Here is a 51,718-nt window from a genome sequence, read left to right as displayed (position 1 = left end):
CGCTTCGCCGGCGATGTCGGCCGGCGCGCGGCCCTGGGTCAGGTGCATGAGGTTCAGGCGCCAGCGCTCGGCCTGCGACGCGGTGTTGAGTTGCTGGGCGCGCGCGGCCTCCAGGCGCGACTGCGCCTGTGCCACGTCGGACTGGCTGGTGGCGCCCTTGGCCTGGCGCTCGCCCACGAGGCCCGCCAGCGACTGCACGCCCTTCACCTGGGCCTGCGCGATTTCGCCGAGCGCCTGCTGGCGATGCACTTCGATCCATGCCTGCGCGGTGTCGCGCACCACGTCGTCGACCGCCACGAGCAGCTTGGCGCGCGCGGCCGTGGCCGAGGCTTCGGCCTCGCTCACGGCACTCGACACCTTGCCGAAGTCGTACAGCAGCTGGGTCACCGACAGCGAGGCCTGGTGCACCTGGCGGCGACCGTCGGCTTGGAGCTGGCGGTTGCCCGTGCGCGCGCTGACACCGGCGCTGACCTGCGGGTAGTAGCCCGAGCGCGCGGCCGCAATGCCCTCGCCCGCCTGCAGTGCCTGGCCGACGGCGTTGCGCACGGTCGGGTGCGAGGTGGCGGCCAGGCGCACGGCCTCGGCCATGCCCAGCGGGGCGGCGGTGCTCGCTTGCGCAAGCGCCGCCGATCCGGCGAACAGGAAGAAAAGGCCCGCGACAGCAGACGAAAGATGACGGGAAGCAAGCATGCGTGAAGACGTGCAGACCACCAGGTGCCGACGCCGCAAGCGGCGCCGGCACACCGGTCGGTCAGTGGTGAAGCGCGAGGCCCATGTGAAGCTCGTCGTCGAGCGAAGGGGCCACGGGCGGTGCGTAGGCCGCGAGCGAATCGGCCGACGACGCCAGCGACAGCACCGTGGGAGACGCCTGCGCGCCCCCGAAGGCCGGCGGGAACGCCGCCTGCAGCAGTGCATGCAGCGACTCGGCAGCGCCGAAGCCCTGCAGCATGTCGGACAGCTGCAGCCCGCCCCATGCCGGACCGTCGCCGAAGGGGAAATGCGGCGCATCGTGCGGTTGCTGTTGCTGCTCGATCGACACCGTGACTTCGTCGACGCCGGCCAGGCCCAGCGAGTCGGCCGAGCTGAAGAGCGCTGCCGCCCCCGCTGCAGGCGTGTAGTTGACGTGCAGCGTCTGCGTGGCCACGTTGCTCGCATCGCCGTCGCGGTCGACCACCTGGTAGCTGAGCGTCTCGTCGTAGTTGTGCGAGGTGGTGGTGCGCGGTGCCACCTGGTAGCTGAACTCGCCCGTGTCGAAGTCCACCACCAGCTTGCCGCCCTTGTCGGTGGCAATGGTGACCTGGTGCGTCGCCTGGTTGTAGCTGTAGTCGCTGCTGGTGGCGGGGCCGGTCTTCGTCATCAGGCCCGTGCTGCTGTCGAAGGCGTAGATGGTGCCGTCGATGGTCAGCGTGGACACATGGCCGCCGTCGGCACCGAAGCCCGACGAACCGCCGAGGCCGCCGGTCAGCAGGTTGCTGACGGTGGGCGGCACGCTGATCGTGCCTTGCAGCATGTCGTTCAGCTGGCTCGTGTCGGTGACGATCTTGCCGTTGGTGTTCGTGCCGGTGTTGCCGTTGTAGGCGATGGGGTCGATGATGCCCTGCGCCGCGGGCAAGAGGTCGGACCCGAGACCCAGTGCGAACGAGTTGATCTTGTTGTTGGTGAGGAAGGTCTTCCAGATCGCTTCTTCCGCCGCCTGGATACCGTAGTCGGCCGAACCGCTGCTGCTGCTGTTCGACAACTGCCCTGTGTCGCCATCGCCCCGCGTCGGCTCGCCGTCCGTGAGGAAGTAAGACACGTTCTGGGCCCCCTGCAGCTTGCCTCCGGCCGAGAAACCGCTCATCGCCGTAGCCAGGGCCGCGTCGTAGTTGGTGCTGCCCCCGTGCAGCAGGGTCTGCACCAACGCCTTGGCCTCGGCCGCCGTCATCCAGGCCTGCTGCGCCTGCCCGGTCGTGCTGAAGGTGACAAGCTGCACCCGGACTTCGCCGTACAGGTCGTAGCCGTCGATCAGGTTCTGGACGGCCGCCTTCGCACGGGAGAGCCGCGTCGGCGTTTCCTCGTTCATGCTCCCGGAAAGGTCCAGGATCACCATCAGGTTCGTGTTGATCGGCGCCACGTCGACGGACTGCTCGCCGTTCACGAGCACCGGCGCATCGTCCTTGACGGGCACGTCGAAGCTCACCGGCGCAGCAGCGATCTGGCCGTCTGTCACATGCGCCTGGAATTGCAGGTTCGACACGCCCTCGCCGCTGCCCGCCGGGTGGTCGATCGGCGCCTTCAGCGTGACGGTGTAGCCCGCCTCGAACAGGCCCGCGCCCGCGGCGGTGACGTTGCCCACGGCCACGGTCATCACCTGGGTGGTGACGCCGTCGACGGTGACGCTGCCCGTGAGCGTGTGCGTGCCCGCGTCCCAGGTCCACGACACCGGCTGGCCGCCGGAGGTGACGCCGGTCGGGCCGCTGAGCGACACCGACAGGTCGCCCGCCAGGCTGTCGGGGTCCGCGATGGAGATCTTGCCGGTCGATTGCACCGACGGCTCGCCCACCGCAGCAATGCCGCCGGGCAGGCTGCCTTCGGAGACGATGCCGGCGTCGGTCGCCGTGGCCGTCGGCGGGTCGTTCACCGGGTTGACGGTCACGGTCACCGTGCTGGTGGTCGTGCCGCCGTGGCCGTCACTCACCGTGACGGTAAAGCTGTCGGTGCCGTTGAAGTTGGCATTGGGAACGTAGGTGTAGGTGCCGTTGGGGTTCACCGTCACCGTGCCGTTCGACGGGTTGCTGCCCTTCACGTAGGTGAGCGTGTCGCCGTCGACGTCGCTGCCGACGATCTGGCCGCTGACCGGCGTGTCTTCGTCCGTGGTCTTGGTGTCGTCGGGAGCCTCTGGCGCCTCGTTGACGTTCTGCTCGTTGAGCGTGACGGGGATGTTTGTCGTGACGGTGCCGTCGCTCGCACCGACCACCAGCGCGTGCGCGTTGGCGCCTGCTTCGTAGTCGTTGACGAAGGCCGCTGCGCCTGCCGCCGTGAGGCTGATCGCGCCGGTGGCCGGATCGATGGCGAAGTAGCCGTTGTCGTTGCCCGAGAGAATGCTGTAGGTGACGGTTGCGCTGTCGATGTCGGTGGCGCGGACCGTGCCGAGCACGGTGCCCGCAGTGCGGTTCTCGTCGTAGCCGAAGACGTAGCCGGTGGCGCTGTCCACCGGCGTGCCGCCGCCGTCGACGAACACCGGGGCGTCGTTGACGGGGTTGATGGTCACGGTGACGGTGCTGGTCGTCGTGCCGCCGTGGCCGTCGCTCACCGTGACGGTGAAGCTGTCGGTGCCGTTGAAGTCGGCGCTGGGCGTGTACGTGTAGGTGCCGTCGGCGTTGACGGTGACCGTGCCGTGCGATGGGTCGCTGCCCTTGGCGTACGTCAGCGTGTCGCCGTCGACGTCGCTGCCGACCACGCTGCCGCTGACGGGCGTGTCTTCGTCCGTGGTCTTGGCGTAGTCGGGCACCGTCGGTGCGTCGTTGATGTTCTGCTCGTTGAGCGTGACGGGAATGGTGGTCGTGGCCGTGCCATCGGTCGCACCGATCACCAGCGCGTGCGCGTTGGCGCCTGCTTCGTAGTCGTTGACGAAGGCTGCTGCGCCTGCCGGCGTGAGGCTGATCGCGCCCGTGACCGGGTCGATGGCGAAGTAGCCCTGGTCGTTGCCCGAGAGGATGCTGTAGGTGACATTCGCGCTGTCGATGTCGGTGGCGTGGACCGTGCCGAGCACGGTGCCTGCGGGGCGGTTCTCGTCGTAGCCGAAGACGTAGCCAGTGGCCGTGTCGACCGGCGTGCCGCCGCCGTCGACGAACACGGGGGCGTCGTTGACGGGGTCGATGGTCACGGTCACCGTGCTGGTGGTCGTGCCGCCGTGGCCGTCGCTCACGGTGACGGTGAAGCTGTCGGTGCCGTTGAAGTTGGGCTTCGGGGTGTAGGTGTAGGAGCCGTCCGCGTTGACCGTGACCGTGCCATGCGCCGGATCGCTGCCTTTGGTGTAGGTCAGCGTGTCGCCATCCACGTCACTGCCGACGACCTGGCCGTTGACGGGCGTGTCTTCGTTCGTGGTCTCGGTGTAGTTGGGCACCGTCGGTGCATCGTTGACCGGGTTGACGGTCACGTTCACCGTGCTGGTGGTCGTACCACCGTGGCCATCGCTCACCGTCACCGTGAAGCTGTCGGTGCCGTTGAAGTTCGCGCCGGGAACGTAGGTGTAGGTGCCATCCGCGTTGACCGTCACCGTGCCGTGCGCGGGATCACTGCCCTTCGTGTAGGTCAACGTATCGCCGTCGACGTCGCTGCCGACGACCTGACCGCTGACCGGCGTGTCTTCGTTCGTGGTCTCGGTGTAGTTGGGCACCGTGGGGGCGTCGTTCACCGGGTCGACGGTGACCGTGATGGTGCTGGTCGTCGTGCCGCCATGGCCGTCGCTCACGGTGACGGTGAACGTGTCGGTGCCGTTGAAGTTGGCGTCAGGGACGTAGGTGTACGTGCCGTCGGCATTGACCGTGACCGCGCCATGCGCCGGATCGCTGCCCTTGGTGTAGGTCAGCGTGTCGCCGTCGACGTCGCTGCCGACGACCTGGCCGTTGACGGGCGTGTCTTCGTTCGTGGTCTCGGTGTAGTTGGGGACTGTCGGTGCATCGTTGACCGGATCGATCGTGACCGTGATGGTGCTGGTCGTCGTGCCGCCATGGCCATCGCTCACCGTGACGGTGAACGTGTCGGTGCCGTTGAAGTTGGCATTCGGGGTGTAGGTATAGGTGCCGTCCGCGTTGACCGTCACCGTGCCGTTCGCGGGGTCGCTACCCTTCACGTACGTCAGTGCATCGCCGTCGACGTCGCTGCCGACGACCTGGCCGTTGACCGGCGTGTCTTCGTTCGTGGTCTTGTTGTAGTTGGGCGCCGTCGGTGCGTCGTTGACCGGATTGATGGTCACGTTCACCGTGCTGGTGGTGGTGCCGCCATGGCCGTCGCTCACCGTGACGGTGAAGCTGTCGGTGCCGTGGAAGTTGGCACCAGGGACGTAGGTGTACGTGCCATCGGCGTTGACCGTGACCGTGCCGTGCGCTGGATCGCTGCCCTTCACGTAGGTCAGCGTGTCGCCATCGACGTCGCTGCCAACGACCTGGCCGCTGACGGGTGTGTCTTCGGCCGTGGTCTGGTTGTAGTTGGGCGCCGTCGGAGCGTCGTTGACCGGGTTGATGGTCACGTTCACCGTGCTGGTGGTGGTGCCGCCGTGGCCGTCGTTGACGGTGACCGTGAAGCTGTCGGTGCCGTTGAAATTCGCGCCGGGGGTGTAGGTGTAGGTGCCATCGGCGTTGACCGTCACCGTGCCGTGCGATGGATCGCTGCCCTTCACGTAGGTCAGTGCATCGCCATCGACGTCGCTGCCGATCACCTTCCCGCTGACCGGCGTGTCTTCGCTCGTTGTCTCGGTGTAGTTCGGCGCCGTCGGCGCATCGTTCACCGCGGTGACAGTCACGTTCACAGTGCTGGTGGTCGTGCCGCCGTGGCCGTCGTCGACGATGACGGTGAAGCTGTCGGTGCCGTTGAAGTTGGTACTGGGGGTGTACGTGTATGTGCCGTCGGCATTGACCGTGACCGTGCCGTGCGCCGGATCGCTGCCCTTCGTGTACGTCAGCGCATCACCATCGATATCGCTGCCGATCACCTTCCCGCTGACCGGCGTGTCTTCGCTCGTTGTCTCGGTGTAGTTCGGCGCCGTCGGCGCATCGTTCACCGGATCGACCGTCACGGTCACCGTGCTCGTCGTCGTACCGCCGTGACCATCGCTCACCGTTACCGTGAAGCTGTCCGCCCCATGGAAGTCCGGGTTCGGCGTGTACGTGTACGTGCCATCCGGATTGACCGTGACAGAGCCGTTCGAAGGATTGCTGCCCTTGGTGTAGGTCAACGCGTCACCGTCGACGTCGCTGCCGATGACCTTGCCGTTGACAGGCGTGTCCTCGTTCGTGGTCTGGTTGTAGTTGGGCGCCGTGGGGGCGTCGTTGACCGGGTCGACGGTGACCGTGATGGTGCTGGTCGTCGTACCGCCATGGCCGTCACTGACCGTGACGGTGAACGTATCGGTGCCGTTGAAGTTCGGGTTCGGCGTGTACGTGTAGGTGCCGTCGGGGTTGACGACCACCGAGCCATTCGAGGGGTTGCTGCCCTTCGTGTAGGTCAGCGCATCGCCGTCCACGTCAGTGCCCGTCACCTTGCCGTTGACCGGTGTGTCTTCGTTCGTGGTCTGGGTGTAGTTGGGTGCCGTGGGGGCGTCGTTGACCGGGTCGATCGTCACGGTAACGGTGCTGGTCGTCGTGCCGCCGTGGCCGTCGCTGACCGTGACGGTGAAGCTGTCGGTGCCGTTGAAGTTGGCGTTCGGGGTGTAGGTATAGGTGCCGTCCGCGTTGACCGTGACCGTGCCGTTCGCGGGGTCGCTGCCCTTCACGTAGGTCAGCGTGTCGCCATCGACGTCGCTGCCAACCACTTGACCGCTGACGGGTGTGTCTTCGTCCGTGGTCTGAGCGTAGTTAGGCACCGTGGGGGCGTCGTTCACCGGGTCGACGGTGACCGTGATGGTGCTGGTCGTCGTGCCACCGTTGCCGTCGCTCACCGTCACCGTGAAGCTGTCGGTACCGTTGAAATTGGCTCCAGGGACGTAGGTGTAGGTGCCGTCGGGATTGACCGTGACGGTGCCGTGCGCTGGATCGCTGCCCTTGGTATAGGTCAGCGCGTCGCCATCGACGTCGCTGCCAACGACCTGGCCGCTGACCGGCGTGTCTTCGTTCGTGGTCTGGTTGTAGTTGGGCGCCGTCGGCGCGTCGTTGACCGGGTTGATGGTCACGTTCACCGTGCTGGTGGTCGTGCCGCCGTGGCCGTCGCTCACCGTCACGGTGAAGCTGTCCGTACCGTGGAAGTTGGCACCCGGGGTGTAGGTGTAGGTGCCGTCCGCGTTGACCGTGACGGTGCCATGTGCAGGGTCGCTGCCCTTCACGTACGTGAGCGTGTCGCCGTCCACGTCACTGCCAACCACCTTGCCGCTGACCGGCGTGTCTTCGTTCGTGGTCTCGGTGTAGTTGGGCGCCGTCGGCGCATCGTTCACCGGATCGACCGTCACCGTCACCGTGCTGGTCGTCGTACCGCCATGGCCATCGCTCACTGTGACAGTGAACGTATCGGTGCCGTTGAAGTTCGGGTTCGGCGTGTAGGTGTACGTGCCGTCCGGGTTGACCGTGACCGTGCCGTGCGCCGGGTCGCTGCCCTTCGTGTAGGTCAGCGTGTCGCCGCTGTCGATGTCGCTGCCGGTCACGCGGCCGCTCACGGGCGTGTCTTCGGTCGTGGTCTCGGTGTAGTCGGGCGCGGTGGGCGCGTCGTTCACGGGCGAGACGGTCACGGGCACCGTGACGGTGGTGGTGCCGCCCTTGCCGTCGCTGACGGTCACCTCGAAGCTGTCGGGCCCTTCATAGCCGGGCTTGGGCGTGTAGACGAACTGGCCCGTGGTCGGATCGACGGTGACGGTGCCGTGCTCGGGGCCCTTGGCGACGGTGTAAGTCAGCGTGTCACGGTCCGGGTCGGTCGCCTGCACTTGCCCGGTCACGGGCTTGTCCTGATCGGTGACGACAGGGTCGGCCTTGCCTTCGGGGCCGCGGTTCTGCGCGGGAAGCAACGGCGGGATGAAGGCCGGGCCACCGCCGCCGCCGCCACCACCGCTCGCGGCGGCACCGACGCCCAGCACGCCGAGCGCGCCCAGCAACCAGCCCGGCACGCCGTCGGACAGCAAGGCGCCGCCGGCGTCGTTCCATTCGATCTCGGTGAAGTGGAAGTCTTTCCAGGGCGCGGTGTACTGGCCCCACCACTGCACGCCGGCGCCGTCTTCGAGCACGAGGTCGTTGCGGCCGGCGTCGGGGTACTCGGCGAAGAAGCCGCGCACGGCGACTTCCTGGCCGTCGCGCAGCACGAGCACGAGGTCGTCGCCGCGGCGCTCGAACTTGAGCACGCTCTCGGGCGCGATCTTCAGCGTGACGATCGACGGGCGATCCAGAACCAGAGGGGCTTCCGCCGTCGCTTTGCGGGATGACGCGCCACCAGACTTGTAAACAGCTTCCATGATTGGTCTTTCTCCTTGACTCCGGACCTCGGGCGAGCCCTCGCTTTCAGCGAACAGCCCGGGTCGCACGTTGGGAAATCTCGAAGGCCGCGGGTGGCTCTCGAGGACTCGCCGGCGCGACCCGGTGTGCGGGTCACGCAGGCTTGCGCTTGCATGGGGCGGGATTCTTGGTTCGGGGGGGTGTCCGGGCTTTTGCCGGAGAGGCCGTGGCGTTTGCCGTGGCGTACAACTGTTCACAAACGTGTGTGAATGTCGAATACTTCACACGATTGGCGAAAGAAAATCAGCAATTCGCAAGCTGGGAAAGCGGGCGCTGGCGGTCTTTTGGCTTACAGGCTTTTGCCGGAGCGTCCAATTCTTTTGATGGACGGAATCGGCCCGGCTATTTCCTGCAATACCGAACGAGCCCTGTCCAGCACCCCGTTTTCCCTCTGACAGCCCCCCTCGCCGCGGCACCTTTTTTAAGGCCTCGAGCGGCAATGGCGGGCGGATCGATCAGGAATGAAGACCGGTCATTGGATGAATTTGCATTTCTTGTGACAATGATTACCAAATTAATTTCTTGGTTACATTGTTTCGGTCACAGGGCGTTCCAACGCAGTGCCGGCGCCCCCTCTTTCCATGTCCTATTGGTCACCTCCGGAGCCCCGGAGAGCTCATCTGCTGGTTGTCGACGACAACGTTGACGAACTCAAGCTCTTGCTGGAAACGCTGCGGGGCACCGGCTACCGCATCACGCTCGCCTTCGACGCGATGGAGGGCTACCGGCGCGCGACGACGCTGCAGATGGACCTGGTGCTGCTGGACGTGCGCCTGGGCGGCACCGACGGGTTTGCCGCCTGCCGCCTGCTGAAGGCCGACCCGGCCACGGCGGACATTCCGGTGATCTTCGTGACCTCGTCGGCCAGCCTGGAAGAGCGCCTGACGGGCCTGCGCGCCGGCGCGGTCGACTACATCGTGAAGCCCTTCGACCCGGCCGAGGTGATGGCCCGCGTCGAGATTCACCTGGCGCTGGCGGAATCCCGCAGGGCGCGCACCGCCCCTGCCCCGCAGTCGGCGCCCCCGCCCGACAGCCCCGCCGCAAACGACGGCGGCGCGCCGGGCTCGGGCATGGATCGCGCGCTCATGCAGGCAGCGGAGCGACTCATCCTGGCCGACCTGAGCCGCGTGCTGCCGCTGCGCGATCTGGCGGCGCGTGTGGGCACGCACGAAAAGCGCCTGTCGCGCGTGTTCAAGGAGCTGACGAATCGCACGGTGTTCGAGTTCGTGCGCGAAGCGCGGCTGCACGAGGCGCAGCGCCTGCTGCTCGAATCGGCCATGCGCATCGAAGAGATCGCCGCGGCGGTGGGGTTCTCGAGCGCCGCGAATTTCGCGACGGCGTTTCGCGAGTACTTCGACTGCACGCCCTCGGCCTGTCGCCAGGCCGGTGTCGAACGTTCCGGCACCTGACGCGCGATGCATCCGGTGCGCACACGCCCCTGGTGGGCAAGCGGCTTGCTGCTCGGCCTGGCCTTGTGGTTGTGGGGCGTCGCGGCCAGCGCGGCGGAGGCCGTCAGGTTCAGCACGCTGAACCGGGGCAATGTCTCCGTCGAACAGACCGTCGAGGTGCTGGAAGACCCCACGGCCCGCCTGTCGGCGCGCGAGGTGCTCGCCTTGCCCAGCGGCGGTGCGAACGGGTTCGTGCCCGCCACGCCCGACCAGCTGATGCGCGGGTTCTCGACCTCGGCGGTGTGGCTGCGCCTGTCGCTGGTCAACGATGCGCAGGAGGTGCGCACAGCGCGGTTCGGGCTCAATGTGACGTGGCTGCGGCATGTCGACTTTCATCTGCTGCGCACGCGCGACGGGCAGCCCGCATGGACGCACGCGCAGGTCGGCGTGTCCGACCCGATGGACGCCACGCATCGCTACGACCGCATTCCGCAGCTGCAGATCGACCTGCAGCCGGGCGAGTCGGTACAGGTGCTGGTGCGCGTCATGAGCACGGGCCAGATCAAGCTCGTGCTGGAGCTGCACACCGACGAGGCGTGGCATCACATCGAACGCAACCATGCGCTGCTCAGCGGCCTGCTGATCGGCGGGCTGCTGGCCTTCGCGGTGTATTCGGCGGCGCTGTGGTGGATTTCGCGCGCGCCGATGCTGGCCTTCCAGGCGGGGAGCTTTGCGCTGCTGGCGCTGTACGAGGCCACCTACCGGGGCTACGCGCGCATCGCGCTGTGGCCCGACAGCACCGTCTGGAGCTACCGCGGGCACAGCGTGATGGTGGCGGCCACGGCGCTGTGCCTGCTGCTGTACTTTCACGAGCGCGGCCGCCAGAGCCCGGTGCGCGTGCCCGGGCGCCCGCTGCTGTTCGCGCTGGCCGGCGTCGAAATCGTCGTGCTGCTGGGCACCCTGCTCGGCCCCTACGCGACCTTCGCCGCCATCGGCATCGTGAACGCGCCGCTGATCGTGCTCGCGCTGACGGTCTGCACCTTCATCTACCAGCGGCGCGCCGGGCCGGGTGGGCGGCTGTCGCTGCTGGTGATGCTCGTGATCTGCGTGGGCGCGCTGATGCGCATGTCGGCGCTGATGTTCGCGGAGCGCTCGATGTCCGACTTCGACCACTATGCGCTGGCCTTCCCGGGCATGCTGGTGGGCGCGTTCGCGATCACGGCGTGGTCGTTCCAGGAGACGCGCCAGCGCAACGCGGCGCAGCAGACGCTGCTGCAGTGGCAGGCCCAGGAACAGCAGCGGCTCGAAGAAGAAGTGGTGCGCAAGACACGCGCCCTGAGCGAGGCGCTGGGCCAGGCCGAGCAGCGCACGCGCGAACAGAAGGAACTGCTGGCCTACATCAGCCACGACCTGCGTGCGCCGGTGGCCACCATCCTGGGCAACCTGAAGCTGATGCAGGACGGCAGCGACACGCCCGCGCCCGCGCGGCTCGCCACCATCGAGCGCAGCGCGGCCTATCAGCTGGAGCTGATCGATGACCTGGTCGACTACGCCAAGGGCGAGCTGGCGCCGCTGGCCGTCGAGGCGCAGCCGGTGCAGCTGCGCACGCTGGTCGACAACGTCGCGCAGTACGCGCACGCGCTCGCGCAGCGCCAGCACAACAGCTTCGAACTCACGATCGACGGCGAGCTGCCGGCCCTGGTCCGCCTGGACGGCAAGCGGCTGCAGCAGGTGGTGCTGAACCTGCTGTCGAACGCGGCCAGGTTCACGCGCAACGGCACCATCGGACTGCGCTTGCAGGCGCAGCCGAGCGACGGCGCGTGGCAGCTGCACTTCGAGGTGACCGACAGCGGCACGGGCATCGACGCCGACACGCTCGAGCGCATGACGCGCCTGCTGGCCGACAACGCGCCCAGCATGGCGGGCGGCGGGCTCGGGCTGGTGATTGCGCAGCGCATCGTGCAGCGGATGGGCGGGCGGCTCGCCATTCACAGCGGCATGGGCGCGGGGACGCGGGTGGTGTTCTCGCTGTCGACCGAGCCGGCGCCTTCGTCGGATGCGCCTGCACCGCCGCCGTCGGAACCCATCGCCGCGCCCCTCCCGCGTGCCAGGCCCCGGGCGCGCGGCCGGCTGCTGCCGGTGCTGACGCCGCTGTCGCCGGCGCAGAAGGACGAGCTCGAAGTGCTCGCCCGCGACGGCCGCTGGAGCGACCTGCACGAGTGGGTGAACCGGCTGGCCACGGAGGCGCACAGCCAGCCGATGGTGCTGACGCTTCGCCAGGCGCTGGATCGGCTGGATTTCGAGCAGATCCGGTTGATTGCGCGCGCGGCGCCTTTGCGCCCGCTGTAGCCCACAGGGGCCCACAGCCAGAACCCATGCGACCGGCAGGGTCGCCCGATGGGTGGGCTTTCGCTTTCTATTTCGATATATCTAGAATAGTCTCGACCCACTCAAGAAAGCCATCCCCATGCGCCACCTTCACCACGCTCCGCACCACCATCACCACCGCCACGCCCCGCGCGGCGAGCACGAAGACGGCCTGGCCGGCGGTGGCCGCGGGATGCGCGGCGGACGCGGCGGCGGCGCGGGCCGGGTGTTCGGCCACGGCGGGCTGCGCTTCGTGCTGCTGCAGCTCATTGCCGACAAGCCTTCGCACGGCTACGAGCTCATCAAGGCCATCGAGGACCGCCTGGGCGGCACCTACGCGCCGAGCCCCGGCGTGGTCTACCCCACGCTCACGCTGCTGGAAGAGCTGGGTTACCTGAGCGTGGAAACCGCCGACGTCGGCGGTCGCAAGCGCTACAGCATCACGCCGAGCGGCCAGGAGTTCCTGGCCGCCAACCGCGAGACGGCCGACGCCATGATGGCCCGCATGGCGGGCGGCGTGGACGGCGCCGGCCCGCGCGCCGGACGGCCCCCGCAAGTCACCCGCGCCATCGAGAACCTCAAGCTCGCGATGCGCCTGCGCCTTGGCGGCGCCCCCCTCACCGAACAACAAGCCCACGAATTCGCCGCGGTGCTCGACAGCGCCGCACAACAGCTCGAACGCATCTGAACCAACCTGACATGACCGACTTCACAACCGCTACGCCCTCCTCCAACACGCCCGACCGCACGCCGCGCCGCGTGCGCCACGAACTGCGTTTTCGCCAACTCACGGTGAAGACCGTGCAGCGCGTGACGCCGCACCTGATCCGCATCACGCTGACCGGCGACGCGCTCGAAGGCTTCACCAGCCCCGGCTTCGACGACCACGCGAAGCTGTTCTTTCCCGATGTCGTCACCGGCCAGCTCACGCTGCCGACCGCCGGCCCCGACGGCCCCGCGTGGCCCGAGGGCGGACGCCCCGCCATGCGCGACTACACGCCGCGCCGCCACGATGCACAGGCCAACACGCTGGAGATCGACTTCGCGCTGCACGACGCCGGCCCCGCCACGCAGTGGGCCGAGCAGGCCAAACCCGGCGACATCGTCGGCGTGGGCGGCCCGCGCGGCTCGTTCATCGTGCCGACCGAATTCGACTGGCACCTGCTGATCGGCGACGACACCGCCCTGCCCGCCATCTCGCGCCGCCTGGCCGAACTGCCGGCCGGTGCGCGCGTGGTGGTGCTGGCGGAAGTCGACAGCAAGGCCGACGAGATTCCCTTCGAGACGCAGGCCGAGCTCACGCTGCGCTGGGTGCACCGCCAGGGCGCCGCGCCGGGACTGAGCCCTGTGCTGGTCGACACGCTGAAAGCGATGGCGCTGCCAGCCGGCGACTTCCACGCCTGGGTCGGTTGCGAATCGGCGATCGCGAAGGCGCTGCGCGCGCACCTCGTGGGCGAGCGCGGCGCGAACCCGAAGTGGGTTCGGGCGTCGGGTTACTGGCGTCGCGGTGCAGTGGCGACGCACGACACGCACGACGAGTAAGTGTTGGTATTGCGCCTTCCCCTCCCGGGGGAAGGCTGGGATGGGGGCAAGCGGCCTTCGTCAAGCCGCTGAGGGTTGAGAGGCCGCGAGCCCCCACCCCCACCCTCCCCCGAAGGGGAGGGAGAAAGTCATGTCAAAGCCAGCCGACACGCCTGAACCGGTAGTACAGGTACCCGCAGGTACTGACGATCAACCCCAGCGCCATCGCATAGCCATAGCGGAATTTCAGCTCGGGCATGTGCTCGAAGTTCATGCCCCAGATGCCCGCGAAGGCGGTGCACACCGCGAAGATGCTGGCCCAGGCGGCGAGCCGCTTGGTCACTTCGCTCTCCTCGATGGTGACCATCGAGAGGTTCACCTGCACCGCCGTGGCGATGGTGTCGCGCACCGCGTCGATCGAGCCGTTGATGCGCACCAGGTGGTCGCCCACGTCGCGAAAGTACTCCTGCGTGCCCACGCAGATCTGCGGCACGCGCCCGCCGTGCAGCTTGCCCGCCGCCTCCACCAGCGGCGCCACCGCGCGCTTGAGGATGAGGCTGCGGCGCTTCAGGTCGTACAGCTGCTTGATCTTGTCGCGCGCCGCCCCGCCCTGGGCAAAGATCTGCTGCTCGATGGATTCGAGTTCCACTTCGAGCGCGTCGATCACCGGAAAGTAGCGGTCGACCACCGCGTCCATCAACGCATAGAGCACGAAGCCCGCGCCATTGCGCAGCAGGTCGGGCTCGCGCTCGCAGCGCTCGCGCACGCCCAGAAAGCCCTGCTGGCTGCGGTTGCGCACCGACAGCACGTAGTTGCGGCCGACGAACACGTTGACCTCGCCCACGTTCACGCTGTGCTCGCCTTCGGCTTCGGCCGAAGGCTCGACCAGGTGCATCACGACGAACAGCGAGTCGCCGTACTCCTCCACCTTGGGGCGCTGGTGGCCGTGCTGGGCGTCTTCGACGGCCAGCGGGTGCAGGTCGAACTCGTCCTGCATCTGGGCCAGCTCTTCGGGCGTGGCGTCGCTCAGCGCCACCCAGACGAAACAGCCGGCGCGGGAGATGTAGTCGCTGATGTCCTCGACGGGAATGTCGGCGAGCTTGGCGCCGTTTTCATAAGCCACGCAGTTGATCAGCATCGGAGCACTTCCATCGTCGAACTTGAAGGGAGGTCAGGCCGCCGCATCGGTCGGTGCGGTCGCGGCCAGGCGGGCCGTGTCGGCCAGCGAGGCCTCGATGGCCTGCGTCTCGCGCGCGAGCAGGGCCAGCCCCTGGTCGGCGAACGCGCGGTGGCTGGCCACGTCGGCCCACAGGCTCGCGGCGGCTTCGGCACACGTCAGCGACGTGAAGCGGATGCGGCCCTTGGCCAGCGCGACGAAGCGCTGCTCGCGCAGCGGGTCGGCCCGGTCCCAGGCGCCACCGATGAGCACGCGCTTGCCGCGCTTGATGCGCGGTTCGCGCTCGGCGAAGAAAGGCAGCTTGGCGCCGAACCAGCCCGGCAGGCCGGTGTTCAGCGCGGTGTCGAAGGCCGAAGGCGCGGCGTTCGCCTTGGCAAACTCGCGCAGCGTGCCGAGCTGGTAGAGCGCCGGGTCCTTGGCGCCGCCCGTGCCTTCGACGGGCCGGATGACGGACGGGCCGCTGTTGCCCGTGCCCGGTCGCCCCTCGGGCCGTTTCGACTTGCGCAGGTCCGCGAGCTGGGCCGGCGACATGCACAGGTACAGCGCCGCGAGGTCAGCGGGCAGGGTGGCGGTGTCCGGGAGCGCGTCCGCTGCAGGGCCTTTGATTTCATCCGACGGGGCCATGGGCGCCTTTGTTCTTCACGCGGGGTTTGCGCCGAGGGATTTTAGGAGCGGCGGTGCAGGCCGCCCGGCCGCGTCAGTGCTCGGGGCCGCCCTGCCCGTGCGGCTCGGGCGCTGGGGCCGGCAGCCATTGCAGCTCGTCCGGCAGGTACGGCCGCGACCAGCGCATCCCGTCCAGCCGCACGCGCAGCGTGAGCCCCCGCACGGTGGTCACGGTGCCGGGCTGCCCGTGCACCAGCACCCTGGCGCCCTTGCGGGCAGGCACATGAAATCGTTTCCGGATGTCCTCGTAGCTCACTGGGGTCTCCATCGATGAAGGTCGCGTGCGCCCGCGTAGTCATGCGCATGCGCATGACTACGCGCGGGGGAGCTGTCTGGATTCAGGGGAATGCGGCCAAAGTGGACGCGGCAGGGGCGTCGGTGCGGGGAGGCCGGCGCGCACGCCGATGGCCGTCCCCGATAATGACCCGATCCCCGGGATGCGCAGCGCGCACCCTCATTTCTTCTCCACGGATTCAATGACCTTACCGGTGAAAAGCACCAAAGATCAAGCCCCCTCGGCTGGCGATTTCGCCGGGCACACGCCGATGATGGCGCAGTACTTAGGCCTCAAGGCCGACCATCCGGACACCCTGCTGTTCTACCGGATGGGCGATTTCTACGAACTGTTCTGGGCCGACGCCGAAAAGGCCTCGCGCCTGCTCGACATCACGCTCACCCAGCGCGGCCAGTCGGCCGGGCAGCCGGTGCTGATGTGCGGTGTGCCCTTCCACTCGGTCGACACCTACCTGGCGCGGCTCATCAAGCTGGGCGAATCGGTCGCCATCTGCGAGCAGGTGGGCGAGGTCGGTGCCAGCAAGGGGCCGGTCGAACGCAAGGTGGTGCGGGTGGTCACGCCCGGCACGCTGACCGACTCGGAACTGCTCAACGACAAGAGCGATTCGCTGCTGCTCGCCGTGCATGCGGGCACGCGCAATTTCTGCGGCCTGGCCTGGCTCAGCGTGACGGGCGCCGAGCTGCGGCTGGCCGAGTGCCCGGCCGATGCGCTCGAAGCCTGGATCGCGCGCATCGCGCCGAGCGAGCTGCTGTACAGCGCCGAGGTCACGCCCGCCTTCGAGCAGCGCCTGAAGGCCGCGCGCGCGGCCGTGCCGTTCACGCTGTCGCTGCGTCCGGCCTGGCAGTTCGATCCCGGCCTGGGCGAGCGCAAGCTCAGCGAGCAGATGGGCAGCCACAGCCTCGCGGCGTGGAACGCCGAATCGCTGGGCAACGCGCACGCCGCCGCCGCCGCGCTGCTGGGCTATGCCGAGCACACGCAGGGCCGCGCGCTGTCGCACGTCCAGCGCCTGTCGGTGGAACGCGACGGCGACCTGATCGAGCTGCCGCCCACCACACGCCGCAACCTGGAGCTGGTGCAGACGCTGCGCGGCGAAGACTCGCCCACGATGTTTTCGCTGCTCGACACCTGCATGACGGGCATGGGCAGTCGCCTGCTCAAGCGCTGGCTGCTCTCGCCGCGCCGCGACCGCAGCGAGGCCCAGGGCCGGCTCGACGCCATCGGTGCGCTGCAGTCCCCCGGGCCCGGCGCCACCGCCGCGCCCTGGCGCACGCTGCGCGAGCAACTGAAGAACACCAGCGACGTGGAACGCATCGCGGCGCGCATCGCGCTGCGCCAGGTGCGCCCGCGCGAACTCGTGGCGCTGCAGCTCGCGCTGGCGAAGGCCGAGCAGCTGGCGCCGCTGCTGCCGGGCGCCGCCGCGCTGCTGGCGCAGATCACCGAACGCCTGGCGCCGCCGCCGGGCTGCGCCGACCTGCTGGTGCGCGCGATCAAGCCCGACCCGTCGGCGCTGGTGCGCGACGGCGGCGTGATCGCCACCGGCCACGACGCCGAGCTCGACGAGCTGCGCGAGATCAGCGAGAACTGCGACGACTTCCTGCTCAAGCTCGAGATCAGCGAGCGCGAGCGCACGGGCATCAGCAACCTGCGCGTGCAGTTCAACCGCGTGCACGGCTTCTACATCGAGGTGACGCAAAGCGCGCTCTCGAAGGTGCCCGACAACTACCGCCGCCGCCAGACGCTGAAGAACGCCGAGCGCTTCATCACGCCCGAGCTGAAGGCCTTCGAAGACAAGGCACTGAGCGCGCAAGACCGCGCACTGGCGCGCGAGAAGTGGCTGTACGAGCAGCTGCTCGACGCGCTGCAGCCTTCGGTGCCCGCGCTCACGCAGCTGGCCGGCGGCATCGCTGCGCTCGACGCGCTGTGCGCGCTGGCCGAGCGCTCGCACACGCTGAACTGGCGCGCGCCGACCTTCGTGTCGCACCCGTGCATCGAGATCCAGCAGGGCCGCCACCCGGTGGTGGAGGCGCGGCTGGCCGAGAAGTCGTCGGGCGGCTTCATCGCCAACGACACGCAGATGGGGCCGCAGCAGCGCATGCAGATCATCACCGGCCCGAACATGGGCGGTAAGTCGACCTACATGCGGCAGGTGGCGATCGTGGTGCTGCTGGCGTCCATCGGCTCGCACGTGCCGGCCACGGCCTGCCGGCTCGGGCCGATCGACGCGATCCACACGCGCATCGGCGCGGCCGACGACCTGGCCAACGCGCAGTCGACCTTCATGCTCGAGATGACCGAGGCCGCGCAGATCCTGCACAGCGCCACGGCGCAGTCGCTGGTGCTGATGGACGAAATCGGCCGCGGCACCAGCACCTTCGACGGCCTGGCGCTGGCGGCCGGCATCGCGGCGCAGCTGCACGACCGCAGCAAGGCCTTCACGCTGTTCGCCACGCACTACTTCGAGCTCACCGAGTTCCCGGCCACGCACCACGGCGCCGTGAACATGCACGTGAGCGCGACCGAGTCGGGGCGCGACATCGTGTTCCTGCACGAGATGCAGCCAGGACCGGCCAGCAAGAGCTACGGCATCCAGGTGGCGCGCCTCGCGGGCATGCCCGCGGCGGTGGTCAACCACGCGCGGCAGGCGCTCGACGCGCTCGAATCGCAGCATGCGCAAACGCGTGCACAGGTCGACCTGTTTGCGCCGCCGCCGGCCACCGAAACCCCCATGGCCAGCGCCGTAGAATCCGCGCTGGCTGCCCTCGACCCGGACGCCATGAGCCCGCGCGAAGCCCTCGACGCGCTCTATGCCCTCCAGAAACTGAACGCACGTGAACGCAGTACCGCATGAGCGGGCCCAGTTCCTGCAAGGCGAACCCATGACTTATTGCGTAGGCATCAAACTCAACGCCGGCCTGGTGTTTCTTTCCGACTCGCGCACGAACGCGGGGGTGGACCACATCAGCACCTTCCGCAAGATGATCGTCTACGAGCAGCCGGGCGACCGCGTGATGGTGCTGCTGTCGTCGGGCAACCTGAGCATCTCGCAGTCGGTGCGCGAAATCCTGCAGATCGAAGAGCTGCGCGAAACGCGCGAAGACGGCACGCAGGGCGAACCCATCACCATCTGGAACGCCAAGAGCATGTTCGACGCCGCGCGCGTGCTGGGCTCGGCCGTGCGCCATGTGTACGACCGCGACGCCGAAGCGCTCAAGCATGCGGGCCTGGACTTCAACGTGTCGTTCATCTTCGGCGGGCAGGTCAAGGGCGAAGGCATGCGCCTGTTCCTGGTCTACGCCGCCGGCAACTTCATCGAAGCGACCACCGAGACGCCCTACTTCCAGGTGGGCGAATCGAAGTACGGCAAGCCCGTGCTCGATCGCGTGCTCACGCCCGAGACGCCGCTGGACGAAGCCGCCAAGTGCGCGCTGGTGTCGATGGACTCGACCATGAAGTCGAACCTGTCGGTCGGCCTGCCGCTGGACCTCGTGGTGTACGAGGCCAACAAGCTCGAGACCGACCGCGTGATCTGCATCGACGCCGACAACCCCTACTACCGCATGATGCACAACAGCTGGGGCCAGAAGCTGCGCGAGGTGTTCGACAGCATCGAAGACCCGGTGTGGGACGACAGCGCCACCGAACACCCGCTGCGGATGCCGGCCACGCGCCACAGCCCGCTGCGCAAGATCTCGACCCCCGACGAAAAGCTCATCTGAATCTGTCCGTGCCTCCTGTCATCTTTTCGCACGGCAACAGCTTTCCGGCGAGCACCTACCGCGTCGTTCTCGACAGCCTTCGCAACCGGGGCTTCGAGGTCGATGCCATCGAGAAATTCGGGCACGACCCGAAGTACCCCGTCACCGACAACTGGCCGCACCTGGTGCAGCAGTTGGCCGATTTCGCCAAGCTGCGCGCCGACCGCGCGGGCGGCCCGGTGTTCCTCATCGGCCATTCGCTGGGCGGCTTCCTGAGCCTGATGTGCGCGGCGCGCCACCCCGAGCTGGCGCGCGGCGTGCTGCTGATCGACTCGCCGATCCTCGGCGGCTGGCGCGCGAACACGCTCAACGTGGTCAAGCGCACGCCGCTCATGAAGAGCATTTCGCCCGGCGCCACCAGCCGCAAGCGCCGCAACAGCTGGGAGCACCGCGAGGCGGTGTTCGAGCACTTCCGCAGCAAGAAGGCGTTCGCGAAGTGGGACGAGCAGGTGCTGCACGACTACATCGACCACGGCACCTTCGACAGCGAAGACACGCGCGCCCTGAGCTTCGACCGCGACGTGGAAACCGCGATCTACAACACCCTGCCCCACACGCTGGGCGGGCTGCTGCGCCGCCACCCGATCAAGTGCAAGGTGGCCTTCATCGGCGGACGCCAGTCGGTCGAGATGAAGCAGGTGGGCATGGCGATGACCGAGCAGGTCACCAAGGGCCGCATCACGATGCTCGACGGCAGCCACCTGTTTCCGATGGAAAAGCCGCTGGCCACGGCGGCGGCCATCGAAGCCTCGCTGCGCAACCTGATGTAGGTGGTGTTCAGGCGATGCGGCAGACAACGGCGTCGCCGACGCGCAGCACACCGCCACGCAGCACCCGCGCCGTCACGCCGCCATGCCCGCGCATGGCGTTGTAGCCCCCGGGGCCGAGCAGCTCTTCCATGCGCGAACAGGGCTCGCAGGGCCCGGTGATCTCGAGCAGCACCTCGGGCCCGAGCGCCAGCACCAGCGGCTGGTCGCGAAACAGCGAGCGCGCCGCCAGCAGGTTGAGGCCCGACACGACGAGGTTGCGGCGCAGCAGGCCGGCGTCGACACCCGCCATACGCTGCGCGAGCACCGCGACAACCGGCAGGTGCTCCGCCTGGATCAGCGTGACTTGCCGCTTGCCACCGCCGCGCCCGGCACTGATGCGGTCGCCGGCCAGCCCCAGCCCTTCGATGGCCTGCACCTCCTGCACCGATTGAACTGGCGTGCGCCGCGCGGGGCGCAGCAGGATGGCATCGAGCCGGCCGGGGTGCGGAAACTGCCGGGTCAGGGCGTGGAGGTCGGACATGCGCCGCATTGTCCACGCGGACTTTTTTTGCGCGCCGCTGTCGGCCCGCCGCATACTGGCGCGTCCTTGGGGTTGAACCGACCTTCTTCGAAGCGACACGCACCGCGCCGACGATGACCACCACCGAGCTGAGCTGGATCGCCACCACGCTGACCGCCGCACGCCCGCGCGCGGTGGCCGCGTTGCTGCGCTACTTCCGCGACCTGGACACGGCCGAGGAAGGTTTTCAGGAAGCCAGCCTGCGCGCGCTGCGGCACTGGCCCGAGCACGGGCCGCCCGACGATCCGCTGGCATGGCTGATCCTCGTGGGGCGCAACGCGGCGCTCGACGAGCTGCGGCGGCGCGACCGGCACGATCCGCTGCCCGAGGAGGACGACGGCGACGCGGACATGGCCCTCGACCCCGACCTCGCCGAGCAGCTCGACCAGTCGCACTACCGCGACGACGTGCTGCGCCTGCTCTTCGTCTGCTGCCACCCCGCGCTGCCGCTCGCGCAGCAGATCGCGCTCGCGCTGCGCATCGTCTCGGGGCTGTCGGTGCCGGAGATCGCGCGCGCCTTCCTGGTCGGCGAGCGCGCCATGGAGCAGCGCATCACGCGTGCCAAGCAGCGCGTGGCCGCGGCCGGCCTGCCCTTCGATGCGCCCGGTGTGCGCGAACGCGGCGAGCGGCTGGCGGCCGTGGGCGCGGTGGTCTACCTGCTGTTCAACGAAGGCTACGCGGCCAGTGGCGGCACGGCCCATGTGCGCGTGGCGCTGTGCGAAGAGGCGATCCGGCTCGCGCGCCTGCTGTGCGAGCTGTTCCCCGACGAGCCCGAAACCGCCGGCCTGTGCGCCCTGCTGCTGTTGCAGCACGCGCGCGCCGATGCGCGGCTGGACGCGGCCGGCATGGTCGTGCTGCTCGAAGACCAGGACCGCACGCGCTGGCACCGCGCGGCAATCGACGAAGGCCTGGCCCTGCTCGACACCGCGCTGCGCCAGCGCCGCATCGGGCCGTACCAGCTGCAGGCGGCCATTGCGGCCACGCACGCACGGGCCGCATGCGCCGCCGACACCGACTGGGCCGAGATCGACCGGCTCTACGCCGGGCTCGAAAAGCTGCAGCCCTCGCCCGTGGTCACGCTCAACCGCGCGGTGGCCGTGGCCAAGGTGCGCGGGCCCGGGGTGGCGCTGGCGATGGTCGACGCGCTGGCGGCGCCGCTGTCGGCGTACTTCCACTTCCACGGCCTGCGCGGCGGGCTGCTGATGCAACTGGGCCGCGCCGACGAGGCGCGCCGTGCCTTCGCCGACGCGCTCGCACTGGCGCGCACCGCCGCCGAGGCCGCGCACATCCGCCTGCTGCTGGACCGTCTCGGCGCGGGCGCCTCTTCCGACTCCCTTCAAGCAAAGGACGCACGATGCTCTATTCCATCCTGATCTACGGTTCCGAAGCTGCGGCGGCCGGCTGGGCGCCCGAGGTCGAAGACGAGATGCTCGAGCGCCACACCGACCTGCGCGACGAGCTGCAGGCCGCCGGCCGCCTCGGCACCGTGCTGCGCCTGATGCCCGACACCGCCACCACCGTGCGGCACGCCGGCGCCGCGCATCCGCTGGTGACCGACGGGCCGTTCGCCGAGACGAAGGAGCAGCTGATGGGCATCTACATCGTCGAGTGCGAGTCGCTCGAAGAGGCGCGGCATGCGGCGCGGCGGCTGGACTTCGAGGGCGGCGTGTTCGAGATCCGCCCGGTGACCTGGTACGACCCGGGCGTGATTGCGCCGCGCATCCCGCAGGTCTGAAAAAAATCCCACTGCGCTGTCGGATCGGCTGGGCCTGCGCCGTCCTTGGAACGAGCGCCCGCATGTCGCGGGTCGCCATTCACGCCAAGGAGAAGCTCTCATGCCCTCGAATGTCCTGTCTTTGAAAGACCGCTGCGCCGTGATCCACGGAGGCAGCGGCGCCCTCGGCGGCGCCGTCGCCCGCGCCTTTGCTTGCGAAGGCGCCCGCGTGTTCATCACCGGCCGCAACCGCGACAAGCTCGACGCGGTCGTGCGAGACATCACCCAAGCCGGTGGCCATGCGCAGGCCGCGGTGGTCGACGCGCTGGACGAAGCCGCGATGCTGCGCCACGCGGCCGAGGTCGCCGAGCAGGCCGGCGGCATCGACCTCGCGTTCAACGCCGTCGGCGTTTTCCACGTGCAGGGCCGGCCGCTGGCCGAGCTGTCGCTGGAAGACTTCTTCCTCCCCATCCACGCCTACACGCGCAGCAACTTCCTCACCGCCAAGGCCGTGGCACCGCACATGGCGGCGCGCGGCGGTGGCGTGATCCTGTCGGTGTCGACGCCCGCCTCGCGCCTACCCGGCCCCGGGTACCTCGGGCATGCCGTGGCCTGCGCCGGCGTGGAGGGGCTCATGCGCCACATGGCGGGCGAACTGGCGGCCTTTCGCATCCGCACGGCCTGCATCCGCTCGCACGCGATTCCCGAGGCGGTGGCCGCGGGCTCGCACAGCGGCGAGGTGTTTCGCCCGGCGGCCGAGCGCATGGGCCTCACGGTCGAACAGATGCTGGCCGCGCGGCCCGAGGGGCTGCTGGTCGAACGCCTGCCCTCGCTGGAGCAGCTCGCGGGCACCGCGCTGTTCCTGGCCTCGCCGCTGGCCGGGGCCATCACGGGCGCAATAGTCAACCTGAGCGGAGGGGTCATCCTCGATTAGGGTTGTGGTCGCTTTGAATTAACATCAAGATACAAATAGGAACTTTAGAAACAGTCGTTTCATTTAAGAAAAAACGTTGCACCACGTACACCACGGCTCAAAAATGTCGTCCTATGTCTGCCCCTCTCCTGGAAGACGTTGAAGTGGTCTCGCTGAGCCCCGCGCTGGTGGTCGAAGACGATCCGGCGATGCGCGAGCGCCTGGCGTACGTGCTGTCGACGCTCGGATGCGACGAGCCCCAGATCGCCTGGGCCGACAGCCTGACCTCGGCCCGCTCGCTGCTGGAGCAGCAGCATTTCGGCGTGGCGCTGATCGACATCGGCCTGCCCGACGGCAGCGGCGTCGACCTGATCGAGTGGATGCACGTGCACCACCGGCTGGTGCCCGCCGTGGTGATCTCGGCCTGGCGCACCGAGGCCGTGATCTTCGCGGCGCTGCGCGCCGGCGCCATCGGCTACCTGCTGAAGGAACGCGACGACCTCGAACTCAGCATCGCGCTGCGCAGCATCGAGCAAGGCGGCGCACCGATCGACCCGGCCATCGCCCGTCGCATCCTCGGCTGGGTCGCGACCCAGCTGCCCGGCCTGCCCTCGCCACCCGACGACCCGTCGCTGACGCCCGCCACCACGCCCGTCATGCTGACGCCGCGCGAGCGCAAAATCCTCGAGCTCGTGTCGCAAGGGATGAGCAACCGCGACATGGCGGAGGCGCTGTCGATCTCCAGACTCACCGTGGAATGCCACACCAAGAACATCTACCGCAAGCTGGCCGTCAACTCGCGCACCGAGGCGGTCTACCAGGGCCGAAGGCAGGGCTTGCTGCGCTGAGGTTCCTTGCGGGCCTCCTGCTGTGGGCCCTGTGGCTGCTGCTCTCGTCGGGCAGCGCACACGCACAAACACCGGTGGTTCCCGAACTTCGCGCCGAAGCCGCACGCGGCACCGGCTGGGACGACACGACCCCGCCCTCCGACGGCTGGACGCCCGTCGCCCTGCCCGACAGCTGGGCCACGCGCTGGCCCGGTTTCGACGGCGTGGTCTGGTACCGGCTGACCTGGGAGCAGCCCGCACCCGTGACCGAAACCGGGCTGCTGCTGCACTACCTGAACATGGCCGGCGAGGTCTCGCTCAACGGTACGACGATCTGGCGCGACCGCAGCCTGATCGAGCCGCTCACGCGCGCATGGAACTCGCCGCGCTACTGGCTGCTGGACGCGCCGCAGTTGCGCGCCGGCACCAACACGCTGCTCGTGCGCGTGTCGGGCCTGTCGGCCTACCAGGCCGGGCTGGGCCCGGTGAGCCTGGGCGCGCCCGCGCTCATGCAGGCCGAGTTCGGCCGCGAGCAGCTCATGCGGCGCGACCTGCAGGTGTTCGGCCTGGCGACCAGCGCGGCGGTGTCGGCCTTCTTCGCGGCGTGGTGGCTGCTGCGCCGGCGCGAGACGGCCTACGGCTGGTTCGCGGCGATGTCGGTGCTGTGGCTGCTGTTCGGCTACAACCAGATCGCCACCAGCCCGTGGCCCTTTGCCAGCAACCACAGTTGGCAGGCGCTGAACACCTCGCTGTTGCTGTTCTTCAGCGTGTCGTACGGCGTGTTCGTGCTGCGCTTTGCCGGGCGGCGCCTGCCGCGCCTGGAGATCGCGGCGTTCGCGGTGGCGGCCGTCGGCGTGCTCGACCTGTGGTTCGCGGGCACCGCGAACCTGCCCACCCACCGCGCGATCTGGACGCTGGTGGGCGGCCTCACGATCATCGTGGTGAACAGCAGCGGCATCTTCCACGCGCTGCGCCACCGGGGCAGCCCGATGCGTTCGCTCGCGCCGTTCATGGCGGTGTCGGCGCTCACGGGCGCGCACGACCTGCTGGTGTTCACGCAGGTGATCGACAGCAACATCTACTACACGACCATGTCCTCGTACGTGCTGCTCTTGGGCATGGCGCTGACGCAGGCCGGGCGCTTCGTGCAGAGCCTGCGGCGCATCGAGAACTTCAACACCGAGCTGATCGAGGAAGTGAACGCCGCCAAGGCCGAGCTCGCGTCCACGCTCGCGCAGCAGCACGCGCTGGAGCTCGCGCACGCGCGCATCGGCGAGCGCGTGGCCCTGGTGAGCGACCTGCACGACGGCCTGGGCGGCATGCTGGTGGGCAGCATCGCGACGCTGGAGCGCACGCCCGAGCACCTCAGCGCGCCGCAGCTGCTGGCGATGCTCAAGAGCCTGCGCGACGACCTGCGGCTGATCATCGACGCCACCGGCCGCGACGACGGCGCGCGTGCGCTCGGCGAGCTGCTGGCGCCGCTGCGCTACCGCAGCGCGCAGCTGCTGGACGCGAACGGCATCGACTGCCGCTGGAAGGTCTCGGGCATCGACACGCTCGAACTCGCGCCCTCGCAGAGCCTGGACCTGATGCGCTTCCTGCAGGAGGCGCTGACCAACGTGCTCAAGCACAGCGCGGGCCGGCGCGTGGACGTGACGGTGGCGCGCGCGGGCGCCGAACTGCAGCTCAGCGTGCGCGACGACGGCCGGGGCTTCGCGGTGGACGGCGTGAGCGGCGGCGCGGGGTTGCGCAACCTGCGGGCGCGGGCACGCCGCCTGGGCGCGCAGCTGCAGCTGCAGTCGCGCCCCGGCGAGACGCAGGTGGTGCTGCGGATGCCTCTGGGCGGTGCGGCGGTTACTTGACCAGCGCCAGCGTGCCCTTCATGAGCGACGCGTGCCCCGGGAACGAGCAGAACCACGCATAGCTGCCTCCCGCCTTGAGCTTGCTCACGTCGAAGCTCACGGCATCGACCTCGCCGCCGCCGATGACCTTCGAATGCGCGATGACGCGGGCATCGCCCGGCTTCACGTAGGCCTTGTCCAGCCCCGCGCCGATGCCGTCCGCCGCCACGCCCTGCGCGTCGGCGGCCTTGCTCAGCACCCAGTTGTGGCCCATCGCGGCCTTGGGCATCTTGCCGACGTGCTTGAGCTTCACGGTGAACTGCTTGCAGCTGGCCGGCACGGCGATGGCGGTCTTGTTGAACTGCATCGCGTCGTTGCCTTCGATCTCGATGTCGCAGGTGGCGGCCAGCGCGGGGCCGGCGAGCAGCGCCGTGAAAAGCAGGGCCGCGGTGGTTCTCGTCTTCATCACATGGTTCTTTCGGTGAGGTGCCGATTCGGCACGCCCCACTGTGCGGTGGGCGTGCTGCGGAACACTTGCGATAGATCAATGCGCGTGGAGAAAGGCCTCAGAGTTCGAGCACCAACCGTCCTTCGCAGGCGCGAGAGCAGCAGGCCATCATCTTGGTGTTCGCATCGCGCTCGCTGCGCGTGAGCACCACGTCGCGGTGATCGACCTTGCCGGCCAGCACGCGCACTTCGCACGAACCGCACAGGCCTTCCTCGCAGTCGCTCTGCACATCGACGTTGGCCGCGCGCAGGGCCGTCAGCAAGGTCTGGTCGGGCGGCACGGTGATGACGAGGCCGGAGTCTTTCAGCTCCACCTCGAAGGCATGTTCCTTCGACGGGTCGAGCGTGGCCAGCGTCGATTCGAAATGCTCCACGCGCAAGGCGCCCTCGGGCCACGCGGCGCAGCAGTCTTCCAACGCTTCGAGCATGCGCAGCGGGCCGCAGGCATACACCTGCGCGCCGGGCACGGGCGTGGCCAGCAGCGCGCGCAGGTCGTTGCGCCGGCCTTCGTCGGCGGCATGCACGTGCAGGCGCCCGCCGTGCAGCGCGGCCAGTTCGTCGACGAAGGCCATGCTCGCGCGGCTGCGGCCGCTGTAGTGCAGTTCGTAGTCCATGCCCAGCGCCTTCGCGCGCCGCGCCATCGCGCTCACGGGCGTGATGCCGATACCGCCGGCGATGAAGATCGCCTTCGCCAGCGACTCGTCGAGCCGGAAGTGGTTGCGCGGGCCGCGGATGCGCAGGCGCTCGCCCACCTTCACGTTCGCATGCACCCAGGCCGAACCGCCACGGCCTTCGGGCTCGTGCAGCACGGCGATCTCCAGCGCGTGGGCTTCGTCGGGGTCGCCGCACAGCGAGTACTGGCGCGACAGCTCGGGCGTGCCGCATTCCACGTCGATGTGCGAGCCCGGCGTCCAGCGCGGCAGCGGCTTGCCATCGGGCGACACCAGGCGCAGCCGCACGATGCCGTCGGCCACCGGCGTCACGCGCTCGACCACCACCGGCCGCGCGATGGCGTGCGCCGACGGCTCGCCGATGCGCACCGGCACCTGCACGTCGCGCAGGCCGGCGTTGGCGCGCTCCGGGTTGGCACGCGGGTCCCACTCGACCCACAGGTGCTCGGGGCCGCGGAAGGAGGTGTTGGGCACGTAGCTGAAGCGTTGCGCCGACAGGCGCATGTGCGGCAGCCGGCGCGTGAACTCCTCCAGGAAGATCTGCATCTCCATGCGCGCCAGGTTCTTGCCCATGCACTGGTGCGAGCCGTAGCCGAAGGTCAGGTGGTCGCTGGCGTTGTCGCGGCGGATGTCGAACAGGTCGGCATCGGCGAAGTGGCCCTCGTCGTGGTTGGCCGACGAGGTGACGATCAAGAGGCGCGAGCCTGCCGGCAGGTCGACGCCGCCGACCTGTGTGTCCTTGGTGACGAGCCGGCGCCAGGCGGCCACCGAGCCGTTGTGGCGCAGGCACTCTTCCACCGCGTTGGGAATGAGGCCCGGGTCGTCGCACAGTTCCTGCCACACCTGCGGGTGCTGCAGCAGCAGCTTCACCGCGTTGGCGGTGGCGTTGGCGGTGGTCTCGTGCGCGGCCACGATGCCGGCCATCATCATCGAGTGCAGGTACGAGTCGGTGACGACCTCGGGGTGCTGCATCTGCTTGCGGATGCCGTACTGCATCCAGCCGGGTGCGTCGGGGTCCTGGCGCATCTTGTCGAGCACCTTGCCGGCGTACTGCCAGAAGTTGCCGACGGCGTGCGCCACGGCCACCTGCTCCTCGGGCTTGGGGCGGCCCCAGGTGTTGACGGTGTGCGCGATGGAATATTTGCGCAGCGTGTCCATGTCCTCCTCGGGCACGCCGAGAAAGTGCAGCGCCACGGTGAGCGGAATCTCCCACAGCATCTGGTCGACGAGGTCGGCGCGGCCGTCGTCGATGAAGCGGTCGACATAGCTGCGCGCCAGCTCGCGCACCAGCGGCTCGTGGTGCTTCAGCGCCTCGGGCGTGAACGGGTCCATGAGCGCGCGGCGGCGCGGCATGTGGGCCGGCTCGTCCTCGTTCACCAGCGTGCGGTTGAGCGCAAAGCCGTAGCTTGCGAGCACGGCGTTGGCTTCTTCGCCCGTGGGCGTGATCTTCTCCAGCGCGTTCGACGGGCTGAAGGTGAGGTTGTCGCGGAACACCGCCTTGATGTCGTCGTAGCGCGTGATCACCCAGTAGCCCAGCTTGGGGCTGTAGAAGATCGGCTCCTGCTCGCGGGCCCAGCGCACGTACTCGGGCGGGTCCTGCTGGTAGCCGTCCTCGAAGGGATCGAACTCGGCGGCGCGCTGGCTCACGGGGCAGCCGGTGGGCGTGCGCTCGGCGGAGAGCGCCCCGTGCGCGACGGGGCAACCGGAGGTGCGCGAAGGCATGGCGGTATCGGACATGGCAGCAGACTCAGTCGAGCGTGATCTTCAGGTCGCGGATCAGCTTGTGCCAGCGCGCGGTCTCGGCCTTGAGCAGCTCGGTGTACTGCGCGGGCGTGTTGCCCACGGGCTCGACGCCGAAGTCGACCATGCGCTTGTTCACCGAGGGCTCGTGGATGGCGGCCACCAACTGGCGGTTGAGCGTGTTCACCACGTCGGCCGGCGTGGCCGCGGGCACCACCACGCCGACCAGCGCGGCGGCTTCGACGTTCTTGTAGCCGAGCTCGGCGAAGGTGGGCACGTCGGGCAACTGCGGCAGGCGCGTGGGGTTGGCCACGGCCAGCGCGCGCACCTTGCCGCCCTTGATGAAGCCGGCGCCGGCGGCCATGTCGACCATCATGGCCGGCAGCTGCCCGCCGACCACGTCGGCCAGCGCGGGCGCCGCGCCGCGGTACGGCACGTGGACCATGAAGAGCTTGGCTTCCACTTTCAGCAGTTCCATCGCCAGGTGGTGCGGGCTGCCCGCGCCGGCCGAGGCGTAGTTGATGCCGCCCGGCTTGGCCTTGGCCTGCGCGATGAAGTCCTTGGCGGTGGCAAAGCCCGAGTTGGCGCCGACCACCAGGATCATCGGGAACTTGCCCATCAGCGTGACGGGCGCCAGGTCCTTCGTGGGGCTGTAGCTCAGCGACTTGTACAGCGCCGGGTTGAACACCAGCGTGCCGTTGTCAGCCGAGAGCACGGTGTAGCCGTCGGCCGGCGCGCGCGCGGTTTCGGCGGCGGCCAGCGCGGTGTTGCCGCCCGGCTTGTTGTCCACCAGCACCGGCTGGCCGACCTGCGTCGACAGCGTCTGGGCGACGGTGCGCGCGAGGAAGTCGGAGCCGCCGCCCGCGGCGTAGGGCACGAGCCAGCGGATCGGCTTGGCGGGGAAGGTGGCCTGGGCGCTGGCGGCGGTGGCCAGGGCAGCCAGGGACAGGACCGCAAGGCCGCGGGCGAAGTGCTTCTTCATCGGGGTGTCTCCGGGGTGGAAATTGTGTATTGCGTAATTATCATACGCATTGCGTAATCACCAATCCACGGGTTTACCCGGCCATTTGGGCCGCCACCTAAGATGCCGACGACATGACCTCCCCCGCCGAAGCACCCTCTTCCCCTCCCCGCGAGCGCCGCCAGCGCGTGCAGTCCGCCGAGACCGGCATGGCCGTGCTCAAGGGCCTGGCGCACCTGGGCGGGCGCAGCAGCCTCACCGCCCTGGCCACCCATGTGGGCGAGAGCCCGGCGAAGGTGCACCGCTACCTCGCGAGCCTGATGGAGGAAAGCCTGGTGCGCCAGGACACCGCCTCGCAGCACTACTACCTGGGCCCCGAGGCGATCCAGATCGGCCTGGCCGCCATGCGCCAGGCCGACCCGATCCGCGCGGCCGAGCCCTGCCTGATCCGCCTGCGTGAATCGCTGGAGGTGACCTGCTTCGTCGCCGTGATGGGCAACAAGGGCCCGACCATCGTGCGCTTCGAGGAGCCGGGCCTGCCGGTGACGGTGAACGTGCGCGCCGGCTCGGTGATGTCGATGCTGTGGTCGGCCACCGGCCGCGCCTTCCTGGGCCTGCTCGACGAGTCGCGCGTGGTGGCGCTGGCCGAGCAGGAACTGGCCGACGCCACCGAGGACATGCGGGCGCTGCTCGATGCCGACGACCCCATCGGCGCGCTGCGCCGCGAGGTGCAGCAGGCGCACTGCGCCATCGTGCGGGACACCTACCTGCGGGGCATCAGCGCCGTGGCGGCGCCGGTGTACGACTACGCGGGAAGGGTGTGCGCCGTGATCACCGCGCTGGGCGCCACGGGCGGGTTCGATCCGTCGATCGACGGGCCGATCGCCATCGCCGTGCGGCGGGAGGCGAAGGCCGCCGGCGCGCTGCTGGGCGCGGCGGCCTGAGGCTGCTGGCTTATTCCGCCCAGACCACCGCGCCGGTCCACGCCGTGGCCAGCACCACGATGCCGAAGGCGATGCGATACCACGCGAACGGAATGAAGTTGTGCGTGCTGATGTACTTCAGCAGCCAGCGCACGCACAGCCACGCGCTGATGAACGAGAAGGCCAGGCCCACCGTGAACATCGGAATGTCGGCCACCGACAGCAGCGCGCGCTCCTTGTAGAGGCTGTAGGCGCCCGCGCCGATCAGCGTCGGAATGGCCAGGAAGAACGAGAAGTCGGTCGCCGCCTGGCGCGACAGGCCCAGCAGCATGCCGCCGATGATGGTCGAGCCGCTGCGGCTGGTGCCGGGGATCATCGCGAAGCACTGCACCAGGCCGACCTTGAGCGCGTCCCAGGGCGTCATGTCGTCCACATGCTCGACGCGCACCGAGCCCGGCGGGCGCTTCTCGGCCCACAGGATGATGAAGCCGCCGATGATGAAGGTGCTCGCCACCACGGTCGGGATGAACAGGTGCGCCTTGATCATCTTGCCGAACAAGAGGCCCAGCACCACCGCGGGCAGGAAGCCGATGACGATGTTCAGCGCCAGCCGGCGCGCCTTGGGCTGGCGCGGCAGCGCCACCACGGTCGAATGGATCTTCTGCCAATAGACCAGGATCACCGCGAAGATCGCGCCGGTCTGGATGGCGATGTCGAACACCTTGGCCTTGGCGTCGTCGAAGCCCAGCAGCGAGCCCGCAAGAATGAGGTGGCCGGTCGACGAGATCGGCAGGAATTCGGTCAGACCCTCCACGATGCCCATGACAGCGGCCTTGACCAGCAAAACGATATCCACGCGTACTCCTTGAAAGAGCGGCAATTATGGCGAGGCCATCGGTCAGGCCCTGTTCAGGCGCCGTTCCGCCGGTGGAACACAAGGCAGCCCGCCCACGGAAATACCTAGTTCAGGTGATGTTCGACCTCGGCGCGTTAATACATATTGATAACAGTTATTCATCTGCGCCCGAAGGAGCATCCATGTCAACGTTCACCACCGGGAGTGAACTCGAGGACTGCGTCGCAGAAGAACGCCCCTCGACGCTCGACGACCATGTCGAAGACCGTCTCAAGAGCCCCTGCCAGCGGGAGCGGGAGCAGTGCCACGGCATGCTGCGCGTGGCCGAAGCCACCGGCGCCTCGGCCCACGAGCTGCGCCAGCTGACCCAGCGCCTGGCCGACATCGACCGCTGCGGCGCCAGCGCCTGCATCGTCGCGCAGGGCCATGTGGAGGCCGACCGCATGGCCTCCGGCCTGCAGGCCAACGCCGCCCTGTGCATCGACTTCCGACTGCTGGAGCCGCTGGGCCCGGCCCACGACAAGAAATGGTTCGCGCGCTGGAAGTTCTGGAGCTTCCTGCTCGGCGCGGCCGGCCCGGTGGCCGCGCTCACGCTGCAGGGCCTGGCGCTGCGGCCGGCCGAACCGCACGACGCGCACGCCGACCTGGTCGCCAAGTCGCGCAAGGTGCTCGAAAGCTGGCGCCGCACCTCCGACACCCTCTTCTGGCACGCGGTGGAAGACTACGTGCGCCAGCAGGCCTTCTCGCTCGAGACCCAGGCCTACCTGATGCACTGCGTGGCGTCGGTCTTCGCCGCCGAGGCGCCCGTGCTGTGCGACGCCGAACGCGAGCGGCTGGCCGCCGTGCTCACCGACACCTACTGCGACGCGCTCGGCACGGCGGCGACCATGCCCTCGTCGGACATCTACCGCCGCCTGGCGCAGGGCCTGGAAACCGACAGCGGCAACGCCGGCCCGGGCAGACCGCTCGCGCGCGGCGAAGCGGCGCAGGTGGCGATGACCACGCTGGTCACGGTCGTCGGCAACGGCGGCTCACACTGAAGCTGAAGCACGCCGGCGCAGCGCACGCACCGCGCTGTCGACCGTCGTCAGCACCGGCAGGCCGCTGGCCGCTTCGCAGGCGCCACGCGCCCGCGCCATGCTGAACTGAGCCAGGGCAATGCGCGTGCAGCCGCGCGCGCGCAGCGCGGCGGCCTGTTCGGCAATGAGCGCATCGTGGCGCTGCGTGTCGCCCGCATCGAGCGCGGCCAGCGCGCCCTCGGCCAGCGCCAGTTCGAGCGCCATGCCGGAAGGAAACTCCGGCGGCATCGATTCCAGCGTGCGCGCGAAAGTCGCGATCAGGCCCAGCCGGCCTTCGCCCTGCACGGCCTCTTCAATCATGGCCTCGTTGGGCTTGAGCACCGGAATGCCCGCGTGCCGCTGCGCCACCGCCTCGATGCACGGCCCGAAGGCCGAGCAGGTGAAGAGGATGCCGCGCGCGCCCGTGTCCACCGCGTACTGCGCCAGCCGCTGGAAGCGCTCGTGCATCGCCGCGTCGAGCCCCTTGCCGTCGCGCGCGAGGTCGGCCGAGAGGCTGTCGTCCAGCAGGTTCATGCGCACGGCCTCGGGCCAGTCGCGTACGAAGGCTTCGTTGATGGGGGCGACGGAATGCGAGAGCGCGTGGATGAGGGCGATGCGTGTCATGAAGTCAGGTGAGATCAGATGCCCTTGGACGACGGGTTGGCAAAGGCCTCCTTCGTCTCGGCATTGAGTGGGTAATTGATGTTGATGCCCTTGGGCGGAATCGGCGACATGAACCACTTGCTGTAGAGCTTTTCCATCTCGCCGGACTTCATCATGCCCGACACCACGCGGTCCACCAGCGCCTTGAAGGCCGGGTCGTCCTTGCGGAACATCAGCGACTGGTTCTCGGTGCGCAGGCTCTCGCCGGTGATGACGAAGTCCTTCGGGTTGCGCGCGTTGGCGATCTGGCCCGCGAGCAGGATGTCGTCCAGCACGAAGGCCTGCGCGCGGCCGCTCTCGACCAGCAGGAACGAATCGGTGTGGTCCTTGCCCGAGAGCTGGTTCACCTCGAGGCTGCGGCCCTTGTCGGCCGCGCGCAGCAGGCGGAACGACGTGGTGCCGGCGGTGGTGACCACCGTCTTGCCCTGCAGGTCGGCGATGCTCTTGATGCCCGAATCGGCCTTCACCAGCGTGCGCACGTTGTAGCGGAAGATGTCCGGGGAGAAAGCCACCTGCGACTGGCGCTCCACCAGGTTGGTGGTGGAGCCGCACTCGATGTCCACCGTGCCGTTCTGCACCAGCGGGATGCGGTTGGCCGAGGTCACGGCCTGGTACTTGACCTCGACGGCCGGCAGCTTCAGCTCGGTCTTCACCGCGTCGACGATGCGGTTGCAGATCTCGATGCTGTAGCCCACGGGCTTGAGGTTGGCGTCCAGGTACGAGAAGCCGAACGAGGCCTCGCGGTAGCCGAAGGTGATGGCGCCGCTGGCCTTGATCTTGGCGAGCGTGTCGTTGGCGGGCTGCGCCTGCGCGGGAGCGGTCGGTGCCAGGGCGGCAAGGGCCAGCGCGAAGGCGGCGGCGGCGATGGAAAGCGACGGGCGAAGCTGGGGCATGGAACGCTCCTCGGAACGGCGGTTGAAGAAAAAGGGGCGGTGGCTCAGCGCGTGACCGCGTCGACTGAGGCGGCGAGCCGCGCGACGATTTCCTGCAGGTGGTCGCGCGTCGCGATGTACGGCGGCGCCAGCAGCACGTGGTCGCCCTGGCGCCCGTCTACCGTGCCGCCGAAGGGGTAGCACAGCAGGCCGCGCGCCATCGCGTCCTTCTTGAGGCGCGCGTTGACGGCCAGGGCCGGATCGAAGGGCTGCTTGCTCGCGCGGTCGGCCACCAGCTCGACGCCCCAGAAGAAGCCGCGCCCGCGGATGTCGCCCACGTGCGGGTGGTCGCCCAGCGCCGCGGCCAGCATCGCGCCGAAGGCAACGCCGTCGTCGCGCACCTTGGCGACCAGGCCGTCACGGCGGATCACCTGCTGCACCGCGAGCGCCGCCGCGCAGGCCATCGGATGACCCAGGTAGGTGTGGCCGTGCTGGAAGAAGCCGCTGCCCTTGGACATGGCCTCGACGATGCGGCGCTGCGCCAGCACCGCGCCGATCGGCTGGTAGCCGCCGCCCAGGCCCTTGGCGATGGTCATCAGGTCGGGCACCACGCCCTCCTGCTCGCAGGCATGCAGCGAGCCGGTGCGGCCCATGCCGCACATCACCTCGTCAAGGATCAGCAACACGCCGTACTTGTCGCACACGGCGCGCACGGCCTTGAAATAGCCCGGCACCGGCGTGAGCACGCCGGCGGTAGCGCCGCCCACGGTCTCGGCCACGAAGGCGATCACGCGATCGGCGCCCTGCGCGACGATGGCCGCTTCGAGCTCGGCCGCCAGGCGCAGGCCGTACTGCTCGGCGCTTTCACCTTCGCGCTGCTCGCGGTACGGGTAGCACGGCGCGACGTGCGTGGCCGGCACGAGGATGGGCGCGAAGGGTTCGCGCCGCCAGGCGTTGCCGCCCACCGCGAGCGCGCCCAGCGTGTTGCCGTGGTAGCTCTGGCGGCGCGCGATGAACTGCGTGCGCTGCGGCTGGCCGATTTCCACGAAGTACTGGCGCGCCATCTTCAGCGCCGACTCCACCGCCTCGGAACCGCCGCTCACGAGGTACACGTGGCTCATGCCTTCGGGGGCAGAACCGATCAGTTCGTCGGCCAGCTGCTCGGCCACCTCGCTCGTGAAGAAGCTGGTGTGGGCGTAGGCCAGTGTGTCGATCTGCGCGTGCATGGCGGCCATCACCTCGGGATGGCCGTGGCCGAGCGAGGACACGGCCGCGCCGCCCGAGGCGTCGAGGTATTCGCGCCCTTCGGCGTCGCGGATGAACATGCCCTGCGCGCTGGCGGCAACGGGCGGGGTCTGGCGAAGGTGGCGGTGGAAGACGTGCGTCATGGCGGGAGGAAAGCGGGGCCTGTTTCTGGAACTAACGTTTCGGTCGAATTATTGTTTGGAACATTTGTTCCGTAAACTCCCGGGATTTCCCTGCTCCGGTACATTCGTTCCAGACACCGCACGAAAAGAGACACCGCCATGAGCGCTGCGCCGGGCCGCCCCAAGCAAGCTCGCACCGCAGTGCGAAGCACGAAGGTATTTCGATGAACGCCAAAGAACTGATCCGCCAACGCTTCAACGACCTGAGCCCTGCCCTGCAGCAGGTCGCGCGCTACGTGCTCGACCATCCGAACGAAGTGGTCACGGGCTCGATGCGCAACGTCGGCACGCGCGCGCAGAGCACGCCGGCCACGCTGGTGCGCTTCGCCCAGAACCTGGGCTTCGAAGGCTGGCCGCAGCTGAAGGAGGCCTTCGCCGCCGACATGGGCCTGGGCACCGAGACCTACGGCGGGCGCGCCAAGCAGTTGGTGGGTCGCGTCGCCGACCAGGGCCTGGCGGGCGAGATGTTCGAGGTGCAGCGGCGCAACCTGGAACTCACGCACCAGCAGAGCGGGCCGGCGCTGCTCAAGGCCTGCGCGCTGCTGGAGAAGGCGCCGGCCGTGCACGCGGCGGGCTTTCGCGCCTGCTTTCCGATCGCGTTCTCGTTCGTGTACGTGTACCGGCTCTTTCGCACCAGCGTGCACCTGGTGGACGGCCAGGGCGGCTCGCTCGAGATGCAGCAGCGCGCCTTCGCCAAGGGCGACGCGCTGGTGGTGGCGAGCTTTGCGCCCTACTCGCGCGAAGCCTTGCAGGTGGCCGAGGCCGCGAAGGCGGCCGGTTGCCGCATCGTGGCGATCACCGACAGCGTGACCTCGCCGCTGTCGCTGCTGGCGGACGAGACGCTGCTCTTCACCATCCACAGCCCCTCGTTCTTCCCGTCGGTGGCGGCCGGCGTGGCGGTGACGGAAGCGCTGGTCGAACTGCTGGCGAGCCGCGCGGGCAAGCCGGTGATCCGGCGCATCGACCAGGCCGAGGCGCAGCTGTTCGAGTCGGGGGCCTACCTCATGGCGCCGGTGGCGCGGGGCGGCTGAGAGACGGAATCAGGCCAGCGCGCGGGTGCGGCCGGCGCTCTGACGCAGGTAGAGCACCAGCAGGTCGCGGTTGGCATTGATGTGCTCGCGCATCGCGGTTTCGGCGCCCGAGGCCTCCTGACGGCCGAGCGCCTCGACGATGCAGCGGTGCTCTTCGAGCGCCTGCAGGGCCTGGCTGTGCCGGTACAGCAGCATCGCGGCATCGTGCCTGTGCGGGCGCGAGCGGCTGTCGAAGATCACCGGCAGCTGGCAGGCGCGCTGCACGGCCTCGCTGAGCCAGCGGTTGTCGGCCAGCGACAGCAGTTTGTGGTGGAAGGCCTGGTTCAGGTCCTGCCACAGGTCGGCCCGCTCGTCGGTCCATTCGCCGCTGTCGTGCAGCAGCGCATGCTGCTCGTCGACCATGGCCGTCAGTTCGGCCAGCGCCTCGTCGTCCAGGCCGCGCTCGCTGAGCAGGCGGCAGCCCATGCCTTCGAGCGTGGCGCGCACGCTGAAGGCGTCGAACACGTCCTTGGCGTCGAAACGGCGCACCTGGAAACCCCGCTGCGGGTGGTAGACCAGCAACCCCTCGTCGGCCAGCCGCGCCATGGCGCCGCGCACAGGGGTGCGCGACACGCCAAGCTCATTGGCGAGCGAAATCTCCATCAGGTGGGCGCCGGGGGCGATCGCACCGTCGAAGATGCGGGTGCGCAGCGTGTCGGCCACGGACAGAACGCGCGTCCGCGAGGGATCTGGGGGGGTCATCGAAAGTCGGAAACAGGGGGCGGCCGGAAGCGGGCCGCGCGGATGGTACGGCGGCGTATCGAAGCTTCATATCCCCAATTTCCGTAAAAATACCGTTCTGGCGACTTTTTCGAGAATTACGGAAAAATTATTAACTTCTGTAAACAACCACCCCGGTTTCTGCGTTACCGCCCCGCTGTTTCTGCCGCCAGGTGGATCGCGGCGCGAATCCGGGGGTAGGTGCCGCAGCGGCAAATGTTGCCGCGCATGGCGTCCGAGACCTGGTCGTCGCTGGGTTTGGGCGTGGCTTTGAGCAGCGCGCAGGCCGACATGAGCTGGCCGCTCTGGCAATAGCCGCACTGCACCACGTCGACCTCGGTCCAGGCCGCGCGCAGGGCGTCGGCCTCCCGGCCCTTCAGGCCCTCGATGGTGGTGACTTCGCGCCCGGCCACGGCCTCCAGCGGGGTGACGCAGGAGCGCACGGCCTGGCCGTCAAGGTGCACGGTGCAGGCGCCGCACAGCGCCTTGCCGCAGCCGAACTTGGTGCCGACGAGCTTCATTTCGCCGCGCAGCACCCACAGCAGCGGGGTGTCGGGCTCGGCGCTCACGGTGGCGGTCTGGCCGTTGATCTTCAGCGTGGTGGTGGTCATGGGGTGTCTTTCTTGCTGTTCCGGGAGATCAGGCCAGCCGCAGAGGCAGGCTGCGCAGGCGCTGGCCGGTCAGCGCGAACACGGCGTTGGCCACGGCGGGCGCGATGGGCGGCGTGCCCGGCTCGCCCACACCGCCAGGCGGCACCTCGGCGCCGGTGCCGGCGAGGATGTCGACCTCGATGGCCGGGCACTCGTCGATGCGCAGCGGCGTGTAGTCGTGGAAGTTGCTCTGCTGCACCTGGCCGCGCGCCACGGTGATCTCGCCGCGCAGCGCGGCCGACAGGCCGAACACGATGCCGCCTTCCATCTGCTGGCGGATCAGGTTCGGGTTCACCGGCAGGCCGCAGTCGATCACGCACACCACGCGGTGCACGCGGATCTGCCGCTCGGGCGTCACCGACACCTCGGCCACCTGCGCCACGATGCTGCCGAAGGCGCGGTGGATGGCCACGCCGCGCGCGCGCTTCGTGCCGTCGGGTCCGTCGGCCAGCGGCTCGCCCCACTTCGAGAGTTCGGCCACACGCTTCAGCACCGCCAGGTGGCGCGCGTCCTTGGCAAGCAGGCCGGCGCGGAAAGCCACCGGGTCCTTGCCGGCAGCCACGGCGCATTCGTCGATGAAGCTCTCGACGAAGAAGCCGTTCTGCGAATGCGCCACCGAGCGCCAGATGCCGGTGGTGACGGCCGATTCGACCGGCACGTGCGCCACGCGGGCCTGCGGGAAGTCGTAGGCGGTGTTCCAGGCGCCGTCGGTCGAGTTGTCCATGAACGACGGCGCACCCAGGCTGGAGCCGGCGCTGGTGGTCTGCCACGCGACCAGCGCGCCCGCCGCGTCGAAGCCGGCCTTGCACAGCGCCACGTAGGCGGGGCGGTAGAAGTCGTGCGTCATGTCTTCCTCGCGCGACCAGATCAGTTGCACCGGCGCGCCGCCGGCCTCGCGCGCGAGCTGCGCGGCCTGCACCAGGAAGTCGATGAAGTAGCGCCGCCCGAAGCCGCCGCCCAGGTAGGTCACGTGCAGCGTGACCTTGTCCGCGTCGATGCCCAGCGCCTTGGCGACCGCGGCGCGCGCGAAGCCCGGCGCCTGCGTGGGCGCCCAGACGGTGGCGGCGCCGTCCTTGAACTGCACGGTGCAGTTCATCGGCTCCATGGTGGCGTGCGCCAGGAAGGGCACGCGGTACTCGACCTCGATCGTGCGCGCGGCGGACTTCAGCGCCGCCGCCACGCCGCCGGTATCGAGGCGCGCGTTGCCCGCGTCGGCGTCGAGCGTGCGCGCGAGGCGGTCGATCATCTCGGCGCTCGACAGGCTCGCGGCCGGGCCGTGGTCCCAGTCGATGTCGACCTGCTTCAGCGCGCGCATCGCGTGGTACGGCGTGTCGGCGATCACGGCCACACCGCCCGCCGTGCTGCCGGTGCCCACGAGGCTCGCGGCCACCGGTTCCAGCGCCATCACCTTGCGCACGCCGGGCAGCGCCTCGGCCGCTTTCGCATCGAAGCGCGCGACGCGGCCGGCCAGCGTCGGGCACATGGCGATGCTGGCGTACAGCAGGCCCGGCGGCAGCACGTCGATGCCGTAGGTGGCGGTGCCATTGAGCTTGCCGGCGTTGTCGATGCGCCGCTGCGGCTGGCCGATGACGCGGAAGTCGGCTTGCGCCTTGAGCTTCACCGCCGTGGGCAGCGGCTGCTGCGCGGCCTTTGCCGCGAGTTCGCCGAAGCGCGCGCTGCGGTTGGAGGCCGGGTGCAGCACGCGGCCGGCCTCGGTGCGGCATTCGCTGGCGGGCACCTGCCACTGCGCCGCCGCCGCGCCCACCAGCATGAGCCGCGCCGAGGCGCCGGCCTCGCGCACCGGGCCCCACTGGTCGGTGACGCTCGACGAGCCGCCCGTGCCCGAGAGCTCCGGGATCGTGCGCAGCAGCTTGCCCACGACCTGGTGCGCCGCGCGCTTGCCGAAGCCCTCGTCGCCGGGCTTGAAGGGCAGCGCGTCGAGGATCATGGCCTGGTTGTTGTAGATGGCGTCGAAGCCGGCCTGCTCGAGCCGCACCTGCGACACCGCGGCGTCCATTTCTTCGGCCAGCAGCATCGCCAGGCCGGTGTGCGTGCCCTGCCCCATTTCCGATTGCGTCATCACCAGCGTGACGGTGTCGTCGCTGCCCACCTTGACCCAGCCGTTGAGCGCGACCTGCCCGTTGCCCACCGGCAGCGGCGCGCCGGGCACGAGGCGCGAAGCCGCCGGCGTGGCGGCCCAGCCGACGACCAGGGCGCCGGCGGCGCCGAGGGTGCCGAGCACGAAGTGGCGGCGTTTGAGTGTGGGCATGGCGTGATCTTTCTTCGGTGGGGTCTTGTCGTTCGTGCGGGAGGTGGGGTCGTCGTCAGGGCGGCACGGCGATGCCTTGCCAGAAGATATCGAAGCCGGCTTCGGCGTAGTCGAAGGCCGGCGCGGCGTCGCCCGCCTGTGCGATGTAGCCGACCGTGGTCTCGGCCATCGCCGTGAGCATCGCGCCCAGGAATTCCATCGGTCGCTCGACGACCAGCCCGCGCCGCATGCACTCCTGCGCCACCGCTTCCAGGCGCGCGAACGGCGCCATGCCGGCGGCGCGGCTCTCGTCGCTCAGTTCGTCGGACACCTTGAGCTGCGCCAGCACGCGCAGCTTGCCGGGGTGCGCCACGCCCCAGCGCACGTAGCGGTCCCAGATGTGGCGGAACTGGGTGCGCGGATCGGCGGCCTCGGGCCAGTCGGCCAGCATCACGCCGGCCAGCTCGGTCTTCAGCGCGCGGTACAGCGCGTCGGTCAGCAGCGCCTTGCTCGCGAAGTAGGTGAACAGCGTGCCCTCGGCCACGCCCGCGGTGCGCGAGATCGCCGAGGTCGGAGTGGCCCACACGCCGCGCCGGCCGAACTCGACCAGCGCCGCCTCGAGGATGGCGTTGTGCTTGTCTGCGCTGCGGGGCCTGGCCATGCGTCGACGGTCTCCATCGTTCGTTTAGTTGAGTGCGCACTCAAGTATAGGAAGGCGGCGCCGATCCGCAAGCCCCGCGCGGCCCGCGCCATGCCGCATGGCGGAACCACGGCGCGGCGCGGCAGTCCAACCAGAGTCGTGGCGTCGTGCTGCGACAGGAGGTACGACCATGAAGCATGTGAAGCATTGGCAGGACCCCGTCAACGCCGTCGCCGGCGTGTGGCTGATCGTCTCGCCATGGGTACTGGGCTTTCAGGGCAATTCGCTCGCCATGTGGACCATGGTGGCGACCGGCATCGTGCTGGGCGCCGTGGCCTTGGGCGCGACCTTCGTGCCGCACCAGTGGGAAGAGTGGACCGAAGTGGCGCTGGCAGCCTGGCTGGCGGTGTCGCCCTGGTTGCTCGACTTCCGCATGGTCGAGCCGGCGCTGGTCAATGCAGTCCTCGTGGCTGCGGTGATCATGGTGCTCGCCCTCTGGGTCCTGGTGACAGACAAGGACTACCTGGGCGAGGCCCTCGACCGACCAGCGCACTGATGGGGAGAGAGCGATCCTGTGAGCGCCGAGCGGTGACCACCGCCGCGAAGCGACGACGCCCGATCCGGTGTTCGCGCCGGTCGGGCCGACGGGCCAGGCAGGTTCCCATGCCCGCCCGCAACACCCGCCCCTTACGGTGTGCGGGAAGCGGCGCTGTTGTTTGAAGTGCTGTTGCCGGCCGGACGGGTCGCCCCCATCCAGTCGGCCTGCCAACCGCCGCCCATGGCCTGGATCAGCGCGATTGCCGCGGCCTGGCGATTGACCTGAAGCTGCACGAGCGCGCGCCGCGCGCTCAGTGCGGCGGCCTGCGCCTGCACCACATCGGTGTAGCTCACCTGCCCCGCGCGATACCGGTTGAGCAGTTGCTGCTCGGTCTTGTCGGCCGCTGCCGTGGCCTCGCGGCGCAAGCCTTCCTGCTGCGCCAGCGTGGCGCCGGTGGTCAGTTGGTCTTCCACGGCCTGGAACGCGGCCAGCACGGTCTGCCGGTAGCGCGCCACGCTGGCCTCGTGGCCGGCCTTGGCGGCATCGACGCTGGCGCTGATGGCGCCCGCATCGAACACCACCTGCGCCACCGACAGGCCCAGCCCCCACAGCGTGTTGGCCGCGCCGAAGAGGTCTCTCACGCGGCTGGCATTGCTGCCGACCGAGGCCGTGAGCGAAATGTTCGGGTAGTAGGCCGAGCGCGCCACGCCGATCTGCGCATTGGCCGCGGCCACCGCGCGCTCCGCCGCCGCGATGTCGGGCCGGCGCTGCAGCAGCGTCGAGGGCACGCCGGTCGGCACGCCGGGCACCGTGGGCGTCCAGCGCGCGGGCGGCAGGCTGAAGTCGGCCGGCGCCACGCCCACCAGCATCGCGATGGCGTGCTCCAGCGTGGCGCGCGTGCGCTGCAGGCCCACGCGGTCGGCCTTGGCGTTCACCAGTTGCGTCTGCGCCTGCAGCACGTCGGTCTGCGCGGCAATGCCGGCGGCGTAGCGGTTGCTCGTGATCTCGAACGCGCGCTGGTAGCCGAGGATGGTTTCGTCGAGCAGCACGATCTCGGCGTCGGCCTCGCGCAGCGAGAAGTAGTTGGTGGCCAGGTCGCCGACGGCCGACAGCCGCGCCGAGGCCAGGTCGGCCTCGCTGGCCTGGGCGTTGGCCTGCGCGCTGTTCACGGCCTCGCGCAGGCGGCCCCACACGTCGGGCGTCCAGCTCGCGCCCAGCGTGGCGCCGAAGGTGTTCGACGGGCTGGCCGAGGCGTTGCCGCCCACCGTGCCCGAGCGCTTGCCGCTGCCGTCGAAGGACACCGACGGGAACAGCCCCGCGCGCTGCTCGCGCACCAGTGCCTGCGCTTGCGTGTAGTTGGCGACGGCGGCGGCGATGTTCTGGTTCGACACCTGCACGCGCGCCGCGAGTTCGTCGAGCGTGACGTCGCCGAAGAGCTTCCACCACTCGCCACGATCGAGCGCGTCGGCCGGCGCGGCGGGCAGCCAGCCGTCGGCGGCGGGCTGTTCCTTCCAGCCGGCGGATACCGCCGACTCGGGCACCTTGTAGGCCGGGCCCACGGCGCAGCCGGCGAGCACGGCGGCCAGCGCGAGCGTGCTCAGCGCGAAGAAACGGCGTGAAGGGCCGATAGAAGAAAGGGAGGCATTCATGGTCATGGGTCTCAGACGGCCGGGGCGCGGCTCAGCGCGTGTTCGTTCTTGCCGCGGCGGCGCAGCTTGTCCAGCAGCAGGTACACCACCGGCGTGGTGAGCAGCGTCAGCAGCTGGCTCGCGATGAGCCCGCCGATGATCGCCACGCCCAGCGGCCGGCGCAGCTCGGCGCCCTCGCCGAAGCCGATGGCCAGCGGCAGCGCGCCGAGCGCGGCGGCCAGCGTGGTCATCAGGATGGGGCGGAAGCGCAGCAGGCAGGCCTCGCGCACCGCCTCGAGCGGGCTCAGGCCGCGCGAGCGCTCGGCCTCCAGCGCGAAGTCGATGATCAGGATGGCGTTCTTCTTCACGATGCCGATCAGCAGGAACACGCCGATCAACGCGATGATGGAAAACTCCATGCGGAACATCAAGAGCGCCAGCACCGCGCCCACGCCGGCCGAGGGCAGCGTCGAGAGCACCGTCACCGGATGCACCAGGCTCTCGTACAGGATGCCCAGCACGATGTAGATCACCACCAGCGCCGCCACGATCAGCATCGCCTGCTGCCCCTGCGACTGCTGCGCGCTCAGCGCGGTGCCGGCAAAGGCGCCGCGCACGTTGGTCGGCATGGCGATGTTGGCCTCGGCCTTGGCGATGGCCTCGCGCGCGTCACCGAGGTTGGCGCCCTCGGCCAGGTTGAACGAGATGGTGGTGGCGAGCTCGCCGTCTTCATGGCTCACCGACGTGGCCACCGACTGCTCCTCGAACTTCGCCACTGCCGACAGCGGCACCAGCGCGGTGGCCGTGTTGCTCAGCACGTTGCCGGTCGAGGCGTTGCGCGAGCCGGCGTTGGCCGACACCGGCACCGTCGCGGCGGCGGCGCTGGCAGAGGCCGTCGTGCCACCCGTGGACGTCGTGGCCGCCACCTGCGTGGTCACCGCCTGCCCCGCCACCACCGAGGTCTTCGTGGCCGGCACGTACACGTCGCGCAGCGCGTTCGGGCTGCGCGTGTAGCCCGGCGCCCATTCCATCACCACGTGGTACTGGTTGAGCTCGGTGTAGATGGTGGCCACCTGCCGCTGGCCGAAGGCGTTGTACAGCGCGTTGTCGATGGCGGTGGAGGTCAGGCCGAGCCGCCGCGCGCTGTCGCGGTCGACCTTGGCCACCGTCTCCACGCCGTTCTGGTCCTGGTCGGTGTCGATGTCGGTCAGCGTGGGCTGCTGCTTCATCTCGTCGGCCAGCTTCACGGCCCAGGTGCGCAGATCGGACAGGCTGTCGCTCTTGAGCGTGTACTGGTAAGTGGAGTTGCTGGAGCGTCCGCCCGAGCGCACGTCCTGCACCGGGCCGAGGAACACGCGCAGCCCCGTCACCTGCGCCAGCTGCGGGCGCAGCCGCGCGATCACCGCCAGGCCGCTGTCCTTGCGCTGGCTGGCCGGCTTCAGGTTGACGAACATGAAGCCGCCGCCCGCGCGCCCGCCGCCTGTGAAGCCCACCACGGTGTCGACCGCCTCGTCCTTGCGGATGATGTCGACCACCTCGCGCAGCTTGGCGCCCATGGCCTGCGACGAAATGCTCTGGTCGGCGCGCAGGCCGCCGTTGAGCTGGCCGCTGTCCTGCTGCGGGAAGAAGCCCTTGGGCGCCGCGCTGAACAGGTAGACATTGAGCCCCACCACCGCCAGCAGCACGACCATGACGATCGCCTTGCTGTCCAGCGCCCAGTCGAGTGCGCTCTCGTAGCGCTTGAGCATCCAGTCGTAGCTGCGCGCCGCGGCGCGGCCGAAGCGGCCTTGCGGCTTGTTCTTGTCGTGCTCGCCGCCGGGCTTGAGCATCCACGCGCACATCATCGGCGTGGTGGTGAGCGAGATCACCAGCGAGATCAGCACCGCCGCCGACAGCGTGACCGCGAACTCGCGGAACAGCCGCCCCACCTGCCCGCCCATGAACAGCAGCGGAATGAATACCGCCACCAGCGACACGCTGATCGACAGCACCGTGAAGCCCACCTCCTGCGCGCCGAGCAGCGCCGCCTTCATGCGCGACATGCCCGATTCGATGTGGCGGCTGGTGTTCTCCAGCACCACGATGGCGTCGTCCACCACGAAGCCCGTGGCCACCGTGAGCGCCATCAGGCTCAGGTTGTTGAGGCTGAAGCCCAGCAGGTGCATCACCCCGAACGTGCCCAGGAGCGCCACCACCGTGGCCACCGCCGGCACCACCGTCGCGCGCACGCTGCGCAGGAAGAGGCTGACCACCAGCACCACCAGCAGCACCGCGATGACCAGCGTCATCTCCACCTCGCGCAGCGAGCTGCGGATGGAGTTGGTGCTGTCCGACGCGACCTGCAGCGTCACGTCCGGCGGCAGTTGCGCCTGCAGCTCGGGCAGCAGCGCGCGCACGTTGTCGACGGTCTCGATGATGTTGGCCGAGGGCTGGCGCGTGATCAGCACGATGATCGCCGGCTCGCCGTTGAACAGGCCCAGCGTGCGCGTGTCTTCCACGCCGTCGATCACGTCGGCCACCTCGCGCAGCCGCACCGCCGCGCCGTTGCGCCAGGCCACGACCATCGAGGCGTAGTCGCTCGCGCGCAGCGCCGGGGTCTGGGTGTAGATCTGCAGCTTGCGGCCTTCGCCCTGGACCATGCCCTTGGGACGGTTCGCATTCGACGCCTGGATGGCGGCGCGCACGTCTTCGGTGCTGATGCCGTAGCGGTTGAGGGCGAAGGGGAGCAGTTCGATGCGTACCGCGGGGAGCGAGCCGCCGCCGATCTCTACGTCGCCTACGCCGTCTACTTGCGACAAGCGCTGGCTGACGATGTTGGAGACGGCGTCGTAGATCTGGCCTGGGGTCTTTGTTTTGGACGTGAGGGCCAGGATGATGACTGGGGAGGCGGCTGGGTTGGCTTTGCGGTAGGTCGGGTTGCTTCTTAATGTCGCTGGCAGGTCTACGCGGCTGGCGTTGATGGCGGCCTGGACTTCTCTTGCGGCGCCGTCGATGTTGCGGCTGAGGTCGAATTGCAGCGTGACGCGGGAGGAGCCTACGGAGCTGGTGGACGTCATTTCGTTGACGCCTGCGATGGTTCCCAGGTGTCTTTCCAGTGGCGTCGCGACGCTGGTTGCCATCGTCTCTGGGCTTGCTCCCGGGATCGAGGCTCTTACCGAGATGACTGGGTAGTCGACCTGAGGGAGGGGGGAGACTGGGAGGACGAAGAACGCTGCAATTCCTGCCAGGGCGATGCCTATGGTTAGGAGGACTGTGCCTATGGGGCGGCGGACGAAGGGGCGCGACAGGTTCATCGCAGTGCCTTCTTTTGGGTTCCGAGGCCGGGTCTCGCCCCGGCAGGCGACCTACTTTTCTTTGCTTCGCCAAAGAAACGTAGGCAAAAGAAAGGCGACCCTGCTGTCTGCGTCCCTACGCTTCGCTTCGGGCAACCTGCGGTGCTCGCGTTTCGCGGGGTCTCGCCCAAACTCGCTTCGCTCAAACAAGGGCGAGCCCTGATCCGCGAAACGCTGCGCTCCTCGGCGCATACAGAAGGGGTTGGGATACCTACGGGCCATCGCTTCGCTCGGCCAGTGGGCCGCAGCAGGCGCTTTGCGCCTGCTGCGGCTGGGAGTGGTTGGTGCGCTGGCGCTGGCGCTGGTGCTGGTGTCGCCGTTGGCGTTTGCATTGCCCTTGCTGTTGGCAAGGAGCCGCGCGCAGGCGAAGCCGCGCGCATGCGCATTGGATTCGGCTGTTGGTACTGCATGGCCGAGCGAAGCGACGGCCCGAAGCTCCCCTCCCCTCTGGCTGCGCCGAGGAGCGGAGCGTTTCGCGGATCAGGGCTCGCAGCTGTTTGAGCGAAGCGAGTTCTGCGAGACCCCGCGAAACGTGAGCACCGCAGGTTGCCCCGTAGCGAAGCGCAGGGGTCGCAGACAGTGGGGTCGCCTTTTCTTTGCTTACTTTCTTTTGGCGAAGCAAAAGAAAGTAAGTCCGCCGCCGGGCGGAACTCCCGGCCCCGGGAAGCAAACAAGCAGCAGGAGTACAGACAGATCAAGCCGCCTCCTCCTCAAGCTCCGAAGAAGAAGCCCGAGCACTCCCCCCACCCAACCGATCAAACGCCAGATAAATAACAGGCGTAGTGAACAAGGTCAGCATCTGACTAACGATCAACCCCCCAAAGATCGCAATCCCAAGAGGACGTCGCAACTCAGCCCCATCCCCAAAACTGAACATCAAGGGCACAGCAGCAAACAAAGCCGCCAACGTAGTCATCAAGATCGGCCGAAACCGCAACAACGCAGCCTGATGAATCGCCTCCCGAGCCGACTTCCCTTGAGTCCGTTCAGCATCGATAGCAAAGTCGATCATCATGATCGCGTTCTTCTTCACGATGCCGATCAGCAGGATGATCCCGATGATCCCGATCACCCCCAGGTCATTGCCAGTCAGCATCAAGGCAAGCAAAGCCCCAACCCCGGCAGAAGGCAACGTAGACAAGATCGTCAACGGATGCACATAGCTCTCGTACAGCACCCCAAGAACGATGTACACACAAACCACCGCCGCCAAAATCAACCACAGCTGATTCGACAAAGACTTCTCATAAGCCCCAGAAGCCCCCAGAAAAGTCATCGTCACACTGCTAGGCAACCCGATCTCTTTCGCAGCCGCACGAATCGCGGCAACCGACCCACCCAGTGACACCCCCGGCGCCGTATCGAAGTTCAACGTACTCGCCGGGTACTGCGCCACGTGCGTGATCTGCAACGGCGCCTGCCGCTCGCTGATCTCCGCAAACGCCGACAACGGCGTCGCCGTGCCCGACCCCGCAATGAGGTTCAACTGCCCCAGCGTCTGCGGCGTATTCACCATGCCCGGCTGCGCTTCCAGGATCACGCGGTACTGATTCGTCTCCGTGAAGATCGTCGACACGATGCGCTGCCCGAAGGCGCTGTACAGCGCGTCATCCACCGAACTCGCAGTGATCGACAGCCGCGACGCCGTGTCGCGGTTCACGTTCACATACGCCGCCAGCCCCTGCGCACCGGCATCGCTGCTCACGTTGCGCACCTTGTCCGATTCCTGCAGCTTCGCCACGAGCTTCTGCATCCACTCGGTGACCAGCGCACTGTTCACGCCTTCGAGCGACACGCGGTACTCGGTCGGCCCGGTCTCGGCGTCGATGGTCAGGTCCTGCGTGGGTTGCAGGTACAGCGTGAGACCGGCCACCTGCCGCACGCGATCGCGCAGGCGCTCCATCACCTCCTGCTGGTTGTCGTGGCTCTTGGTCAGGTTGATGAGCATGCTGCCGGTGTGCAGCATCGTGTTGTTGGCCGCGTCCACGCCGACGAAGGAGCTGAGGTTCTCGACGTCATGGTCTTCGAGGATGGCGCGCGCGGCCTGCTGCTGCAGCTGCGCCATGCGGTCGAAGGACACGTCTTGCGCGGCCTGCACGCGGGCCTGCAGCTGGCCGGTGTCCTGCGTGGGGAACAAACCCTTGGGGATCGTGAGGTACAGCAGCACGGTCAGCACCAGCGTGAGCAGCGCCACCAGCAGCGTGAGCGGCTGGTGCGCGATCACCCAGTGCAGCGAGCGGTCGTAGCGCACCATCACACCGTCGAAGAAACGCTGGGCGCGCGCGCCGAAGCCGGTGCCCGATGCGTCTTTCTTCGGCTCGTGCTTGAGCCAGCGCGCCGACATCATCGGCACCAGCGTGAGCGAGACCACGCCCGAGATCAGGATGGTGATCGCCAGCGTCACGGCGAACTCGCGGAACAGGCGGCCCACCACGTCGCCCATGAACAGCAGCGGGATCAGCACGGCGATGAGCGACACGGTCAGCGAAATGATGGTGAAGCCGATCTGCGCCGCGCCCTTGAACGCGGCCTGCAGGGGCTTCTCGCCCTCCTCGATGTAGCGCGCGATGTTCTCGATCATGACGATCGCGTCGTCCACCACGAAGCCGGTGGCGATGGTCAGCGCCATCAGGCTCAGGTTGTTCAGGCTGTAGCCCAGCAGGTACATCAGGCCGAAGCTGCCGATCAGCGAGATCGGCACGGCGATGCTGGCGATGACGGTGGCGCGCAGGCTGCCCAGGAAGGCGAAGATCACCAGCACCACGAGCACCACGGCCAGCACCAGTTCCATCTCGACGTGCTGCACCGACGAGCGGATGCCGGCGGTGCGGTCGCTCAGCACCTCGACCTGCAGGCCCGCGGGCATGCCGGCCTGCAGCTCGGGCAGCTGCTTCTTGATGGCGTTGACGGTGGCGATCACGTTGGCGCCGGGCTGGCGCTGCACGTTCAGGATGATGGCCGGCGTGAGCTGCACCTGCCCGTCGACCTTGCGCCCGGCCCAGGCGCCGAGCTGTGTGTTCTCGGCGCTGTTGACCACGCGCGCCACGTCGACCATGCGGATCGGCGCGCCGTTCTTGTAGCTGACGATGAGGTTCTTGTAGTCGTCGACCGTGAGCAGCTGGTCGTTCGAGTTGATGGTGTAGGCGCGCTTGGGGCCGTCGAAGCTGCCCTTGGCGCCGTTGGAGTTGGCCGCGCTGATGGCCGTGCGCAGCGAATCCAGCCCGATGCCGTTGGCCGCCAGCGCCTGCGTGTTGGCCTGGATGCGCACGGCCGGGCGCTGCCCGCCGCTGAGCGACACGAGGCCCACGCCCGAGACCTGGCTGATCTTCTGCGCGAGCCGGGTGTTCACGAGGTTCTGCACCTCGGTGAGCGGCAGCGTGTCGGAGGTGATGGCCAGCGTGAGCACCGGCGCGTCGGCCGGGTTGACCTTGGCGTACACCGGCGGCGCGGGCAGGTCGGCCGGCAGCAGCGAGCCGCCGGCGTTGATGGCGGCCTGCACTTCCTGCTCGGCGACGTCGAGCGTCTGGCCCAGCGAGAACTGCAGCGTGATGATCGACACGCCCGCCGCGCTGGTCGAGCTCATGCGGTCCAGGCCCGACATCTGGCCGAACTGGCGCTCCAGCGGCGCGGTGACGGTGTTGCTCATGACCTCGGGGCTGGCCCCGGGGTAGAGCGTCTGGACCTGGATGGTCGGGTAGTCGACCTGCGGCAGCGCCGCCAGCGGCAGGAAGCGGAACGCCACCAGGCCGGCCAGCACGATGGCCAGCATCAGCAGCGAGGTGGCGACCGGCCGCAGGATGAACGGGCGCGAGGGGCTCATGGGCTGCGCCGTCCCTCACCGCCGCGTTCGCCGCTGCCACCGGCGCCACCGCGCTCGGCCATGCGCTGCCAGCGCTCCAGCGCGGCCGGTTCGCCGCGGTCGAGGGCTTCGAGGAAACGCTTGCGGCGTTCGAGCTGTTCGGGATCGTCCTTGGCCGCGTCGAGCATGCGCTGGCGCTGCTCGGCAGTAGGGAGCTTGGCGGGTGTGGCTGCAGGTGCAGGCGTTGCTGCCGCTGGCGCTGCAGCCGGCGCAGCCGTTCCGGCGGCAGGTGCAGCCGGTGCCTGCGATGGCGAAGCCGGTGCCGCCGCTTCGGCGGGACGAGCACCGCCGCCCTGCGCACCACCGCCACCTTCCTGCCGACGTCCCCCACGCCGTCCGCCCGGCGCTGCCGCCCCGGAGGCCGCACCGGCCGGCCGGTCGACCGTGGTCTGCACGCGCGCGCCGTCCTTCAGGCGGTCGCCGCCTTCGGTGACCACGGTTTCGCCGGGCTGCAGGCCCTTGGTGATGGAAGCGAAATCGACGCTCGATTCGCCGCGCGTCACCGGCCGCTGCGAGGCCGTGTTCTCGGCCGTCACCACGTACACGTAGTCGCCGTTCGGGCCGTGGCGCAGCGCCGTGACCGGCACCACCACCGCGCTGCTCACGGTGCGCAGCAGCAGCCGCAGGTTGACGAACTGGTTCGGGAACAGCGCGCCGTCGGCGTTGGTGAAGCGCGCCTTGGCCTTCACGGTGCCGGTCTGCGTGTCGACCATGTTGTCGAGCGTGGAGAAGCTGCCGTCGGCCAGCCGGCGCGTGCGCGTGCGGTCGAAGGCGGTGGTGGCGAGCGTGGCGCCCTGGCCCAGCCGCTCCTGCACCTCGGGCACGCGGTCTTGCGGAATGGCGAACTCGACGTCGATGGGCGCGATCTGCGTGATGGTGGCCACGCCGCCGGTGCTGCCGGTCGAGATGTAGTTGCCCGCGTCCACCGGCCGCAGGCCGATGCGTCCGCTCACCGGCGCCGTGATGCGGCTCCAGGCCAGGTTGAGCTTGGCGGTGTTCTCGTTGGCGCGGTCGATGGCCACGGTGCCTTCGAGCTGCTTGACCAGCGCGGCCTGGGTGTCGACGTCCTGGCGAGCGATGGAGTCCTGCCCGAGCAGCGTCTGGTAGCGCTGCAGCGTGACACGCGCCGCGGCCAGCTGGGCCTCGTCGCGCTGGCGCGCGCCGGCGGCCTGCGCCAGCGCGTTCTCGAAGGGCTGCGGGTCGATGGTGGCGAGCACGTCGCCCTTCTTGACCATCTGGCCTTCCTTGAACAGCACGGCCGTGAGCACGCCCGACACCTGCGGCTGCACGGTCACGTTGGCCAGCGGCGTGACCGTGCCCAGCGCTTCGAGCTGCACCGGGATGTCGGCCTGCCGCGCGACGGCGGTGCCGACGGTGCTGGAGGCCGGGCCTCC

The 51,718-nt window shown here is 68.9% G+C and carries 37 protein-coding genes; 16 read left to right on the top strand and 21 right to left on the bottom strand.

Going from position 1 to position 51,718, the window contains the following annotated elements; translation table 11 throughout:
- Positions 1-690 (bottom strand): TolC family protein (locus VBO01S_RS13685; RefSeq protein WP_169805052.1); only part of this gene is annotated, 690 nt, incomplete at its 3' end.
- A gap of 61 nt (positions 691-751) precedes the next feature.
- Entirely contained in the window at positions 752-8,131 is a 7,380-nt protein-coding gene (locus tag VBO01S_RS13680) for a tandem-95 repeat protein (RefSeq protein WP_062474967.1), read from the bottom strand.
- Between the two features lie 621 nt (positions 8,132-8,752).
- Between VBO01S_RS13680 and VBO01S_RS13675 the strand changes: the two genes are divergently transcribed.
- The 4 genes from VBO01S_RS13675 (at position 8,753) to VBO01S_RS13660 (ending at position 13,468) form a co-directional block, all read left to right on the top strand.
- Positions 8,753-9,580, top strand: a complete 828-nt coding sequence (locus VBO01S_RS13675; RefSeq protein WP_062474964.1) for a response regulator transcription factor — start codon at positions 8,753-8,755, stop codon at positions 9,578-9,580.
- Between the two features lie 6 nt (positions 9,581-9,586).
- Positions 9,587-11,908: a sensor histidine kinase gene (locus VBO01S_RS13670; RefSeq protein ID WP_062474961.1), complete on the top strand. Its 2,322-nt coding sequence runs from the start codon at positions 9,587-9,589 to the stop codon at positions 11,906-11,908.
- 118 nt (positions 11,909-12,026) lie between these two features.
- The gene (locus VBO01S_RS13665; protein WP_062474958.1) at positions 12,027-12,614 is read left to right on the top strand and encodes a PadR family transcriptional regulator; all 588 of its coding nucleotides are present in this window, start codon (positions 12,027-12,029) and stop codon (positions 12,612-12,614) included.
- An 11-nt stretch (positions 12,615-12,625) separates the two neighbouring features.
- Positions 12,626-13,468, top strand: coding sequence for a siderophore-interacting protein (locus tag VBO01S_RS13660; RefSeq protein WP_062474955.1), 843 nt, complete (start codon positions 12,626-12,628; stop codon positions 13,466-13,468).
- A gap of 133 nt (positions 13,469-13,601) precedes the next feature.
- Here the strand turns inward: VBO01S_RS13660 and corA are convergent, their stop codons facing one another.
- The 3 genes from corA to VBO01S_RS13645 form a co-directional block, all read right to left on the bottom strand.
- Complete coding sequence (gene corA, locus VBO01S_RS13655; RefSeq protein WP_062474952.1) at positions 13,602-14,585, bottom strand: magnesium/cobalt transporter CorA; 984 nt, start codon at positions 14,583-14,585, stop codon at positions 13,602-13,604.
- Positions 14,586-14,618: 33 nt separating this feature from the next.
- A complete protein-coding gene (locus tag VBO01S_RS13650; protein WP_062474949.1) occupies positions 14,619-15,248 on the bottom strand; it encodes a hypothetical protein in 630 nt (209 codons plus the stop codon).
- Positions 15,249-15,321: 73 nt separating this feature from the next.
- Positions 15,322-15,510 (bottom strand): polysaccharide deacetylase, encoded by a 189-nt coding sequence (locus VBO01S_RS13645; RefSeq protein WP_255221117.1) that lies wholly within the window; start codon positions 15,508-15,510, stop codon positions 15,322-15,324.
- Between the two features lie 253 nt (positions 15,511-15,763).
- Here VBO01S_RS13645 and mutS point away from each other — a divergent pair, with 253 nt between their 5' ends.
- The 3 genes from mutS to VBO01S_RS13630 are packed head-to-tail and all read left to right on the top strand — an operon-like array spanning position 15,764 to position 20,107.
- Positions 15,764-18,430: a DNA mismatch repair protein MutS gene (mutS, locus tag VBO01S_RS13640; protein ID WP_174543660.1), complete on the top strand. Its 2,667-nt coding sequence runs from the start codon at positions 15,764-15,766 to the stop codon at positions 18,428-18,430.
- A gap of 28 nt (positions 18,431-18,458) precedes the next feature.
- On the top strand, positions 18,459-19,298 hold the full coding sequence (locus VBO01S_RS13635; protein ID WP_062474940.1) for a proteasome-type protease: 840 nt from the start codon (positions 18,459-18,461) through the stop codon (positions 19,296-19,298).
- A gap of 2 nt (positions 19,299-19,300) precedes the next feature.
- Complete coding sequence (locus tag VBO01S_RS13630) at positions 19,301-20,107, top strand: alpha/beta fold hydrolase (RefSeq protein ID WP_174543661.1); 807 nt, start codon at positions 19,301-19,303, stop codon at positions 20,105-20,107.
- Positions 20,108-20,114: 7 nt separating this feature from the next.
- On the opposite strand, the gene VBO01S_RS13625 is transcribed toward VBO01S_RS13630, so the two are convergent.
- Complete coding sequence (locus tag VBO01S_RS13625) at positions 20,115-20,627, bottom strand: MOSC domain-containing protein (protein WP_062474934.1); 513 nt, start codon at positions 20,625-20,627, stop codon at positions 20,115-20,117.
- Positions 20,628-20,740: 113 nt separating this feature from the next.
- On the opposite strand from VBO01S_RS13625, the gene VBO01S_RS13620 reads away from it, so the two are divergent.
- The 5 genes from VBO01S_RS13620 (at position 20,741) to VBO01S_RS13600 (ending at position 25,982) form a co-directional block, all read left to right on the top strand.
- Positions 20,741-22,039: an RNA polymerase sigma factor gene (locus VBO01S_RS13620; RefSeq protein WP_062474931.1), complete on the top strand. Its 1,299-nt coding sequence runs from the start codon at positions 20,741-20,743 to the stop codon at positions 22,037-22,039.
- On the top strand, positions 22,021-22,401 hold the full coding sequence (locus tag VBO01S_RS13615; protein WP_062474928.1) for a YciI family protein: 381 nt from the start codon (positions 22,021-22,023) through the stop codon (positions 22,399-22,401). Before VBO01S_RS13620 ends, VBO01S_RS13615 begins: the two co-directional genes overlap by 19 nt.
- Positions 22,402-22,501: 100 nt before the next feature.
- A complete protein-coding gene (locus tag VBO01S_RS13610; RefSeq protein ID WP_082818127.1) occupies positions 22,502-23,314 on the top strand; it encodes an SDR family NAD(P)-dependent oxidoreductase in 813 nt (270 codons plus the stop codon).
- A 113-nt stretch (positions 23,315-23,427) separates the two neighbouring features.
- A complete protein-coding gene (locus VBO01S_RS13605) occupies positions 23,428-24,141 on the top strand; it encodes a response regulator transcription factor (RefSeq protein WP_062474925.1) in 714 nt (237 codons plus the stop codon).
- Positions 24,051-25,982 carry a sensor histidine kinase gene (locus VBO01S_RS13600; RefSeq protein WP_157627365.1) on the top strand — a complete coding sequence of 644 codons (1,932 nt, stop codon included), beginning with the start codon at positions 24,051-24,053 and terminating at the stop codon, positions 25,980-25,982. The genes VBO01S_RS13605 and VBO01S_RS13600 overlap by 91 nt, the downstream gene beginning before the upstream one ends.
- Here the strand turns inward: VBO01S_RS13600 and azu are convergent.
- The 3 genes from azu to VBO01S_RS13585 form a co-directional block, all read right to left on the bottom strand.
- A complete protein-coding gene (gene azu, locus VBO01S_RS13595; RefSeq protein WP_062474924.1) occupies positions 25,975-26,427 on the bottom strand; it encodes an azurin in 453 nt (150 codons plus the stop codon). The two genes, VBO01S_RS13600 and azu, sit on opposite strands and share 8 nt — an antisense overlap.
- Before the next feature lie 100 nt (positions 26,428-26,527).
- Positions 26,528-28,876 (bottom strand): cytochrome P450/oxidoreductase, encoded by a 2,349-nt coding sequence (locus tag VBO01S_RS13590; RefSeq protein ID WP_062474921.1) that lies wholly within the window; start codon positions 28,874-28,876, stop codon positions 26,528-26,530.
- 10 nt (positions 28,877-28,886) lie between these two features.
- Positions 28,887-29,861 (bottom strand): Bug family tripartite tricarboxylate transporter substrate binding protein, encoded by a 975-nt coding sequence (locus tag VBO01S_RS13585; RefSeq protein ID WP_062474918.1) that lies wholly within the window; start codon positions 29,859-29,861, stop codon positions 28,887-28,889.
- 113 nt (positions 29,862-29,974) lie between these two features.
- On the opposite strand from VBO01S_RS13585, the gene VBO01S_RS13580 reads away from it, so the two are divergent.
- The gene (locus VBO01S_RS13580; RefSeq protein WP_062474916.1) at positions 29,975-30,784 is read left to right on the top strand and encodes an IclR family transcriptional regulator; all 810 of its coding nucleotides are present in this window, start codon (positions 29,975-29,977) and stop codon (positions 30,782-30,784) included.
- A gap of 10 nt (positions 30,785-30,794) precedes the next feature.
- On the opposite strand, the gene VBO01S_RS13575 is transcribed toward VBO01S_RS13580, so the two are convergent.
- The gene (locus VBO01S_RS13575) at positions 30,795-31,619 is read right to left on the bottom strand and encodes an undecaprenyl-diphosphate phosphatase (RefSeq protein ID WP_062474913.1); all 825 of its coding nucleotides are present in this window, start codon (positions 31,617-31,619) and stop codon (positions 30,795-30,797) included.
- 182 nt (positions 31,620-31,801) lie between these two features.
- Between VBO01S_RS13575 and VBO01S_RS13570 the strand changes: the two genes are divergently transcribed.
- The gene (locus VBO01S_RS13570) at positions 31,802-32,659 is read left to right on the top strand and encodes a hypothetical protein (protein WP_062474909.1); all 858 of its coding nucleotides are present in this window, start codon (positions 31,802-31,804) and stop codon (positions 32,657-32,659) included.
- On the opposite strand, the gene VBO01S_RS13565 is transcribed toward VBO01S_RS13570, so the two are convergent.
- From VBO01S_RS13565 to VBO01S_RS13555, 3 genes are read right to left on the bottom strand one after another with little or no spacing between them, the layout of a single operon-like run.
- Positions 32,651-33,301, bottom strand: a complete 651-nt coding sequence (locus tag VBO01S_RS13565) for an aspartate/glutamate racemase family protein (RefSeq protein WP_062474905.1) — start codon at positions 33,299-33,301, stop codon at positions 32,651-32,653. The genes VBO01S_RS13570 and VBO01S_RS13565 overlap by 9 nt on opposite strands.
- A gap of 14 nt (positions 33,302-33,315) precedes the next feature.
- Positions 33,316-34,233: a transporter substrate-binding domain-containing protein gene (locus tag VBO01S_RS13560; protein ID WP_062474902.1), complete on the bottom strand. Its 918-nt coding sequence runs from the start codon at positions 34,231-34,233 to the stop codon at positions 33,316-33,318.
- A 44-nt stretch (positions 34,234-34,277) separates the two neighbouring features.
- Positions 34,278-35,600 (bottom strand): aspartate aminotransferase family protein, encoded by a 1,323-nt coding sequence (locus VBO01S_RS13555; protein ID WP_062474900.1) that lies wholly within the window; start codon positions 35,598-35,600, stop codon positions 34,278-34,280.
- A gap of 203 nt (positions 35,601-35,803) precedes the next feature.
- Here VBO01S_RS13555 and VBO01S_RS13550 point away from each other — a divergent pair, with 203 nt between their 5' ends.
- The gene (locus VBO01S_RS13550; RefSeq protein WP_062474897.1) at positions 35,804-36,670 is read left to right on the top strand and encodes a MurR/RpiR family transcriptional regulator; all 867 of its coding nucleotides are present in this window, start codon (positions 35,804-35,806) and stop codon (positions 36,668-36,670) included.
- Between the two features lie 9 nt (positions 36,671-36,679).
- On the opposite strand, the gene VBO01S_RS13545 is transcribed toward VBO01S_RS13550, so the two are convergent.
- The 4 genes from VBO01S_RS13545 to VBO01S_RS13530 all read right to left on the bottom strand — a co-directional run bounded on the left by VBO01S_RS13545 (position 36,680) and on the right by VBO01S_RS13530 (position 40,988).
- Entirely contained in the window at positions 36,680-37,372 is a 693-nt protein-coding gene (locus VBO01S_RS13545; RefSeq protein WP_062474889.1) for a GntR family transcriptional regulator, read from the bottom strand.
- Positions 37,373-37,575: 203 nt separating this feature from the next.
- Positions 37,576-38,040 carry a (2Fe-2S)-binding protein gene (locus VBO01S_RS13540; protein ID WP_062474886.1) on the bottom strand — a complete coding sequence of 155 codons (465 nt, stop codon included), beginning with the start codon at positions 38,038-38,040 and terminating at the stop codon, positions 37,576-37,578.
- Positions 38,041-38,068: 28 nt separating this feature from the next.
- Positions 38,069-40,348, bottom strand: a complete 2,280-nt coding sequence (locus tag VBO01S_RS13535) for a xanthine dehydrogenase family protein molybdopterin-binding subunit (protein WP_062474883.1) — start codon at positions 40,346-40,348, stop codon at positions 38,069-38,071.
- Positions 40,349-40,403: 55 nt separating this feature from the next.
- Entirely contained in the window at positions 40,404-40,988 is a 585-nt protein-coding gene (locus VBO01S_RS13530; RefSeq protein WP_062474880.1) for a TetR/AcrR family transcriptional regulator, read from the bottom strand.
- Between the two features lie 169 nt (positions 40,989-41,157).
- Here VBO01S_RS13530 and VBO01S_RS13525 point away from each other — a divergent pair, with 169 nt between their 5' ends.
- On the top strand, positions 41,158-41,523 hold the full coding sequence (locus VBO01S_RS13525) for an SPW repeat protein (protein ID WP_062474873.1): 366 nt from the start codon (positions 41,158-41,160) through the stop codon (positions 41,521-41,523).
- A 131-nt stretch (positions 41,524-41,654) separates the two neighbouring features.
- Here the strand turns inward: VBO01S_RS13525 and VBO01S_RS13520 are convergent, their stop codons facing one another.
- The 4 genes from VBO01S_RS13520 to VBO01S_RS13505 all read right to left on the bottom strand — a co-directional run.
- Entirely contained in the window at positions 41,655-43,154 is a 1,500-nt protein-coding gene (locus VBO01S_RS13520) for an efflux transporter outer membrane subunit (protein ID WP_062474970.1), read from the bottom strand.
- 11 nt (positions 43,155-43,165) lie between these two features.
- Positions 43,166-46,426 carry an efflux RND transporter permease subunit gene (locus tag VBO01S_RS13515; protein ID WP_062474870.1) on the bottom strand — a complete coding sequence of 1,087 codons (3,261 nt, stop codon included), beginning with the start codon at positions 46,424-46,426 and terminating at the stop codon, positions 43,166-43,168.
- Positions 46,427-47,159: 733 nt separating this feature from the next.
- Entirely contained in the window at positions 47,160-50,285 is a 3,126-nt protein-coding gene (locus tag VBO01S_RS13510) for an efflux RND transporter permease subunit (RefSeq protein ID WP_062474867.1), read from the bottom strand.
- A partial coding sequence (locus VBO01S_RS13505) for an efflux RND transporter periplasmic adaptor subunit (RefSeq protein ID WP_062474864.1) occupies positions 50,282-51,718 on the bottom strand: 1,437 nt, incomplete at its 5' end. The genes VBO01S_RS13505 and VBO01S_RS13510, both read right to left, overlap by 4 nt.

The sequence above is a fragment of the Variovorax boronicumulans NBRC 103145 genome (assembly GCF_001591345.1).
Classification (GTDB): Bacteria; Pseudomonadota; Gammaproteobacteria; order Burkholderiales; family Burkholderiaceae_C; genus Variovorax; species Variovorax boronicumulans.
This window is presented reverse-complemented; position numbering and strand designations above follow the sequence as displayed.

Bases quoted from the DNA above. Each gene is read 5' to 3' on its own strand.
- VBO01S_RS13525 (WP_062474873.1), top strand. From the start codon at position 41,158: ATGAAGCATGTGAAGCATTGGCAGGACCCCGTCAACGCCGTCGCCGGC.
- VBO01S_RS13665 (WP_062474958.1), top strand. From the start codon at position 12,027: ATGCGCCACCTTCACCACGCTCCGCACCACCATCACCACCGCCACGCC.
- mutS (WP_174543660.1), top strand. From the start codon at position 15,764: ATGACCTTACCGGTGAAAAGCACCAAAGATCAAGCCCCCTCGGCTGGC.
- VBO01S_RS13535 (WP_062474883.1), bottom strand. From the start codon at position 40,348: ATGCCCACACTCAAACGCCGCCACTTCGTGCTCGGCACCCTCGGCGCC.
- VBO01S_RS13680 (WP_062474967.1), bottom strand. From the start codon at position 8,131: ATGGAAGCTGTTTACAAGTCTGGTGGCGCGTCATCCCGCAAAGCGACG.
- VBO01S_RS13670 (WP_062474961.1), top strand. From the start codon at position 9,587: ATGCATCCGGTGCGCACACGCCCCTGGTGGGCAAGCGGCTTGCTGCTC.
- VBO01S_RS13615 (WP_062474928.1), top strand. From the start codon at position 22,021: ATGCTCTATTCCATCCTGATCTACGGTTCCGAAGCTGCGGCGGCCGGC.
- VBO01S_RS13560 (WP_062474902.1), bottom strand. From the start codon at position 34,233: ATGCCCCAGCTTCGCCCGTCGCTTTCCATCGCCGCCGCCGCCTTCGCG.
- VBO01S_RS13610 (WP_082818127.1), top strand. From the start codon at position 22,502: ATGCCCTCGAATGTCCTGTCTTTGAAAGACCGCTGCGCCGTGATCCAC.
- VBO01S_RS13510 (WP_062474867.1), bottom strand. From the start codon at position 50,285: ATGAGCCCCTCGCGCCCGTTCATCCTGCGGCCGGTCGCCACCTCGCTG.
- VBO01S_RS13570 (WP_062474909.1), top strand. From the start codon at position 31,802: ATGTCAACGTTCACCACCGGGAGTGAACTCGAGGACTGCGTCGCAGAA.
- VBO01S_RS13555 (WP_062474900.1), bottom strand. From the start codon at position 35,600: ATGACGCACGTCTTCCACCGCCACCTTCGCCAGACCCCGCCCGTTGCC.
- VBO01S_RS13565 (WP_062474905.1), bottom strand. From the start codon at position 33,301: ATGACACGCATCGCCCTCATCCACGCGCTCTCGCATTCCGTCGCCCCC.
- VBO01S_RS13660 (WP_062474955.1), top strand. From the start codon at position 12,626: ATGACCGACTTCACAACCGCTACGCCCTCCTCCAACACGCCCGACCGC.
- VBO01S_RS13520 (WP_062474970.1), bottom strand. From the start codon at position 43,154: ATGAATGCCTCCCTTTCTTCTATCGGCCCTTCACGCCGTTTCTTCGCG.
- VBO01S_RS13530 (WP_062474880.1), bottom strand. From the start codon at position 40,988: ATGGCCAGGCCCCGCAGCGCAGACAAGCACAACGCCATCCTCGAGGCG.
- corA (WP_062474952.1), bottom strand. From the start codon at position 14,585: ATGCTGATCAACTGCGTGGCTTATGAAAACGGCGCCAAGCTCGCCGAC.
- VBO01S_RS13600 (WP_157627365.1), top strand. From the start codon at position 24,051: ATGCCACACCAAGAACATCTACCGCAAGCTGGCCGTCAACTCGCGCAC.
- VBO01S_RS13585 (WP_062474918.1), bottom strand. From the start codon at position 29,861: ATGAAGAAGCACTTCGCCCGCGGCCTTGCGGTCCTGTCCCTGGCTGCC.
- VBO01S_RS13650 (WP_062474949.1), bottom strand. From the start codon at position 15,248: ATGGCCCCGTCGGATGAAATCAAAGGCCCTGCAGCGGACGCGCTCCCG.
- VBO01S_RS13515 (WP_062474870.1), bottom strand. From the start codon at position 46,426: ATGAACCTGTCGCGCCCCTTCGTCCGCCGCCCCATAGGCACAGTCCTC.
- VBO01S_RS13605 (WP_062474925.1), top strand. From the start codon at position 23,428: ATGTCTGCCCCTCTCCTGGAAGACGTTGAAGTGGTCTCGCTGAGCCCC.
- VBO01S_RS13580 (WP_062474916.1), top strand. From the start codon at position 29,975: ATGACCTCCCCCGCCGAAGCACCCTCTTCCCCTCCCCGCGAGCGCCGC.
- VBO01S_RS13540 (WP_062474886.1), bottom strand. From the start codon at position 38,040: ATGACCACCACCACGCTGAAGATCAACGGCCAGACCGCCACCGTGAGC.
- VBO01S_RS13675 (WP_062474964.1), top strand. From the start codon at position 8,753: ATGTCCTATTGGTCACCTCCGGAGCCCCGGAGAGCTCATCTGCTGGTT.
- VBO01S_RS13590 (WP_062474921.1), bottom strand. From the start codon at position 28,876: ATGTCCGATACCGCCATGCCTTCGCGCACCTCCGGTTGCCCCGTCGCG.
- VBO01S_RS13620 (WP_062474931.1), top strand. From the start codon at position 20,741: ATGACCACCACCGAGCTGAGCTGGATCGCCACCACGCTGACCGCCGCA.
- VBO01S_RS13550 (WP_062474897.1), top strand. From the start codon at position 35,804: ATGAACGCCAAAGAACTGATCCGCCAACGCTTCAACGACCTGAGCCCT.
- VBO01S_RS13635 (WP_062474940.1), top strand. From the start codon at position 18,459: ATGACTTATTGCGTAGGCATCAAACTCAACGCCGGCCTGGTGTTTCTT.
- azu (WP_062474924.1), bottom strand. From the start codon at position 26,427: ATGAAGACGAGAACCACCGCGGCCCTGCTTTTCACGGCGCTGCTCGCC.
- VBO01S_RS13625 (WP_062474934.1), bottom strand. From the start codon at position 20,627: ATGTCCGACCTCCACGCCCTGACCCGGCAGTTTCCGCACCCCGGCCGG.